At 65.0% G+C, this 57,671-nt stretch carries 51 protein-coding genes and 1 riboswitch (2 of these 52 cut by a window edge); of the genes, 24 read left to right on the forward strand and 27 right to left on the reverse strand.

What is annotated here, in order from left to right:
- Positions 1 to 255, forward strand: the 3' end of a protein-coding gene (gene ilvD / locus G557_RS0103210) for a dihydroxy-acid dehydratase (protein WP_028244929.1). It extends 1,602 nt beyond the left edge of the window; 255 of the gene's 1,857 nt are visible here — the last part of the coding sequence; its start codon lies beyond the left edge, outside the window; its stop codon occupies positions 253 to 255.
- A 95-nt stretch (positions 256 to 350) separates the two neighbouring features.
- Positions 351 to 1,718, forward strand: a complete 1,368-nt coding sequence (gene gdhA / locus G557_RS0103215) for an NADP-specific glutamate dehydrogenase (protein ID WP_036961003.1) — start codon at positions 351 to 353, stop codon at positions 1,716 to 1,718.
- Positions 1,719 to 1,892: 174 nt separating this feature from the next.
- Here gdhA and G557_RS0103220 read toward each other — a convergent pair whose 3' ends face one another.
- The 7 genes from G557_RS0103220 to G557_RS0103250 form a co-directional block, all read right to left on the reverse strand.
- Positions 1,893 to 2,903 carry an ABC transporter substrate-binding protein gene (locus G557_RS0103220; protein WP_028244931.1) on the reverse strand — a complete coding sequence of 337 codons (1,011 nt, stop codon included), beginning with the start codon at positions 2,901 to 2,903 and terminating at the stop codon, positions 1,893 to 1,895.
- Positions 2,900 to 3,691, reverse strand: a complete 792-nt coding sequence (locus tag G557_RS11365; RefSeq protein WP_084626960.1) for an ABC transporter permease — start codon at positions 3,689 to 3,691, stop codon at positions 2,900 to 2,902. Before G557_RS11365 ends, G557_RS0103220 begins: the two co-directional genes overlap by 4 nt.
- Complete coding sequence (locus G557_RS11370; RefSeq protein ID WP_084626961.1) at positions 3,679 to 4,479, reverse strand: ABC transporter ATP-binding protein; 801 nt, start codon at positions 4,477 to 4,479, stop codon at positions 3,679 to 3,681. The genes G557_RS11365 and G557_RS11370 overlap by 13 nt, the downstream gene beginning before the upstream one ends.
- Positions 4,469 to 4,566, reverse strand: a riboswitch (TPP riboswitch). (Overlaps the previous gene by 11 nt.)
- Positions 4,567 to 4,632: 66 nt before the next feature.
- Positions 4,633 to 6,042, reverse strand: a complete 1,410-nt coding sequence (locus G557_RS11375) for a S1C family serine protease (RefSeq protein WP_051224392.1) — start codon at positions 6,040 to 6,042, stop codon at positions 4,633 to 4,635.
- Positions 6,043 to 6,183: 141 nt separating this feature from the next.
- Complete coding sequence (locus tag G557_RS0103240; protein WP_028244932.1) at positions 6,184 to 6,819, reverse strand: LutC/YkgG family protein; 636 nt, start codon at positions 6,817 to 6,819, stop codon at positions 6,184 to 6,186.
- Complete coding sequence (locus G557_RS11380; protein ID WP_084626962.1) at positions 6,816 to 8,423, reverse strand: LutB/LldF family L-lactate oxidation iron-sulfur protein; 1,608 nt, start codon at positions 8,421 to 8,423, stop codon at positions 6,816 to 6,818. The genes G557_RS0103240 and G557_RS11380 overlap by 4 nt, the downstream gene beginning before the upstream one ends.
- Positions 8,420 to 9,196: a (Fe-S)-binding protein gene (locus G557_RS0103250; RefSeq protein WP_028244933.1), complete on the reverse strand. Its 777-nt coding sequence runs from the start codon at positions 9,194 to 9,196 to the stop codon at positions 8,420 to 8,422. Before G557_RS0103250 ends, G557_RS11380 begins: the two co-directional genes overlap by 4 nt.
- A 169-nt stretch (positions 9,197 to 9,365) precedes the next feature.
- Between G557_RS0103250 and G557_RS0103255 the strand changes: the two genes are divergently transcribed.
- Together G557_RS0103255 and G557_RS0103260 are read left to right on the forward strand one after the other, a co-directional pair.
- Complete coding sequence (locus G557_RS0103255) at positions 9,366 to 10,034, forward strand: FadR/GntR family transcriptional regulator (protein WP_036961008.1); 669 nt, start codon at positions 9,366 to 9,368, stop codon at positions 10,032 to 10,034.
- 142 nt (positions 10,035 to 10,176) lie between these two features.
- Positions 10,177 to 11,877, forward strand: a complete 1,701-nt coding sequence (locus tag G557_RS0103260) for an L-lactate permease (RefSeq protein WP_028244935.1) — start codon at positions 10,177 to 10,179, stop codon at positions 11,875 to 11,877.
- Between the two features lie 71 nt (positions 11,878 to 11,948).
- On the opposite strand, the gene G557_RS0103265 is transcribed toward G557_RS0103260, so the two are convergent.
- Positions 11,949 to 12,380 carry a hypothetical protein gene (locus G557_RS0103265; RefSeq protein ID WP_028244936.1) on the reverse strand — a complete coding sequence of 144 codons (432 nt, stop codon included), beginning with the start codon at positions 12,378 to 12,380 and terminating at the stop codon, positions 11,949 to 11,951.
- A 66-nt stretch (positions 12,381 to 12,446) separates the two neighbouring features.
- Complete coding sequence (locus G557_RS0103270) at positions 12,447 to 13,712, reverse strand: zinc ribbon domain-containing protein (protein WP_156877057.1); 1,266 nt, start codon at positions 13,710 to 13,712, stop codon at positions 12,447 to 12,449.
- 205 nt (positions 13,713 to 13,917) lie between these two features.
- Between G557_RS0103270 and G557_RS0103280 the strand changes: the two genes are divergently transcribed.
- Positions 13,918 to 15,474, forward strand: coding sequence for a helix-turn-helix domain-containing protein (locus G557_RS0103280; protein WP_051224639.1), 1,557 nt, complete (start codon positions 13,918 to 13,920; stop codon positions 15,472 to 15,474).
- A 12-nt stretch (positions 15,475 to 15,486) separates the two neighbouring features.
- Here the strand turns inward: G557_RS0103280 and G557_RS0103285 are convergent, their stop codons facing one another.
- Positions 15,487 to 16,275, reverse strand: a complete 789-nt coding sequence (locus G557_RS0103285) for a TSUP family transporter (RefSeq protein ID WP_028244939.1) — start codon at positions 16,273 to 16,275, stop codon at positions 15,487 to 15,489.
- Between the two features lie 57 nt (positions 16,276 to 16,332).
- Between G557_RS0103285 and G557_RS11385 the strand changes: the two genes are divergently transcribed.
- Positions 16,333 to 17,025 carry a DedA family protein gene (locus tag G557_RS11385; protein WP_051224397.1) on the forward strand — a complete coding sequence of 231 codons (693 nt, stop codon included), beginning with the start codon at positions 16,333 to 16,335 and terminating at the stop codon, positions 17,023 to 17,025.
- A gap of 4 nt (positions 17,026 to 17,029) precedes the next feature.
- On the opposite strand, the gene G557_RS13250 is transcribed toward G557_RS11385, so the two are convergent.
- Entirely contained in the window at positions 17,030 to 17,650 is a 621-nt protein-coding gene (locus G557_RS13250) for a M48 family metallopeptidase (protein ID WP_051224400.1), read from the reverse strand.
- 49 nt (positions 17,651 to 17,699) lie between these two features.
- Here G557_RS13250 and G557_RS11395 point away from each other — a divergent pair, with 49 nt between their 5' ends.
- On the forward strand, positions 17,700 to 18,929 hold the full coding sequence (locus G557_RS11395) for an MFS transporter (RefSeq protein ID WP_036961013.1): 1,230 nt from the start codon (positions 17,700 to 17,702) through the stop codon (positions 18,927 to 18,929).
- A gap of 9 nt (positions 18,930 to 18,938) precedes the next feature.
- A complete protein-coding gene (gene thiD / locus G557_RS0103305; RefSeq protein ID WP_084626964.1) occupies positions 18,939 to 19,790 on the forward strand; it encodes a bifunctional hydroxymethylpyrimidine kinase/phosphomethylpyrimidine kinase in 852 nt (283 codons plus the stop codon).
- A gap of 106 nt (positions 19,791 to 19,896) precedes the next feature.
- On the opposite strand, the gene moeB is transcribed toward thiD, so the two are convergent.
- The 4 genes from moeB to G557_RS11400 are packed head-to-tail and all read right to left on the reverse strand — an operon-like array spanning position 19,897 to position 23,457.
- A complete protein-coding gene (gene moeB / locus G557_RS0103310; protein ID WP_028244941.1) occupies positions 19,897 to 21,099 on the reverse strand; it encodes a molybdopterin-synthase adenylyltransferase MoeB in 1,203 nt (400 codons plus the stop codon).
- The gene (locus G557_RS0103315) at positions 21,096 to 21,884 is read right to left on the reverse strand and encodes a thiazole synthase (protein WP_036961019.1); all 789 of its coding nucleotides are present in this window, start codon (positions 21,882 to 21,884) and stop codon (positions 21,096 to 21,098) included. Before G557_RS0103315 ends, moeB begins: the two co-directional genes overlap by 4 nt.
- 2 nt (positions 21,885 to 21,886) lie before the next feature.
- Positions 21,887 to 22,123, reverse strand: coding sequence for a sulfur carrier protein ThiS (gene thiS, locus G557_RS0103320; RefSeq protein WP_028244943.1), 237 nt, complete (start codon positions 22,121 to 22,123; stop codon positions 21,887 to 21,889).
- Complete coding sequence (locus tag G557_RS11400) at positions 22,120 to 23,457, reverse strand: FAD-dependent oxidoreductase (protein WP_036961023.1); 1,338 nt, start codon at positions 23,455 to 23,457, stop codon at positions 22,120 to 22,122. Before G557_RS11400 ends, thiS begins: the two co-directional genes overlap by 4 nt.
- 152 nt (positions 23,458 to 23,609) lie before the next feature.
- On the opposite strand from G557_RS11400, the gene thiE reads away from it, so the two are divergent.
- Genes thiE through ybaK form a run of 4 tightly spaced genes read left to right on the forward strand, consistent with a single transcriptional unit; the run spans position 23,610 to position 26,682 of the window.
- Positions 23,610 to 24,290, forward strand: a complete 681-nt coding sequence (thiE, locus tag G557_RS0103330) for a thiamine phosphate synthase (RefSeq protein WP_028244944.1) — start codon at positions 23,610 to 23,612, stop codon at positions 24,288 to 24,290.
- Entirely contained in the window at positions 24,287 to 25,195 is a 909-nt protein-coding gene (locus G557_RS11405; RefSeq protein ID WP_036961026.1) for a DMT family transporter, read from the forward strand. The genes thiE and G557_RS11405 overlap by 4 nt, the downstream gene beginning before the upstream one ends.
- 59 nt (positions 25,196 to 25,254) lie before the next feature.
- Positions 25,255 to 26,154, forward strand: a complete 900-nt coding sequence (locus G557_RS0103340) for a fructose bisphosphate aldolase (RefSeq protein WP_028244945.1) — start codon at positions 25,255 to 25,257, stop codon at positions 26,152 to 26,154.
- 3 nt (positions 26,155 to 26,157) lie between these two features.
- Positions 26,158 to 26,682, forward strand: coding sequence for a Cys-tRNA(Pro) deacylase (ybaK, locus tag G557_RS0103345; RefSeq protein WP_028244946.1), 525 nt, complete (start codon positions 26,158 to 26,160; stop codon positions 26,680 to 26,682).
- 8 nt (positions 26,683 to 26,690) lie between these two features.
- On the opposite strand, the gene G557_RS0103350 is transcribed toward ybaK, so the two are convergent.
- The gene (locus tag G557_RS0103350) at positions 26,691 to 26,882 is read right to left on the reverse strand and encodes a hypothetical protein (protein WP_028244947.1); all 192 of its coding nucleotides are present in this window, start codon (positions 26,880 to 26,882) and stop codon (positions 26,691 to 26,693) included.
- A gap of 131 nt (positions 26,883 to 27,013) precedes the next feature.
- On the opposite strand from G557_RS0103350, the gene G557_RS11410 reads away from it, so the two are divergent.
- The 3 genes from G557_RS11410 to G557_RS0103365 are packed head-to-tail and all read left to right on the forward strand — an operon-like array spanning position 27,014 to position 30,055.
- Positions 27,014 to 27,844, forward strand: a complete 831-nt coding sequence (locus G557_RS11410) for an alpha/beta fold hydrolase (RefSeq protein ID WP_245542760.1) — start codon at positions 27,014 to 27,016, stop codon at positions 27,842 to 27,844.
- Between the two features lie 9 nt (positions 27,845 to 27,853).
- On the forward strand, positions 27,854 to 29,407 hold the full coding sequence (locus tag G557_RS0103360; RefSeq protein WP_028244948.1) for an AAA-type ATPase lid domain-containing protein: 1,554 nt from the start codon (positions 27,854 to 27,856) through the stop codon (positions 29,405 to 29,407).
- A 30-nt stretch (positions 29,408 to 29,437) separates the two neighbouring features.
- A complete protein-coding gene (locus G557_RS0103365; RefSeq protein WP_028244949.1) occupies positions 29,438 to 30,055 on the forward strand; it encodes an RBBP9/YdeN family alpha/beta hydrolase in 618 nt (205 codons plus the stop codon).
- A gap of 2 nt (positions 30,056 to 30,057) precedes the next feature.
- On the opposite strand, the gene G557_RS11415 is transcribed toward G557_RS0103365, so the two are convergent.
- The 6 genes from G557_RS11415 to scpC form a co-directional block, all read right to left on the reverse strand.
- Positions 30,058 to 30,597 (reverse strand): DUF779 domain-containing protein, encoded by a 540-nt coding sequence (locus G557_RS11415; RefSeq protein WP_051224409.1) that lies wholly within the window; start codon positions 30,595 to 30,597, stop codon positions 30,058 to 30,060.
- Positions 30,598 to 30,701: 104 nt separating this feature from the next.
- Entirely contained in the window at positions 30,702 to 32,225 is a 1,524-nt protein-coding gene (exaC, locus tag G557_RS0103375; RefSeq protein ID WP_028244950.1) for an acetaldehyde dehydrogenase ExaC, read from the reverse strand.
- A 445-nt stretch (positions 32,226 to 32,670) separates the two neighbouring features.
- Positions 32,671 to 34,893, reverse strand: coding sequence for an NADP-dependent isocitrate dehydrogenase (locus G557_RS0103380; protein WP_028244951.1), 2,223 nt, complete (start codon positions 34,891 to 34,893; stop codon positions 32,671 to 32,673).
- 111 nt (positions 34,894 to 35,004) lie between these two features.
- Positions 35,005 to 35,640 carry a uracil phosphoribosyltransferase gene (upp, locus tag G557_RS0103385; protein WP_028244952.1) on the reverse strand — a complete coding sequence of 212 codons (636 nt, stop codon included), beginning with the start codon at positions 35,638 to 35,640 and terminating at the stop codon, positions 35,005 to 35,007.
- A 21-nt stretch (positions 35,641 to 35,661) separates the two neighbouring features.
- Positions 35,662 to 36,975 carry a uracil-xanthine permease family protein gene (locus G557_RS0103390; RefSeq protein ID WP_028244953.1) on the reverse strand — a complete coding sequence of 438 codons (1,314 nt, stop codon included), beginning with the start codon at positions 36,973 to 36,975 and terminating at the stop codon, positions 35,662 to 35,664.
- Between the two features lie 100 nt (positions 36,976 to 37,075).
- A complete protein-coding gene (gene scpC / locus G557_RS0103395) occupies positions 37,076 to 38,635 on the reverse strand; it encodes a succinyl-CoA:acetate CoA-transferase ScpC (protein WP_036961208.1) in 1,560 nt (519 codons plus the stop codon).
- Between the two features lie 127 nt (positions 38,636 to 38,762).
- Here scpC and G557_RS11420 point away from each other — a divergent pair, with 127 nt between their 5' ends.
- From G557_RS11420 to G557_RS0103415, 4 genes are all read left to right on the forward strand, one after another.
- Positions 38,763 to 39,452, forward strand: a complete 690-nt coding sequence (locus tag G557_RS11420; RefSeq protein ID WP_036961032.1) for a TetR/AcrR family transcriptional regulator — start codon at positions 38,763 to 38,765, stop codon at positions 39,450 to 39,452.
- A gap of 138 nt (positions 39,453 to 39,590) precedes the next feature.
- The gene (locus tag G557_RS11425) at positions 39,591 to 41,798 is read left to right on the forward strand and encodes a 3-hydroxyacyl-CoA dehydrogenase NAD-binding domain-containing protein (protein ID WP_051224417.1); all 2,208 of its coding nucleotides are present in this window, start codon (positions 39,591 to 39,593) and stop codon (positions 41,796 to 41,798) included.
- Between the two features lie 2 nt (positions 41,799 to 41,800).
- Complete coding sequence (locus G557_RS0103410) at positions 41,801 to 43,033, forward strand: acyl-CoA dehydrogenase family protein (RefSeq protein ID WP_028244955.1); 1,233 nt, start codon at positions 41,801 to 41,803, stop codon at positions 43,031 to 43,033.
- 5 nt (positions 43,034 to 43,038) lie between these two features.
- Entirely contained in the window at positions 43,039 to 44,256 is a 1,218-nt protein-coding gene (locus tag G557_RS0103415) for an acetyl-CoA C-acyltransferase (RefSeq protein WP_028244956.1), read from the forward strand.
- A gap of 22 nt (positions 44,257 to 44,278) precedes the next feature.
- On the opposite strand, the gene G557_RS0103420 is transcribed toward G557_RS0103415, so the two are convergent.
- Positions 44,279 to 46,171 carry a DUF2207 domain-containing protein gene (locus tag G557_RS0103420; RefSeq protein WP_028244957.1) on the reverse strand — a complete coding sequence of 631 codons (1,893 nt, stop codon included), beginning with the start codon at positions 46,169 to 46,171 and terminating at the stop codon, positions 44,279 to 44,281.
- 100 nt (positions 46,172 to 46,271) lie between these two features.
- Between G557_RS0103420 and G557_RS14275 the strand changes: the two genes are divergently transcribed.
- Positions 46,272 to 48,944: a helix-turn-helix transcriptional regulator gene (locus G557_RS14275; RefSeq protein ID WP_028244958.1), complete on the forward strand. Its 2,673-nt coding sequence runs from the start codon at positions 46,272 to 46,274 to the stop codon at positions 48,942 to 48,944.
- A gap of 13 nt (positions 48,945 to 48,957) precedes the next feature.
- Here G557_RS14275 and G557_RS0103430 read toward each other — a convergent pair whose 3' ends face one another.
- The 3 genes from G557_RS0103430 to G557_RS0103440 are packed head-to-tail and all read right to left on the reverse strand — an operon-like array spanning position 48,958 to position 51,832.
- Positions 48,958 to 49,605: a LysE family transporter gene (locus G557_RS0103430; protein WP_028244959.1), complete on the reverse strand. Its 648-nt coding sequence runs from the start codon at positions 49,603 to 49,605 to the stop codon at positions 48,958 to 48,960.
- A gap of 32 nt (positions 49,606 to 49,637) precedes the next feature.
- Positions 49,638 to 50,615 (reverse strand): magnesium transporter CorA family protein, encoded by a 978-nt coding sequence (locus G557_RS0103435; protein WP_028244960.1) that lies wholly within the window; start codon positions 50,613 to 50,615, stop codon positions 49,638 to 49,640.
- Entirely contained in the window at positions 50,612 to 51,832 is a 1,221-nt protein-coding gene (locus G557_RS0103440; protein ID WP_028244961.1) for a glycosyltransferase, read from the reverse strand. Before G557_RS0103440 ends, G557_RS0103435 begins: the two co-directional genes overlap by 4 nt.
- Before the next feature lie 131 nt (positions 51,833 to 51,963).
- On the opposite strand from G557_RS0103440, the gene G557_RS0103445 reads away from it, so the two are divergent.
- Together G557_RS0103445 and G557_RS13890 are read left to right on the forward strand one after the other, a co-directional pair.
- Entirely contained in the window at positions 51,964 to 52,821 is an 858-nt protein-coding gene (locus G557_RS0103445; protein WP_036961040.1) for an aldo/keto reductase, read from the forward strand.
- 235 nt (positions 52,822 to 53,056) lie between these two features.
- The gene (locus G557_RS13890) at positions 53,057 to 53,203 is read left to right on the forward strand and encodes a hypothetical protein (protein WP_156877061.1); all 147 of its coding nucleotides are present in this window, start codon (positions 53,057 to 53,059) and stop codon (positions 53,201 to 53,203) included.
- A gap of 312 nt (positions 53,204 to 53,515) precedes the next feature.
- Here the strand turns inward: G557_RS13890 and G557_RS11430 are convergent, their stop codons facing one another.
- Positions 53,516 to 54,469 carry a cation diffusion facilitator family transporter gene (locus G557_RS11430; RefSeq protein ID WP_084626969.1) on the reverse strand — a complete coding sequence of 318 codons (954 nt, stop codon included), beginning with the start codon at positions 54,467 to 54,469 and terminating at the stop codon, positions 53,516 to 53,518.
- A gap of 121 nt (positions 54,470 to 54,590) precedes the next feature.
- Here G557_RS11430 and G557_RS0103460 point away from each other — a divergent pair, with 121 nt between their 5' ends.
- Positions 54,591 to 54,878, forward strand: coding sequence for a DUF6504 family protein (locus G557_RS0103460; protein ID WP_028244963.1), 288 nt, complete (start codon positions 54,591 to 54,593; stop codon positions 54,876 to 54,878).
- On the forward strand, positions 54,851 to 57,671 hold the 5' portion of the coding sequence (locus G557_RS11435; RefSeq protein WP_156877062.1) for a PHP domain-containing protein. The gene runs 581 nt beyond the window's last position; 2,821 of the gene's 3,402 nt are visible here — the first part of the coding sequence; its start codon is at positions 54,851 to 54,853; its stop codon lies beyond the right edge, outside the window. Before G557_RS0103460 ends, G557_RS11435 begins: the two co-directional genes overlap by 28 nt.

The raw sequence follows: 57,671 nt of genomic DNA on the forward strand, positions 1-57,671 counted from the left end.
GCCTCCGGCGGCACCATCGCGCTGGTCGAAAGCGGTGACCAGATCACCATCGACATCCCCAACCGCACCATCACCCTCGACGTACCCGACGAGGTGCTGGCGCAGCGCCGTGCCGCGCTCGAGGCGTCTCAGGGCTATCACCCCGTCGACCGCCAGCGCGAGGTGTCTACGGCGCTCAAGGTCTACGGTGCACTGGCGACTTCGGCAGACAAGGGTGCGGTGCGCGACAAGGCCAAGATCGACGCCATCTTCTGATGTGCGACCGATAGACTGATGGATGGCGCGGCCCCAGAACCGTGCCATCCATCACGGTCTCGACGCAGCACGTTCGAGCCCAGAGAGGTCTGTCTATGTCCACGTCCACGTCCGCGAAATTCATCAATTCGGTCTATCAGACCGTCTTGACCCGCAACCCTGGTGAAACCGAGTTTCATCAGGCCGTGCATGAGGTGTTCGAGTCGCTCGCCCCCGTGATCGACCGCCATCCCGAGTACAGCGAGTCTGCAGTGCTGCAGCGCATCTGCGAGCCCGAGCGCCAAATCATCTTCCGAGTGCCCTGGATCGATGATCACAACCGCGTGCACATCAACCGTGGCTTCCGCGTGCAGTTCAACTCCGCGCTCGGCCCCTACAAGGGCGGCCTGCGCTTCCATCCTTCGGTGCTGCTCGGCACCGTCAAGTTCCTCGGCTTCGAGCAGATCTTCAAGAACGCGCTTACCGGCCTGCCCATCGGCGGCGGCAAGGGCGGCTCCGACTTCGACCCCAAGGGCAAGAGCGACCGTGAGGTCATGCGCTTCTGCCAGTCGTTCATGACCGAGCTGCACCGCCACATCGGCCAGTACGTCGACGTGCCCGCGGGCGACATCGGCGTCGGCGGCCGCGAAATCGGCTACCTGTTCGGCCAGTACAAGCGCCTCACCAACGCCTACGAGTCAGGCGTCATCACCGGCAAGGGCATCGGCTGGGGCGGTTCGCGCGCCCGCACCGAGGCCACCGGCTACGGCGCAGTCATTTTCGCCCAAGAGATGCTCGCCACTCGCGACCAGTCGTTCGACGGTCGCAAGGTGCTGGTCTCGGGCTCGGGCAACGTCGCCCTGTACGCCATCCAGAAAGTGCAGCAGCTCGGCGGCACCGTCGTCGGCGCCTCCGACTCGCAGGGCGCGGTCTACGATCCCGATGGCATCGACTTCGATCTGCTGCGCCAGATCAAAGAAGACGAGCGCGCTCGCATCTCCGAGTACGCCGAGCGCAAGGGTGGCCGCGTGCAGTACCGCACGAGCGGCAGCCTCTGGTCGATCGCCAAAGAAGAACAGATCGACGTAGCCCTCCCCTGTGCCACGCAGAACGAACTGAACGCCGAAGATGCCCGCACCCTGGTCAACTCGGGCGTGCAGGCCGTCGCCGAGGGCGCCAATATGCCGAGCACCCCTGATGCCGTGCACACCTTCCAGAAGGCCAACGTGCTCTTCGGCCCCGGCAAGGCGGCCAACGCCGGCGGCGTGGCCACCAGTGCGCTCGAGATGCAGCAGAACGCCTCCCGCGACTCCTGGACCTTCGAATACACCGAGCAGCGCCTGACCGACATCATGAAGCGCCTGCACCGTTCCGTGCAGCAGACCGCCGACGAATACGGTCACCCCGGTGACTACGTAATGGGCGCGAACATCCACGGTTTCTCACTCGTGGCTGACGCGATGATCGCTCAGGGCGTCATCTGACACCTCTCATACACGCACGATGGCGGCGGATGCCCGAGAGGGTTCCGGCGCCATCGTGCGTTTCAGCGCTGGGTGCACGCTCACTCGTCACCGCGTGCGACCGCTGGTCACCACAGCACCTGTTGGTGACCAACGAGCACGCATCCTGACCAACGAACTCGCAGAAGCAGCCGATCAGCCAGCGCTCGGCACGTACTCCGTGGTTACCGCTGTCGCGCCGTCAACGTCAGTCGACAGCAGGTCGTTCTCGCGCATCCATGTGGCGTAGGTCTGCCACTGCTCGGGTGACTGCTGACCGAACGACCAGTCTTCGGGCACCGCGGCCAGAGTGGCGTCGACCATCCGAGCGAGCAGATCTTCGCTGTAGACCCCATCGGTGACCTCAGCAAGCCCGGCCACCGCCTGGCTGGCATCTTCACGCGCAGCCTGCTGTCCTTTGGCAGTGGCACTCAGAAAGTCACGCACTCGCTGCGCGTAGTCGGGGTCAGACTCGAGCCGCGACTTCTGCGCGATGATCACCAGCTCATCGTAGTCGGGCACCCCCAGCTCGGTCACCGGCACGCTGGTGAAGTCGCCCGAATCGGCCAGCTCAACCCCATCGATATTCACAAACGCCCCGAACGTGGCGGGCACGGTGCCGGCAATCAACGCCTGGTTGATGCCCTGTTGCAGGTTCACTGTCTCGATGCTCGACGGGTCGATGCCAGCCTGCCGTGCAATGTAGTCGATGGTCGGCTGTTGCGACGCAAGCCCCGAGATGCCGAGCTGCTTGCCGGCCAGATCGGCCACACCGCTGATGCCGGCATCGTCGCGATAGGTCAGTGACGTCAGCGCCGTGGGCACCAGCGCGGCCACCGACACCACGTCGAGGCCCTCTCCCGCCGCAATCAGGGTGTCTGGCTCATACGAGACGGCCAGATCCACCTGCCCCAGCGACACCTGTTTTGCCGCATCTGCCGTGTTGCCCGGCGTCTGCAGATCAACGGCCAGCCCGGCCTCGTCATATGCGCCGATGTGCTGCGCCGTATAGAGCGCCAGGTGGTCGGGGTTTGGCGTCCAGTCGAGCAGCACGCTGACCTGGGTCTTCTCGTTGGCCTGCTGCTCACCTGCCCCGGTGCACCCGCTCAATGCCAGTGTACCGACTGCGATCATGGCGGCTCCGGCCAGCAGTCCTCGTCTTCTCATAGTGTCTCTCCTCTCGTCTCCGTCTTCGGGAGTCTGCGGCGGCGACCAGTCGGGCGCAGCGCGAACCTTGGCACGCAGGCGTGCAGCACGGCGCTCATCACCGTCAGCAGAATCACGACGGCGAACACCACATCTGTGCGCAGCCGCGGAATGGCCTGCATGAGCACGAACCCCAAGCCGTCGGTCGACCCGGAATACTCGGCAAACACAGCGGCGACCGGTGCGAACATCACGGCGACCCTGAGGCCATCCATCGCCTGAGGCGCGGCCCAACGCATGCGCACCTGCCAGCGCAACCGCGACGAGCCCAGCAGCCGGAGTTCTTCAAGCAGCGCCGGCGGCACAGTCTGCAGGCCGCTCAGGGCGTTCACCGTCACCGGCACAAAGCACAGCAGCGCCACCACAATGATCTTGGGGGCGGCACCATAGCCCAGTGCGATAGTCAGCAGTGGGCCGATCACCACGACCGGAATGCTCTGCGAGGCCAGAATCAGCGAGCCAAGTGCCCGTCGCAACAGCGCCGAGGCATCGATCACCACGACGAGCACTGCTGCGGCAACGAGCCCGAGAGCCAGGCCGCCAAGCACTTCAATCGCGGTGACCCAGGCAGCGGGGCCGAGCAGTTCGGGCCACTGCGAAATCAGCGCATGGATGACCGCCGACGGACTCGGCAGCACATACGCTGGCACACCTCCCGGGCGCGTGGCCCATGCCCAAGCCGCGAACACGAGCACGACCACCAGGGTTGGCGGCATGATGGGGCGCGCCCAGTGTCTCAGGCCGCGCATGCGGAATCCTCGGCGATAGCGGCAATCAGGTCTCGACGCGCACGCACAAAGCTCGGCTCGGCAATCAGATCGTCGTCATCGACCCCGGCGCGCCCCCAACCGTCGCGTTCGAGCACAATCTGTGCGGGGGCTCCGCCGAGCACGAGCACCCGGTCGCCCATCAACAGCGCCTCTTCGATGTCGTGGGTCACCAGCACCAGGGTGGTGCCGAGGTCATCGAGCACCTCGCGCATCCAGCGCCGAGCTGCACTGCGTGTGATGGCGTCGAGCGCCCCGAATGGCTCATCGGCCAGCAGCACCGGGCGCTCGCTGAGCAGAGCACGCATCAGTTGCGCACGCTGTCGCATGCCACCGCTGAGCTCATCGGGCCGGGCAGAGCGTCGGCCGCCCAGCCCCCATCGATCAAGGGCTGCTGCCGCTTGGCGACGGGCTGCCGCGCGGGAGGCCCCCGCCGCTCGCAGGCCCAGCCCCACGTTGTCGTCGAGGCGAGCCCAAGGCAGCAGCGTGTCGGTTTGTGAGGCCAGGGCACATTGCGCTGCTCTGCGCTGATCGATTTCGGCCATGCCGATCGCGATGCTGCCCTGCGACTGTGGCAGCAGACCGGCGATCAGCCGCAGCAGGGTGGTTTTGCCGCAGCCCGAGCGGCCGACCAGGCTGAGACGCTCACCGGCGTTGAGAGTGAGCGACACTCCAGCGAGTACGTCAGCGGCCGAGCCCATCGGGCGCCAGGCGACCTCACTCAGGTGCACTGGCGCAGCTGCAGGCGCGCGCGACGAATCGTGCCTCATTCGACAATCCCTCCGCCCGGGTCAACGGGATCAGGTTCGACGGGTGTGATCTCAGCCCGCCTGCTGCGGGCACCCCGTGTCGATGCACCAGCCTAGCGCACGAAAGGGCGTCCGGGTCTGCCCGGACGCCCTCGATGTGCACTGTCGATCGGCTCAGCCCACTGGGCCAGCAATCAACGTGACTGTGACCGTATGGCTGCTGCCGGCCGTATCGGTGTAGGTGATGCGCACCTGCTCACCGGGTTCGCGCTGCGCAAGATCTTCGCTCAGCTCGGTGCCACTGGTGACCGTGGTGCCGTTGACTGCGGTGATCACGTCACCGGCAACCAGCCCCGCTTGGGCGGCCGGGGTGTTGTCGATCACGCCGCCGACTGTTGCGCCCTGCACTGTCGTGGTGCTCTGCTGGCGACCACGCCCGGTCGAGCTGCTGCCGCTCTGAGACGATGAGATCTCAACCCCCAAGAACGCGTTCTCGCCGATGTGCAGAGTCGTTGACTCTTCGCCGGCCTGAATCGCCTCAACCACAGCGGTGACGGTCTCGATCGGAATGGCGTAGCCGGTGACATCGGTGCTGCCGCTGCTGGCAGCTACCGTCATGGCGACCACCTCACCGTTGGCATCGATAACCGGGCCGCCCGAGTCGCCCGAGACCACATCGGCATCAAGCTCGATCAGCCCGCTCAGTGACTCGGAGTCGCCCGAGTCACCCTGCGTGGTGATCGACTGATCCGTTGCTATGACGGTGCCATCTGCCGCGACCAGAATGCCCCGCCCTTCGGCATTGCCGATCGCGGTGACTGCCTCGGCCTGTGTCACGCCGTCATCGTCCAGCTGCGCAGTCTCGAGACCGCTCGCGCCCTGCAGTTGCAGCAATGCTACGTCTTTCGCATCGTCATAGCCCACCACACTGGCTTGGTATGCCTTGCCGGTGGATGCGATGGTCACCTGAATTTCAGTGGCGCTTTCGATCACATGGTGATTGGTCAGCACAAGACCGTCGCTGCTCAGCACGATGCCGGTGCCGGCCGCCTCAGCGTCTTCATACCCGAGCGTGGTCTCGATCAGAACAACACCGCGCTCCTGCTCGTCAGTTGCGGTCTGCACCTGCTGTGAGGTGCCCTGCGCCGAAAACCCGCCTTGCGAGTTCTGCGAGTTCTGACCGCTCTGGCCCTGCGAGCTTGAGCCGGAGGGCGTGCGCCCGGTAGTCGTCGACGTCGAGAACGCGTTCACGCTGAACACCACGACTGCGGCAATGGCCAGCCCCACAAGCACGCCCACTACGAGCATCAGCCACGAGTTGGATCGCCGAGCGGGCGGCTGTGGCGCGTACGGTGCCCATCCTGCCGAACCGCCTGCACCGTACCCGCCGAAAGATGGAACCGGGTAGGGCTGCTGACTCCTCTGCGCAGGCGCGCCAAAGCCGACTGCTGCCGACGGTTGTGCACCGGAGGGCGGAGCCGGAGGCGTGGGCGGCACCTGTGGTGCGCTGGCCTGCGGGTATACCTGTTCGTTTGCCGTTGCCGTCGGCTGGGTCGTCGACGTGCTCTGCTCGCGCTGCTCCATGACCACTCCTTGAGAAATCAGGCCCTCAGTTGAGGGCGATGACTCTATTGCAGCGGTCGTGCCTTTGCCTCGAGTGATGTGGGCCGATCAAGTGCCTGTGCCAAACCTGTGCGCCACCTGAGCGGCCTGGGCGTGACAAGGTCAATAACGGTCAGACACCACAATCACGATGAGCGTGCGGGGGCCGTGAACGCCTTCCACTCGCTGCAGCTCGATGTCAGAGGTCGCCGACGGGCCGGCGATCATCGTGATCGGCGCTTCGGGCCTCAGCCGACGGATGGCCGCAGGCATATCGACGACGATGTCGGCGTCACGAGCCACACACACATGCACATCGGGCACAAGCGTCAGCGCGCGTCTGCCCTGGTCTGCTGAGCCGTCGAGCAGGATCGTGCCGTTGACCGCGCACGAGACGGCAGAGCCGGTGACGATCGCGTCGAGATCGGCCAGTGAGGGCGCCGGGATCGATGCGTCATCGATCTGCACCTCGCCGGTGAATTCGGCCAGCCAAGTAGGCTCAAGACCTGCTGGCACACCGATGCGCTGGGCCCCCACCGAGGCCAGAGCCTGCGCCACAGCCTGAGGGATGCCCTCGGGCCGTGCCTTGATCACCTGCGCTTTGTAGTCTTCGAGGCGATCGATCAGCAGATCGAGTCGCTCGTCGTCGGGCAGGGTGATCTCGGCGTCGTAGTCGCGCACGATCGGTTCATCGGCAACCGGTGTCAGCGTGAGTGCATCGGTGATGCGCCCAAGAATCTCTGTGCGTGCGTCGCTCATTGTGCGCTCCCATCTCGTTGCGCCGGCTTCGGGCGCGGTTGCCAGTCGATCGGCCCGTCATCGGGCTGGGGCTGGGCGGCCAACGTGGCCTGCCAGGCTGCCGCACGAGCGCGCTCCTGTTGCAGCTCTGCGGCACCCTCAGCACTGCGGAACCATTTGCGGCCACTGCGCGTGGCTGGCGCAGAGAGGTCACGCGCATCCGTCCAGCCGCCGAAGATGAACGGCAGGCTCTCGAATTTGCGATCTCGACCGGCAAGCCGGCCGCCAAGTGCCGCCGCAGCCTGGGCCGCGTGCCACTTCGGGCCGCTGCTCATGGCAATCGAAGCCGCCTTCATCATGGGCTTCTCGAGCCCACTGCCGACCGTCTCGACCTTCTTGTCGCGCAGTTCGACGAGAATCGACGGAATGTCGATCTTCACCGGGCATGCTTCGAAGCAGGCGCCACACAGACTCGAGGCGTAAGGCAGCGAGCTGTTGGGGTCGTGCGAATCGCTCATACCAGTCAGCAGAGGCGAGAGAATCGCCCCGATCGGGCCTGGATAGGTCGACCCATAGGCATGGCCGCCGGCATGCTCGTAGACCGGGCATACGTTCAGGCAGGCCGAGCAGCGAATGCACTTCAGCGCCTCACGCCCCAGCTGGTCGGCCAGCGCGTGTGTGCGGCCGTTGTCGAGCAGCACGAGGTGAAAATCCTGCGGCCCGTCTCCCGGGGTCACACCGGTCCAGAGTGACGTGTACGGGTTCATGCGCTCACCGGTAGACGAGCGCGGCAGCAGCTGGGTGAACACCTCGAGATCGGTGAACTTCGGCAGCACCTTCTCGATGCCCATGACCGAGATCAGCGTCTCGGGCAGGGTGAGGTTCATGCGGCCATTGCCCTCTGACTCGAAGATGGCCAGTGTGCCCGTCTCGGCGATGCCGAAGTTGGCACCCGAGATGGCGATCTTCGACTTCAGAAACTTCTCCCGCAGAAACCGACGGCTCGCCTCGGCTAGATGCGCCGGGTCATCGTCGAGAGCGGGATCGACACCGGGCATCTCTTTCAGAAAGATGTCGCGCACCTCGGTGCGATTGCGATGGATGGCCGGTACCAGAATGTGCGAAGGCTTGTCGTGACCCAGCTGCACGATCAGCTCGGCGAGATCGGTCTCCTGCGCATGAATGCCGTGCTCTTCGAGATACTCGTTGAGCCCGATCTCTTGGGTGGCCATCGACTTGATCTTGAGCACTTCGCTCTCACCACGCTCAGCAACCAGCGCGCGAACGATCTCGTTCGCCTCGGCTGCATCACGGGCCCAGTGCACGTGGCCGCCGTGGGCGGTCACATTCGCCTCAAGCTGTTCGAGCAGCTCAGGCAGGTGGTTGAGCACGTAGCGTTTGATCGAGGAGCCAGCGTCGCGCAGGCGCTGCCAGTCGGGCAGCTCGGCGGTCACGTGCAGTCGCTTGTCGCGAATCTTGTGTGTGGCGAAGTTCAGGTTGCGCCGCAGCTGTTCATTGGCCAGCTCGGGGATCGCTGCGTCAGGAAACTTCTGCTCGCCGCGCAGGTTGCCCACGCCGGCTGGAGCCACCGGAGGCATGCTGGGAATGCCGAGGAAGGTGCTCATGCGACCACCCCTTCCAGGCTCATGCGCTGGTCGGCATCTTCACGGGTCGCCGCCAAAATCTGCGCCAGGTGAATCGTGCGGGTACCCATCTGCAGACGACTCATGGCGCCACCGATGTTCATCAGGCAGGATGCGTCGCCAGCCGTGCAGTACTCTGCTCCGGTTTCGGCGATATGCGCCACTTTGTCTTCGACCATTGCGGTGGAGGTTGCCGCGTTTTTCACGGCAAAGGTGCCACCGAAGCCGCAGCATTCCTGCTGCATGGGCAGTTCTACGAGCTCGAGCCCGTCGACGTGGCTGAGCAGTCGATATGGCCTGGAGCCCACGTGAATCATGCGCAGCGAGTGGCAGGTCGGATGATATGTGACCTTGTGCGGAAAGTACGCCCCCACGTCGGTCAGGCCGAGCACGTCGACCAGAAACTCGGAGAGCTCATAGGTTTTGTCGTTGACCTGAGCGACCTGGGCCTGCAGCGAGTCGGCGCCGAATTTGCCAGCCACCAGCGGGTGCTGATGTCGAATTGACCCAGTGCACGACCCGCTGGGCACGACGACTGCATCGATCGATGCGTCGCCGAACGTGTCGACGTAATTGCGCACCAGCGGCATCGAGTCTTTCTGGTACCCGGTGTTGATGTGCATCTGTCCGCAACAGGTCTGCCCTTCAGGGAACACGACATCGTGTCCGAGACGGGTCAGCAGCTTTGCGGTGGCTCGTACGACCTCGGGATACATGGTGTCCGCCAGACAGGTCGCGAAGATTCCTACCTTCATGGTGCCTCCTTCGGCATGGCGCACCCTGCGCCACGGTCTCCCCCGACGCACACCGTCGAATGTGGTCTGACCACACCGTCGTGGTGCGCGCGTGACGCCCATTCCACTCCATCAGCGGCACTACGGCAACATAGGGTACCCTCATATTGTGAGGGTGCATGAGACGGTGATGTCTTGGGTTCGAGAACAGCTGGCCGATGGGTCGCTGTCCATCGGCGACCGTCTCCCCGGCGAACGCGCCCTTGCCGAACAGCTCGGTGTGTCTCGCGGTGCAGTTCGCGAGGGGCTGCGAGTGCTCGAGGCACTCGGCACGCTCACCTCAGCCACCGGCTCCGGCCCCACTGCTGGCACCATCGTTGTGGCCGAGCCGCAAGAGGCCCTGGCTCTCGCCTTCAACCTCCAGCTCGCCACCCATCATGTGGGTTTCGGCGAGGTCGTTCAAACCCGCCTGCTGCTTGAGACTTGGGCTGCCCGCAACGCTGATCCGAGCTACAACGACTGGGATGACGCCTCGCGCCTGCTCGACCGCATGGACGAGCCCGACCTCGACAAGGCGCAGTTCTTGGCTCTCGACGCCGCATTCCACGCGCAGATCTCGAAAGCCGCTGGCAACCCACTGATCAGCACACTGATGGACGGCCTGCGCAAGGCCATCTCTGACCACACCCTCGAGCGTGCCGAACAGCTGCCCGATTGGCCGGCCACCAGCGCCACCCTGCAGCAGCATCATCGCGCCATTCTCGAGGCGTTGAGCACGCACGACAACGCGCGGGCTGCCGCTCTCGTCGAAGAGCACATCACGTGGTACAACCGGCTCACCCAGCCGACCACGGTCTGAGTTGCGCACCTGTAGCTCGCCTGACTCACATCCATTCACGTGACAGCCAGTCAAATTCGATTTGACGTGGTCTGACCACAGCCGATAATCTGCACCAAAAGCGCAGTCAACCGCGCCATCCGACGTCCTCAAAGGAGAGAACATGTCTTCAGCACCCCCCCTGCTGCTGAGCGAGTCCTTCGTACCCAATACAGATCTCAGCCTCATTGCGGGCAGTGTGCCAGTCACTGCACTGGTCTCGCTCATTCCCCTCGTCGTCTTCTTCGTGCTGCTCGGCGGCCTGCGGGTGAGCGCACTTCGCTCGGCACTCGGGGCCCTGATTGCTGCACTCGGCGTCGCGATCTTCGGCATGAAAATGCCGTGGGCACTGTCTGTGGCGGCGGCTACCGAAGGCGCGGTTTTCGGTCTGTTCCCCATCATGTGGATCGTCGTCACCGCCATCTGGTTCTACGAGGTCACGGTGCTCTCAGGGCGCAGTGACGACCTGCGGCGTATCTTTTCGAGCGTGGGTCGTGGTGACATGCGCATCCAGGCCGTGCTCATCGCCTTCTGTTTCGGCGGTCTCTTGGAGGCTCTGGCCGGTTTCGGTGCACCGGTTGCGATCACCGGCGTGATGCTGGTGGCCCTTGGTCTGCCTCCGCTTCGTGCGGCACTCGCTGTGCTGGTGGCCAACACTGCTCCTGTCGCCTTTGGCGCTATGGCTGTGCCGATCACCACAGCCGGCGGCATCATCGCCCCCGACGACTCCCGCGTAGCAGCGGAGGGCATCGCACAGACCGTCGGTGTGCAGACACCGCTCGTTGCGTGGGTCGTGCCACTGCTGCTGCTGTTCATCCTTGACGGACGTCGCGGCGTCAAGCAGCTGTGGTTCCCTGCACTGCTCACCGGTGTGAGCTTTTCCGTGGCTCAGTGGTGGTGCGCCCATCACTTCGTCTACGAGCTCACCGATGTGGTCGCGGCACTCATCGGCTTCGTCGTCGCCACGGTGCTGCTGAAGTTCTGGAAGCCCACCACCCCTGAAGACCAGCGTTCGAAGGTCACCGAAGAGCCGCTGTCTGGCACTCGTGTCTGGATGGCGCTGTTCCCGTACGCGCTGGTCGTTGTGCTCTTCGGTGTCACGAAGCTCTGGACCATCGGCGTCAACGTGCCCAAGTGGCTGAGTTCCACCGACCTCAAGATCACTTGGCCGCTGCTCGGTACCGATCTGCTGAAGGCCGACGGCACCGTATCGTCGTCAGCCACATACACCCTCAGCTGGCTCTCGTCGCCAGGCACCACGCTGCTGATCACCGGCATCATCGTCGCTATCGTGTACAGCATCTTCACGGCCAACGGCAAGTTTGCCACCTCGCTGGGGCAGGCGCTCGCCGAGTTCTGGCACACCATCGTGAAGTCGCGGGTGTCGCTGGCCACCGTGGCGACGGTACTGGCCATCGCCTACGTGATGAACCTGTCTGGCCAGACTATCTGGATCGGTCAGTGGCTGGCCGGCACCGGTCTCGCCTTCGCCTTCCTGTCGCCTATCCTCGGCTGGCTCGGCACGGCAGTCACCGGCAGCGACACCTCGGCGAACGCGCTGTTCGCCAAGCTGCAGTCGACGGCTGCCCACCAGTTGGGTATCAACGAGCACCTGCTCGTGGCCGCCAACACGTCGGGCGGCGTTGTGGGCAAGATGATCAGCCCCCAGAATCTGACCATCGCGGCAACTGCTGTCGATCTCAAGGGGCAGGAATCGAGCATCCTGCGCAAGTCACTGCCCTGGTCGATCGGCTTGTTGGTTGTGGTCTGCCTCATCGTAGGTCTGCAGTCGACTCCGGTGCTGGGCTGGATGCTGCCCGGCTGATTGCTCGACACCAAAGAGAACCCCCTGCCACGGTCACCGTGACAGGGGGTTCTTGGCGTGGTGCAGATGATTCAGAGGCGCCGACGCTTCTCGCGTTCAGCTGCGGCAGCCTTCGAACTGACGCTGAACTGGCGCAGGCCCGTGCCGATCGACACGCCAAGAGCCGCGACGACGGCCGCCTCTGCAACCAGCACGCCGACCACTGTCAGAGTGCCGCCACCGATCCAGACTCCGCTGATCAGGGCAGAGACTGCCACCAGAGCCACCAGCACGAGCGGAACCTCCCAGAGCCGGCGCCACTGCTCGATGCGACGCCCCCAGATGATCGAGAGCACAAAGACGGACAACGGCACCGCCAGAATGAAGTAGGTCGTGACCCATCCTTCGAGCTGGCCAGGCAGACTCAACAGCAATGGCGCGGGCACAATGAGCCCCACTCCCCACCAAGTCAACGGCCAGCCGCTCCATCGGGTGCGGGCGTTCTCGCTCGGTGCAGCGCTCATCGGGGTCTCCTCAGTCGAAATGGCTTCGAGAGCCAGCCTATACAGTCTGGCTCTGCCCGCCCGACCTCAGAGGGTCGACGAGGCGGTGCGCTCCCAGGTCACCGACGGCTGACCGTCGTCGCCCACCGTGACTTTCCAGCCCACTCGGTCGACTGACTGGTTTCGCGTGGGTGTGCCGCTGTAACCAGAGTTAGCCCAACCACCCGACTCCACCACATAGCCACCGGCCACCGAGAAGTTGCTGGCGCCCTTCGTGGCCAAGTCATACTCGCTGATGGATGCGTCATACACCTCGAGCTTCTCTTCGACGGTGATGTGCACATTCACATAGTCGGTGTCTTGCAGCAGATCAGTCTCAAAGGGGCAGCTGGCCGCCGACCAGGTCGTCGCACATGCGTCAACGATGTCACGCGCTTTCTGCTGCACCGACTCATAGAACGAGTCGCTGAGCTTGGCGGTGGCCTCTGCAGGTGTGGCCGAGCTGTCGTCGGTGAACCCGACGGTCACCGAAGTGTCACTGGCCTCCCATGCGGCAGACAGCGGGGTGACCGTGGCCGCGTAGGTGCCGGGCAGCGCGGGCAGCGTGATCAGGCCCTGGGGCAGAGCCTCGCCAGAGGTGTCGGTCGCGCTGCTCGACCAGTACGAGTACGAGGAATACGACCCAGAGGTGTTGCTGCTGTTGTACTCAGATGCAGTTGAGTTGAACGTGCTGCTCGACGCACTGCTCGCTGCCTCGATGTCGAACGCCTGCCCTGCGATAGTCACGCTGCCGCCATGTGGCTCGGCCTGCACACGCAGATTCGCCAGACTCTGCGTCGAAAGTTTCCAGCGATCGAAGATGAGGTAGTCTCGCCCATCCTGTTCCACCGCAAAAGTCTGCTCTTTCTTGGTGCCGCCCACGGTGTAGCTCGCGACCACGCGCGTTCCGCTGTCATCGCGCTCGACTCGCACGATCTCGATGTCGCTGGGGCGATCCGTTGCCTGCTGGTATGCCTCGTCGCTCAGCAGAATGCGAGAGAAAGAGTCATCGTCCGGTAGCGCGATGTGCCCTTCAGCGATGGCATCAGAGGCACGACCGTCTTGCAGTGCGCCAAGGTATTGGCGCACTGTACCTTCGGGGCCGTAGTAATGCACATTGACGAACCAGAGTGCGAAGAACCCGCCGACGCCCAGCACGAGGACGATGCCGATGGTCCACAGCCAGCGCTTCAGCGCGCGCGAGTGCGAACGCTTTGGCGGCACTGGGGCGAAGGCATCCGGTGCATAGGGTGCGGCCTGCGCAGGCGCCGCTGGTGCTACAGGTGCTGGGGCGGTGACTCCCGCTGCAGGCACTCGCGGAGGCGGACCACCCGCACTACCGCCGGAAAAGCCAGAACCAATTCCACTCATGAGTCTCCCCCGTTCTCATCGGTGCCCCCTACAAAGTGCCACCCGCATCAGTCTAGACACCAGTCATCGCGAATTCGATGCCGACCCGTTTGCGAGGCGCGCATCCGACATCCCGACAATATCTCAGATATGAGATATGCTCGCGGACATGACGGATTCGATCACTCAAAGCGCACAGCCCTCTGGACTCGTCGAACAGATCGGTGCACTCATTCGCACTGCGCGTCAAGGCCGCGGCCTCACTCAGGCCGAACTCGCCGAACGTGCCGGCACCAGTCAATCTGCGATCAACCGCATTGAGCGCGGCAGCCAGAATATCGGCGTCGAACTGCTCGGTCGCATCAGCGACGCTCTGGGCGCCGAACTGCTCTCGGTGGGTGAGCGACCGCGCCACACTCATCTGCGCGTGCACGGCGGCAAGCCACTGCATGGCGCCATCGACGTGAAAACCAGCAAGAACGGTGCGGTTGCGCTGCTCTGTGCCGCGCTGATCAACCGTGGCACCACCAGGCTGCATCGCGTCGCTCGCATCGTCGAAGTCGATCGCATCATCGACGTGCTGCGCAGTCTCGGCGTGTCGGTCATTTGGGCCGATAACGGCGAAGACCTGGAGATTCGGGTGCCGCGCGACCTTGATCTCAGCCATATCGACGCTGAGGCCGGTCGACGCACTCGCAGCATCATCATGTTCTTGGGGCCTCTGCTGGGCTCGCATCAGAAGTTCGAGCTTCCCTACGCCGGCGGTTGCGACCTCGGTGAGCGCTCGGTCGAGCCACACCTGATCGCTCTGCACCACTTCGGTCTGCAGATTAAAGCCGAGGCGGGCTGGTACCACGCCACTGTGGCTCCTGACGCCCCCACCGACATTCGCATCGTGCTCACCGAGCGTGGCGACACCGTGACCGAAAACGCGATCATGGCCGCCGCAGTACACGAAGGCGTCACTGAGATTCGCAATGCGAGCCCCAACTATATGGTGCAAGACCTCTGCTTCTACCTCGAGCTGCTCGGGGTGAAGATCGAGGGCATTGGCACCACGACCCTGCGCATCACCGGTCGCACCGATATTGACGCCGATGTTGACTACTGGCCCAGCGAAGATCCCATCGAGGCAATGAGTCTGCTCACCGCAGGCATCGTTACCAACTCTGAGATCACCGTGCGACGAGTGCCCATCGAGTTCATGGAGATCGAGCTGGCGACTCTGCACGAAATGGGCCTGCAGTTCACCGTCACCCCCGAGTACCCGGCCGACAACGGGCGCACGCGACTGGTCGATGTCACGGTGCATCCTTCACAGCTGCGCGCACCGATCGACAAGATCCATTCAATGCCCTTCCCCGGTTTGAACATCGACAACCTGCCGTTCTTCACGGTCATCGCCGCATGTGCCACAGGGCATACCCTCATTCACGATTGGGTGTATGAGGGGCGCGCCATTCACCTCACCGATCTCACCCGCCTGGGAGCAGACGTGCGCCTGCGCGACCCCCACCGCCTCGACGTCACCGGCCCCACGCACTGGTCTGGGGCAGAGATCAGCTGCCCACCGGCACTGCGACCGGCCGTGGTGATCTTGATCGCGATGCTGGCAGCAAAGGGCGAGAGTGTGTTGCGCGACGTCGACATCATTGCGCGCGGCTACGAGCAGCTGCAGGAGCGCCTCGTGTCGCTGGGTGCCGACATCGAGACGTTCTACGACTGATTTCCCACCGAATCAGCCGGCGATCAAGCCCCAGCCCAAGCGCAGCAGCAGCGCACTGACCACCACGATCAGTGTGATGCGCACGAACTTGCTGCCCAGCCGCACCGCGAGACGCGCACCCAAGTACCCGCCGGTCATGTTCGCCGCGCCCAGCAGCAGGGCCACTCGCCAGTCGATCACGCCAAGAGGAACGAAAAAGGTCAGTGCACCGGCATTCGTGGCCACGTTCACCCACTTCGCGGCACCAGCGGCATGCAGATACTCAAAGTGCAGCGCCGCTACGAAGGCAATCACCAAGAACGACCCGGTGCCAGGCCCCAGCACGCCGTCGTAAAACCCGATCAGACCGCCCACGCACACCGCACGCACCACGGCACGCGTCGCTGTAGGCGCCGTCTGCTCATCGACCTCGATGCCGAACTGCGGCCGAGCCAGAGTGAACACCAGCACACCGGCGAGCACGATCACGATCACTGGGGTGAACACACTGGCTGGCAGATGCGAGGCGACCACTGCGCCTCCAAACGAAGCCACAAAGGCCGCGACGATCGCCGGCCAGATCTTGGCAAAGTTCGGTGGCACGCGGCGTGCATACGTGATGGCGCTGGTCACCGTGCCGAAGATCGACCCCACCTTGTTGGTACCTAAAGCCACCGCAGGCTGGATGCCCGGCACCAGTAACAGCGCAGGCAGCTGAATCAGCCCGCCCCCGCCGACGATCGCATCGACCAGACCTGCCAGAAGCGCAGCCAGAGCGAGAGCATAAGGGCCCCACGAAGGGAGCGCAGCGAGGAGATCCACGCGTGCAGCTTACAAGCCTCGCTACACTTGTGTCGGCGAGACGGCGAAAGGCCCGAGATGACGCATCTGTTCGACAGCGTGAACGCAGCACTGATCAGTGCTGCGGCTGAACCGTGGGTGCTCGTCGCCGTGTTCGCCTTCATCACCATCGATGGGTTCTTTCCTCCCGTGCCCAGCGAGTCGCTTGTGGTCGCGCTCGCCGCGCTCGCTGTTTCGACGGGCAGCCCCGACATCTGGCTTCTGGTACTCGTCTCCACCCTGGGCGCGGCATTGGGCGATAACATCGCGTTCTGGCTCGGCAGACGCATCGGTATCGATCAGCGGGCTTGGGCTGCCCGCCCACGAGTCGCCCGACTGATTCAGACTGCCCGGCGCACCTTGCAACGTCGACCCGCCGCGCTCATCGTGTCAGCTCGATACGTGCCGATCGGTCGTGTGGCAGTGAATATGACCGCCGGTGCCACGGCATTCCCATGGCGGCGCTTCCTGCCACTGTCACTGATCGGCGCAGGCACGTGGGCAGCTTATTCGGTGCTCATCGGTGCTTTCGCCGGCGCTTGGGTAAAACACTCTCCGCTGCTGGCGACCGTGGTGGCAATCACGGTGGCCGTGCTGGTGGGTGTGCTGCTCGACCATCTCAGCCGCCGCATCCGGCGCGCCCGCGTTGCCAAGCTTCGCGCCCATGTGCGCACGCTGCGCCGCGATGCCCAGACCGAGCCCGATCGAGAGCGCTCACTGCCTGAAGAGTGAGCGCTCAGGCTTCGAGCCCGCTGCGCGCATCGAGCATTTCGTGCGTGGCGTGGTTCAGCGCCCAGCGCCGCTGCCGCCAGTCGGGCAGTGCTTCGTCGAGGATGCTGCGAAAAGCCGGCCCATGACCCGCAACGCGTAAATGCGCCAGTTCGTGTACCACGACATACTCGATGAAGGGCTGGCGGAACCGGGCCAGCTCCAGGCTCAGCCAGATGCGACGCGCGCTCGGATTACAGCTGCCCCACCGCGTGGTCATGCGTCGGGTGCGCACTTCGGGGACGGGCACGCCCAACGCACTGATCCATGCGTCGAACATCGGTGCGGTGACCTCGAGCAGCCGCTCTTTGGCCACGCGCCGTTGATGTTCAGTCCATTGCAGCACCGGTATGTCGGCGGCGGCCACCGCAGAGATCTGCCGGGCGATCCACGGGCGCTGGGTCTGCACAAACACGATGATCTGGGCGTCTTTCGCCTGCATTGGCGCCGAGACGCGCACGGTGTGTTCCCACGCCTGCGCAGACAGCGCCGGGGTCTTCGCACCCAAGCGCAGGTACATGCGTCGAATGGGTTTGCGCGTCACCTCAACGGTGAGATCTCCGACGGTCAGGATGCTCTGTACAGCCACCCGAGCCCCTTCTGTCGTTGCCGGTTCTGCTGCTGAGTAGACTACCCGGGTGAATCCTCTGCGGCGTTTCTTCATACCGGTGTTTCTACCGGCCGTGGTCTTCGCCGCCGGCGAAGGTGCGCTCATTCCTGTGCTGCCCTCTCGAGCTATCGACCTCGGAGCATCCGTCGCCCTCGCGGGTCTCATTGCCGGCATGCTGATGTTCGGGCACATGCTCGGTGACCTGCCCAGCGGGTCGATCATCGCTCGGGTCGGCGAACAGCGCGGCATGATCATCGCCGCAGGTGTTGGTGCGTTCGGCGCAGTGGTGGCCATGCTGGCGCAGCACCTCGCCCTGTTGTTGGTGGGGGTTCTGCTCGTGGGTATGGCTGCGGCCATGTTCAACCTGGCCCGGCACGCACTGCTCACACAGTGGGTGCCGATCTCTCATCGAGCCAGAGCGATGTCGCTGTTGGGCGGCACTTCCCGGGCCGGCACTTTCATCGGCCCATTGGCTGCCGCACCACTCATCGCGATGTGGGGTTCTGCCGCTGCGTTCTGGGTCACCTTGGTCAGTGCAGGCTTCGTGGCCGTCTTTTTGCTCGTGACTCCCGACCCTGAAGTCGCCTTCGCCGAATCAGGTGCGTCGCGCCCCGTAGACACTCCCGCGGCATCGCAGCCGCCGGCGCACGCGCATGCCGGCCTCGCGGCAAGTCTGCGCGAGTACTTTCCGGTGCTGATCAGGCTCGGCGTCGCCGTCAGCACCGTGCAGCTGCTGCGAGCCAGCCGTCAGGTCATTCTGCCGCTCTGGGGCGCGCACATCTCATTAGACGTGACGACGATCTCGATCATCATGGGTATCGCCGGCGGGGTCGACATGCTGCTCTTCTATGCATCGGGGCAGATCATGGACCGATTTGGCCGCGTCTGGGTCGCCGTTCCCACGCTGGTCGGTCTCGGTCTGGCGCATTTTGTGCTGCCGGCCGCCGGCACTGAGGCCTGGTTCGTCGGTGCTGCACTGTTCATGTCACTGGCGAACAGTCTCGGCTCGGGCATCGTGATGACGCTGGGCGCCGACCTCGCGCCAGCCGACGATCCGGCACCGTTTTTGGGAGCCTGGCGATTGTTCGCCGACTCGGGGTCGGCACTGGCACCCCTGTTGCTGTCGGGCATAGCTGCACTGGCCGGGCTGACCTGCACCGCCTTCTTCTTCGGAGCCGCGGGGTTTATCGGTGCCGGGATGATGTGGCGCTACATTCCGCGGTATCTTCCCCCTGAGCTTTCGGGTCGTGCTCGGTAGACTGGTCGGGTGACCACCCAGACCGCAGTTCACGAACGCATCACTGACATTCCGCGCGTGCTGACCATCGCCGGCAGCGATTCCAGCGGCGGGGCCGGCATCGAGGCCGACCTCAAATCGATTGCCGCGCAGGGCGGCTACGGTATGGCCGCGATCACCGCGCTCACTGCTCAGAACACCCAAGGAGTGCGCTCCGTGCACATTCCCCCGGCGAGCTTTCTCACCGAACAGCTCGACGCCGTCTCAGACGATGTCGTGATCGACGCGGTCAAGATCGGCATGCTGGGCGACGCTGCGATCGTTGCTGCGGTGTCTGCCTGGCTCGACCGTGTGCAGCCGCCGCACGTCGTACTCGACCCGGTCATGGTCGCCACCAGCGGCGATCGCCTGCTCGATGCTGCGGCTGAGTCGAGTGTTCTGGCGCTCGCCCACCAAGCCCGGGTCATTACCCCGAACGTTCCCGAGTTGGGCGTGCTCGCGAATGCACCAGCCGCCCAAAGCTGGAACGAAGCCTTGGCGCAGGCCAACGCGGTCAGCGCATCCACCAACGCCGTCGTGCTGCTCAAAGGCGGTCACCTGCCCGATGAGATTGTGCGAGACGCGCTGGTCGACGCCTCGGGCACCCGGGTGCCCGGCGGAGTCTTCGAGGTGGACTCACCGCGTGTGCACACCAAGAACACGCACGGCACCGGCTGCACGCTCTCGTCGGCACTCGCCACCCGCCTCGGCGCCGGCGACGACCTGCCGCAGGCTCTCAGCACGGTCAAAGCTTGGCTCGCCCGAGCGCTGCAGAGTTCCGACCGCCTGCAGGTGGGTCACGGGCACGGCCCGGTCAACCACTTTGTCGATCTCTGGGGCTGAACAGCGCCCCGCAGAGTCTTGCCTTGCCAGGGTGCACGGTCGCTGGTCACCGCACGCCCTCTACTGACCAGCGAGCACACCCACTGACCAGCGAAGACACGCACCGTCAATAAACTGGCAACTCTGGTTCGATGTCACGCACCCAGGCCAGCACTCCCCCGCTCAGCTCACGCACGTCGGTGTGGCCCTGTGCGATGAGCGTGCGAAGCACTTGATGCGATCGAGCGCCCGACCGGCAGGTCAGGATGACCGACTCGCCCGGGTCGATTCGCACTCGGCCTTCGAGCAACTCGGCTTGCGGCACCAGCTCAGCGCCGTCGATATGCACGATGTCAAACTCCTCCGGCTCTCGCACGTCAATCAGCCGAAACGGTTTACCCCCAGCAGCACGCCTGGCCAGGAGCTCACGCAGTGCGATTGGGGTCACCTGCTGGCGCTGCAGTCGCTGCTCGGCCTCAGCCGTTTGAGCGGCCTCTGCCGCATCAGCCGCAGCGTCGACAGCGCACGCCAGCGCTTCGTCGACGACTGCGGTGACCGCAGGCCTGGCCGGGTCAGGCTCGACGCGCAGGGTGCGCCAGCGACCCGTGGCGGCGTCGACGGTCAGCAGCCGCCCGAGCAGCGACTCGCCCACACCGGTGATCAGCTTGATTGCCTCGGTGGCCATCACCGTACCCACCAGCCCCGGCAGCGTGCCCAACACCCCGCCCAGCGCACAGCTCGGCACCGCGCCCGCCTCGGGCGGCTCCGGATAGATATCGCGATAGGTCGGCCCGTGCCCGGCCCAGAACACGCTGACCTGCCCCTCGAAGCGCAGAATCGCACCCCAGACCACCGGGCGGCCAGCCAGCTCGGCCGCATCGCTGACCATGTAGCGTGTGGCGAAGTTGTCGGCGCCGTCAATCACCAGGTCGACGCCCTCAATCAGTTTGAGCGCGTTGTCAGCGCTGAGCCGCTCGGTGTGCTGCACCACCGTCACATTGGGGTTTATCTCAGTGATCGCCGCCGCGGCAGAGGCCGTTTTGGCCTGCCCGAGATCGGTCATTCCGTGAATCACCTGTCGTTGCAGGTTGGTCACATCAACCACGTCGTCGTCGATCACCTCGATGACGCCCACACCAGCAGCCGCCAGATACAGCAGCACCGGCGAGCCGAGCCCGCCCGCGCCGATCACCAGCACACGCGCCGACTTCAGGCGGCGCTGCGCCTGAGCACCCACACCGGGCAGAATGATCTGCCTCGCGTAACGGCCAAGCTCTTCGTCGGTGAGCGTGGCAGTCGGCTCGACCAGTGGTGGCAGCCCCGCCGTCACAGGTCGGGCCGTCCGTCGACCGGCGAAGAGGCAAGCGCATCGGCACGCTGCGGAATGCGGCCGCCGAGTGCTGCTAATCGCCCGGCCTCCACCGCATGCCGAAACGCGCGGGCCATCACGGCAGGATGCTCGGCTCGCGTCACCGCCGTCGCCAGCAGCACTGCATCACAGCCGAGTTCCATCGCCAGTGCCGCATCAGACGCCGTGCCGATGCCGGCGTCGAGTACCACCGGCACCTGCGCGGTGGCCGCAATCGCGGCGATGTTGTGTGGGTTCAGAATGCCGAGCCCGGTGCCGATCGGCGCCCCCAACGGCATGACTGCTGCAGCCCCAAGCTGTTCGAGCCGCCGCGCCACAATCGGGTCGTCGTTGGTATACACCAACACGTCGAAACCGCGCTCGACCAGCTGCTCGGTGGCATCGACGAGCTCGTGCGTCTCAGGCAGCAGCGTCTGGTCGTCGGCGATCACCTCGAGCTTGACCAAGTTGGTCTCGAGCGCCTCGCGAGCCAGTTCGGCGGTGAGCACCGCTTCGCGGGCCGTCAGGCAGCCAGCTGTGTTCGGCAGCACGTCGATGCCGTTACGCCGGATGATCTCGAACAGGCTGGGCCCGGTCGTCGGAGTGAACCGCCGCATGGCAACTGTGGTCAGCTGCGTGCCCGAGGCCACCAGCGCCTGTTCGAGCCCGTCGAGACTCGGTGCCCCTCCGGTGCCCATGATCAGCCGTGACTGGTAGCGATGCCCGGCGATCACCAGGTCATCGTCGACAATGTCGTGTGCGCTCATGGTCAGCCTCCCTGTTTCGCGGTCACGATTTCGATCTCACTGTCTTCGTTCACCGGGGTGGCCGCCCATCTGCTGCGCGGCACCACCGCGCCGTCGACCGCAAGCGCGATGCCGAGCCTCGCGCCGTCGATGCTGGCCCCGGCATCATCGAGGCGAACCTCGGCAGTCTGCTCGATGAGCTCGCGCAGCGTGGTCGCAGCGGTCTCGGCGGCATCGCCATTCAAGGTGATCTTGGTCATCGGTGCTCCTCTGTGTTCGGCTCGGGGGCAGAGCGTTCTCGGGCATCGATGGCCGAGAACCGCCACGGGTCAAACGCCTGCCACTGCGACGCCTCGACGCTGCCGTCGACCGTGTCGGCGACGACCACAGCGTTCTGTGCACTCAGCAGGATGCCGTGGCGATGGGTGCCCGTGTTTGCGATGAGCCCGGGGCACACCCGGCCAAGCAGTGGCGCGTTGTCTGGGGTGCCCGGGCGGGCGCGGGCGGTGACCTCGAGCAGCTGCAGCTCGGCGACGGCAGGCACCAGCTCCTGTGCATCGCGCAGCAGCTGCGTCACTCCCCCGACCGAGACTGCGTCGCTGCCGTCTTCTCGCTCTGTCGCCCCGAGTACAACAGTGCCGGTGGCTCGCGGCACCAGGTAGACACTGCGCCCGTGCACCAGCCCACGTATGGTCGTCGTCATCAGCGGGCGCAGATGCTCGGGTGCCCGGGTGCGCAGCACGTCGCCGTGCACCGGCCGGATGGGCCACACCAGCCCCAGCGGCAGCCCGCCCAGTCTCGGGCTGGCCAGCCCGTTCGCAATGACGACTTCATCGGCGAACACGTCGCCCGCAGCGGCACCTGACTCCGCAGTGAATGCCGCCGCCGCGGGATGGTCAGACGTCAGCACATCGGCATCGACCTCGGCTGGCGCAGCGGCGTTCGCGGCTGCATCAGGCAGGCGGTCATGTTCGTCGAACAGATGTGGGGTCTGCGGGCTGCGCGGCTGGTCGGTGACCGTGGTCACACCGATGACGCGGGCATCCTGCCAAATGAGCTGGTCGGCCCACGCCGACACAAACGTCACCGCGTCATGGCGCCCCAGCGCGTCGAAGTAGGCTCCCGCCAGCCGTCGGGGCGTGATCTGGTGGTCGTCGACGGCAAGAAACGCCCCGCTGACCCCCGGAGCCAGCAGCGGCTCTCGTTTGCGGGCCTCGCGCGTGGTCAGCGCCTGCACCTCAAGCCCCAGTTGCTGCTGCTGCGCCCGCAGCCTCGAGAGACGCTCGCGGTCGGCTGCATCTGCGGTCACCACCAGCGTCGGGGTGGTGCGCACTCCCGCATCGACGTCTGTGGCCTGCGCCAACTCGGCCACGATCTGCGGGTAGAGCTGTGCGGCGGGCACCGAGAGCTGCAGCAGTGACTCTTCTTCAAAGGCGTATTCGCTGACTGCGGCGAGCATGCCGGCAGCGGCATGTGTTGCTCCCGAGGCCGGTCTGGCGTCGATGATCGTGACGCGATGCCCGCGCTGCACCAGCCGCCACGCGGTGGCCAGCCCGACAATGCCTGCGCCGATGACGGCTACATGTCTGCTCACGGTATTGCTCGATTCTTCCTACGCCGGTGTCAGCCGGATCAGGTTCAACGGTCAGCACCACCGCCGGCAACCGGCTCGGTGCACTCTCAGTCGCCATATGGCGCGACTCCCGCGTACGACGTGGCCATTGTAGCCCTTATACACTTGGCCACATGACCCCAGAACCTCGCACCCTCGAATGGCGCCGCGATCAACTGCAGCGCGCTCAGCTCTACCTGTGCACCGATGCCCGCCTCGGCACCGGAGACTTCGTCGACTTCGTTGACGCGGCCTACCGCGGCGGCGTCGATATCATTCAGCTGCGCGACAAGCATCTCGACGCCGGTGACGAGCTGGAGTACTTCGATCTGCTCGCCGACGCCGCACACCGGCACGGTCGTCTGTTCGCGGCCAATGACCGTGCCGACGTGGCACTGCTGTCGGGTGCAGACGTGCTGCATCTCGGCCAGCGCGATCTGAGCGACGACGATGCCCGCCGCATCCTGCCTGACGACGTATTGCTGGGGCGTTCGACGCACAACCGCATTCAGGCTCAGTTCGCCTGGGGGTCTGCGGCTGACTACTTCTGTATTGGGCCGGTCTGGCCCACGCCGACCAAACCCGGCCGTGCGGCAACAGGTGTCGAGGCGGTCGCGCAGGTTGCCGCACTGCACCCCGACAAGCCCTGGTTCGCCATCGGCGGCATCAACGTACACACGGTGCGTGACGTGGTCGCCGCTGGCGCCAGTCGCATCGTGGTGGTGCGGGCAATCACTCAGGCCGAAGACCCTGAGGCTTCAGCTCGGGCGCTGCGGGCCCAGCTGCCGCAGCTGCCCTCCGCGCAACGCGCATGAGTTCTTCTGCTTCGTCGACCCGCCGCCTGGTGCTGGCGTCACTGCTGATGAGCGGTGCGGCCCTGTTCTGGGCGCTCAACTATCAAGTCGCCTCCATTGCGCTGGCCGAGATGACTCCGGTGTCGCTGACCTTCTGGCGCTGGCTGATCGCCTGTGGCCCGTTGTTCGTGCTCGCCTGGGTGATCGAACGACCAGATTGGCGCATTGTGGCTCGCCGGCTGCCGCAACTGGTGCTGCTGTCCGGGCTGGGTCTGCTCGGCTACAACTTGCTGCTCTACTGGGCACTGCACTTCACCACCCCGATTGGTGCCGTCGTGATCAACGCGGCCAACCCGGCCCTGATCGTGCTGCTGGCCGTCGTGCTCACTGGCCAGTCGGTGAGCCGGCGCGGTGTGCTCGGCATCGTGGTCAGCTTGGCCGGTGTGCTGTTAGTGCTTTCGCAGGGTTCGCCCATGACGCTCGTGCGCGACGGCGTCAACACCGGTCAGCTGTTCATGCTCGGCGCCATCACTGTCTGGAGTCTCTACACGATCTGGGGTCGAGTCGACGGCGTCGGACCCATCACCTCGACCGCGGTGCAGTCGGCGATCGCGGTTATCGCGCTCTCGCCCTGGGCCGTCAGCGGTCATGCACCGCTGCCGACGTCGCAGGCAGGCGTGCTCGGGCTGCTGCTGATCGCCGCACTGCCCAGCGTCGGCTCGTATGTGCTGTGGAACACCGCCACCAGCATGGTCTCGTCTGCAGCTGCCGCCGTGCACCTGAACCTCATCACCGTTTTTGTGGTGATCATCGGGGTGTTCCGGGGGCAGCCGCTGAGCCTGGCCGATCTGATCGGCGCAACGCTGATCATCGTGGGCGTGGTGATGACGAGCCTCGCCGCCGCACCGCCGAAGCATCTGCGATAATAGACGCGATCGGCGGCCCTCGACCGACGAAGCCAGACCTGACGAAGAAAGTGGTGACCATGTCATCGGTATTCGATGCCCAGCATGAACGTTTCTCGACCGGTGCGGGGTTCCTCGCCGCACTCGACCAGAGCGGCGGCAGCACACCGAAGGCACTGCGCCTCTACGGCGTCGAAGAGTCGGCCTACTCCAACGAGGCCGAGATGTTCGACCTCATCCACCAGATGCGCACCCGCATCATCACCAGCCCGGCGTTCACCGCTGAGCGCGTGCTCGGCGCCATCCTGTTCGAGCAGACCGTCGACCGCGAGGTCAAGGGCCTCCCCACTGCCAAGTACCTCTGGCACGAAGAGGGCATCGTGCCCTTTCTCAAGATCGACAAGGGCCTGGCCGAGGCCGCCGACGATGTGCAGGCGCTCAAGCCAATTCCCACGCTCGCGGCGCAGCTCGACAAGGCCAACGCCAACGACGTCTACGGCACCAAAGAGCGCTCGCTGATTCTGGCCGCAAACGAGTCGGGCATCACCCACGTCGTCGACCAGCAGTTCGAGCTCGCAGAACAGGTCATCGCAGCTGGCCTCGTGCCGATCGTCGAGCCCGAGGTCGACATCCACTCATCGTCCAAGGCCGAGGCCGAAGACATTCTGCGCACGCAGCTGCTCGCACACCTCGATGCCCTGAACGACGACCAGCAGGTCATCCTCAAGCTCACGCTGCCTTCCACCGATGGGTTCTACACGTCGCTGGTCGAGCATCCCCGTGTTGTGCGCGTCGTCGCTCTCTCGGGCGGCTACAGCCGCGAGCAGGCCAACGAGCTGCTGTCGCACAACCCCGGCATCATCGCCAGCTTCAGCCGCGCACTGACCGAAGGGCTCAGCGCCACCCAGACCGACGACGAGTTCAACGCCACCCTCGATGCCTCCATTGAGGGCATCTACCGCGCCTCGATCGCCGGTTGACCCATGGCCAAAGCACATCGCCGGGGCGCCGACACTGGGTCGGCCACCCCGGCGACTGTGCAACTCGACGCTGCCGGCGTGGCCTACCGCACCCGTGAATACGAGCACGCCGACGACGTGCACGACTTTGGCGACGAGGCGGCGGCCTTGCTCGACGTTGCTGCCGAACGCATCTTCAAAACGCTGATGGTCGAACTCGAGCCGGCACCGAGTCGCGGCCCCGCACTGGCGATCGGCATCGTGCCGGTGACCGGACGTCTCGATCTCAAAGCCCTTGCTCAGGCGGCGGGTGCCAAGCGTGCTCGCATGGCCGATCCGGCCACCGCCGAGCGCAAGAGCGGCTACGTGGTGGGCGGCATCAGCCCGTTCGGGCAGAAGACGCCGCTGCCGACCTATCTCGACTCTTCAGCCGAGCAGGCCGAGACGATCCTCGTCTCGGGCGGTCGCCGCGGGTTCGACATCGAACTTGCCCCCAACGACCTGATCAGCGTGCTGCAGGCGCATTACGCTGACATTGCGCGAGACTAGGCGACCGCTCAGCTCTCGCCTTCCTCGGCTCGCTCGGTTCGGTGTCTCGTGCCGAGACGGCCGTCAACCTGATCGGCGAACTCCGTTTCAGCGGCGGTAGCCGGTGATTCGTCTTGCCAGACCTGTTCGAGGTCAGCGCGCAGCGCGTCTTCGCTGCGGCCCGGCAGTCGAGGGTCTTGGGGTGTGTGCTGCGTGTTCATATCTCGAGCGTATCCACCCCGTTCGCACAGGCACAGTCTGCCAGGCGACCATATTCGATCGGCCCCACCACACGACGAGGGTGAGCTGGCCGCGTAACATGCTTGGGCATCCATTCGACAAAGGAGCATCAGTGTCAGCCGCCGCACGCCATGCCGTCAACGCCATCGATCAGGCACGCATCGCTTACCGTGTGTTCGAAACCGAGACCCCGTCATCTGCCGCCCCCTTGGTGCTGGTGCACGGCACTGCCCTCTCGCAGGCGATCTGGCGTGGCGCCGGATGGACCCGTGCGCTCAGCGCCGATCGCACGGTGATCACGCTCGATCTGCGCGGCCACGGCCGCAGCGATCGCCCGCATGCAGAGTCGGCTTACACAATGCCGCTGTTCGCCGCCGACGTGCTCGCGGTGCTCGACGCCTGCGAGGTGCCCCGCGCACATATCGCCGGATACTCCCTCGGCGGCCGAGTCGCCTTCCACCTGACGCAATCGGCCCCTGAGCGCATGGCATCACTGATCAGCGTCGCCGGCGCACCGAAGAACGTGCAGGGCGCGTTCGACCGGGTGTTCTTTCCCGGCGTGATCGATGCTCTCGGCACCGGTGACATCGAAGTCTTCCTAGCCCGCTGGCAGCTGCACACCGGCCACCCGGTAGCCGCGGTGACTGCCGATGCGTTTCGCGCCAACGACGCGCGTGCACTGGCTGCCTACATGCGCGCCGGAGACGTCGACGGCGGGGTGTCACTGCACGACTTAGCCCATTTCACGCAGCCAGCCCTGCTGCTGGTGGGCAGTCAAGACAGCGAAAGGATGCACGCGGCCGAACTCGCCGCCGCTCACCTGCCCGACGCGCGGCTGGTGGTCATCGACGACGCCACCCACAGCAGCGTCATCTGGCAGCCTGCCGCACGTGATGCCGTTCTCGGGTTTCTCACAGACATCGACCCGCCGCTGGCGCAATAGACTGTTCACGTGCCAGAGACGACGTTGTGCCACAGCACCGAACAGCAACAGTTGCTGCAGGCTCGTGAGCGCTATCTTGATCTCGGCAGTGTTGATCGTTCTTCGCTGACGGTCACCGTCGCCGAAGCGTGGCGCAGGTGTCTGCCCGCGCTGCCGGCGATCACCTCGGCCGACGCACCACCGCTCGATCTCACACCCACCGACGAGTTTCTCGCGTCGCTCGTGGCACCGGTGCTGCAGGCGCTGGCCGAGCGGCTGAACGGCTTGGGCGCCGGGTTGGTGGTGGCCACCGACGAAGGCGCCATCGTCAGTGTGCGCTTCGCCGACCACACCGCCCAGTCGGCACTCGAACGCATCGCGATGCTGCCCGGGCACAGCTATGCCGAGCGGCTCGTCGGCCCCAACGGCATCGGCACGGCCCTCGAACAGCTGCGACCGGCATTGCTCACCGGCGCCGAGCACCTCAATGATGCCTTCGCCGACTACACCTGCTTCGGCATGCCGCTACTGCACCCGTTCACCGGTCAGCTCATTGGCGCAGTCGAGGCCACGACACGGCAGCCGCTGCAGCGGGCGCAACTCGAGGTGCTGCAGCACACCGTGCTCACGGCGCAGCGGGCCATCGCCCAGGAGTTCGCCCAAGCTCGCCGCTCTGGCAGTCTGCGCGCCGGCAGTGCGCTGCCGATCAACCCGCCAACTCGCAGAGCGCACTTCGGCGCACAATATCGCAGCTTCGCTGATGTTCGCCTCGCTGAGGGTGCATCGCCGATGTGGCGTCAGACGCGCAACGATCTCAGCGGGGCACTGCTGCGTCACGAGTCGGTGCTCGCCATCGGCGAGACCGGCACCGGCAAGACCTCGGCGATCGACGAGATCTATCAGCAGACCTCTCCTTGGGGGCCGTCTGTGGTAATTGAGCCTGGCGATGTCGTGGGCAGGCTCAACCGGTCACGTCAGCTCGACCCCCTGCTCGACGACGACCCGGGCCTGCTGATCTTCCGCAACATCCATGCCCTGCCACAATCGGCCATCCGCCCGCTGTCAGAGTTTCTCGAGACCCGGGCGGCCCAAGTGCAGCTGGCTGCCACTTATAACCCGGCACACATGACCGACCGCACCCCGGCCGCGTGGCTGCTGCCGGCATTTCAGCACACGACGAACATTCCGCCGCTGCGCGCTCGTTCAGACGACATCCCCGGCATCGTGGAGCAGTTTCTCGAGGTGCTCGCTAACGGTCGGCAACCGCTGCGCTGCTCGGCAGAGGCCATGGATGTGCTCAGCGCCGGCAGTTGGCCGGGCAACTTGCGTCAGCTGCACGACGTGCTCGCCGAAATCGAGGCCAACCGCGGCACTCGCAGCATGATCACTCTCGCTGACATTCCGCAGCACGCCAATGCGTCGGCACTGCGCGAGCTCACCATGATGCAGCGCATCGAGAGCGACGCCATCATCAAAACCCTCTACGAACACGGCCGCAATAAGTCAGCAGCGGCACAGGCTCTGGGCATCTCGCGCTCATCGCTGTATCGCAAGATGAGCGCATACGGCATCACGCAGCTCTGAACAGCGTGCGCCACGCCTATACTGCTGAACATGCCCGTTCACTCCCCTGCAGCGCAGTATCTCGTCTTGCACGGTTTCGAGAACGCCCAACCCGCCGAGCACTGGCAGCATCAGCTGGTCGACCGTCTGCGCGACACCGGTGCCGAGGTGAGCTATCCTGCGTTTCCCGACCCGTGGCATCCGAAGCTCGATGCGTGGCTGGAGCGGTTTACCGACGCGGCTGCAGAGATCTCCTCAGACGCCCCACTGACGGTCATCGCGCATTCGCTGGGCACGCTGACCTGGCTGCACGCGGCGGCGGCAGGGCTCGCCCCGCAGGCCACAACTCGAGTGCTGTTGGTCGCCCCCGTCACCCCACTCGCGCTGCGCCCTGAGCCTCGCATCGACGCGGCCTTCTCAGAACTGGCTGACTTGCACTCGTTCGACGCACGGGCACTGCCCTACGACACGTCAGCGGTGCTCGGCACGGCTGACCCGTATCGCAGCGACGACCACGAGCAGATCTACCTTGATCAGCTGCACATTCCGCTGCTGCTGGTGCCGCAGGCCGGGCACTTCGTGATCGAAGAGGGGTACGGTTCTTGGCCCAGTCTTGACGCGTGGGCACTCGACCCGGGCCGCAGCATCCGGGCGAACCCTGCGGCCTGAGCTCAGAGCGTCGGCAGCTCACAGACCGACCCAAATTCGCCTTCGAGGTCGACGGGCGGCAGCGGCCGCGGGAGGCTGGCTCCGGCATCGACTTCGGCTTTCGTGGGTGCGGGCGGCAGTTCGGCATTCTCTTCATCGGTGAAGATGCGCGCGCGAGACAGAAAGACATACCCCTCCGGCCCTTCCAGTGAGAAGCCGCCCATGGCCATGCCCTCCGTCACATCGATGACGACCTGGCTGTGCTCCCAGGCGGTGAACTGGGTGCCGGAGATCCAGACTGGCGTACCCTGCGCATCCTCAGCGCTGCCGTCGAGCACAAAGCCGAGCAGGCGGTCATAGGGCGAGACGATGTAGCTGCCGACGGCGAAGCACGACGGGCCAGAGCCCTCGCAACAGCCGCCAGACTGATGAAAGATGAGTTCTCCATGCTTCTCTCGAAGTACGTGCAGCACCTTCGCTGCCGCCGTGGTGATGACCGCTCGTGATCGCAGCGCTCGATGCAGCACCGCTTCAGATGTGGTGGGCTCTGGTGTCGTGTTCATGGTGTCTCCCTCTGTTTTCGTTGGTCACAGCTCACTGTTTTGCAGAGACGACGAAGGGGCGCCACGGCGGACGCCCCTTCATCGGTCAACATGCGAATGTCGGTTTAGAAGAAGCCCTGTGGCTTCTCGCTGTACGACACGAGCAGGTTCTTGACCTGCTGGTAGGCGTCAAGCACCATCTTGTGGGTCTCGCGACCGATGCCTGACTCTTTGTACCCGCCGAACGCGGCGCCGGCCGGGTAGTTGTGATAGGTGTTGGTCCAGACGCGACCAGCCTGAATGGCGCGGCCAGCCTTGTAGGCGATGTTGCCGTTGCGGCTCCACACACCTGAGCCCAGACCGTACAGCGTGTCGTTGGCAATACTCATCGCATCGTCGAAATCGCTGAACGTGGTCACCGACAGCACGGGGCCGAAGATCTCCTCCTGGAAGATGCGCATCTTGTTGTTGCCCTTGAAGACGGTGGGCTGAATATAGAAGCCCCCGGCCAGGTCGCCGTCAAGGTGTGCAACGTCGCCGCCGATGAGTACCTCCGCGCCCTCTTGCTTGCCAATCTCGAGGTAGCTCTTGATCTTCTTCATCTGAGCCTCGCTGGCCTGTGCACCCACCTGGGTGTCGGTGTCGAGCGGGTTGCCCTGAATGGCCGTGCTCACGCGATCAATTGCATCGGGAATGAAGGTGTCAGCGATCGACTCCTGCACCAGTGCACGTGATGGGCAGGTGCAGATCTCCCCCTGGTTGAGCTGGAACAGTGCGAAGCCCTCGAGCGCCTTGTCGTAGAAGTCATCCTTCTGCGCGGCAACGTCTTCGAAGAAAATGTTCGGGCTCTTGCCACCGAGCTCGAGGGTGGCGGGAATGATCAGGTTCGCCGCCTGCTGCGCGATGAAGCGACCCGTGGTAGTAGAACCAGTAAAGGCGATCTTGCGGATGCGAGTGCTCGACGTGAGTGCGGCACCGGCCTCGGCGCCGAAGCCGTTGACGATATTCAGCACACCGGCGGGTAGTAGATCTTCGATCGTCTTGATCAACTCGAGAATCGACACCGGTGTCGACTCAGCGGGCTTCAGCACGATGGTGTTACCGGCTGCCAGTGCGGGCGCGATCTTCCATGCGGCCATGAGAATCGGGAAGTTCCACGGAATGATCTGGCCGACGACACCCAGAGGCTCCTTGAAGTGGTAAGCCACCAGATCGCTGTCGATCTCGTTGGTGTTCGTCTCCTGAGCGCGAATCGCGGCCGCAAAGTAGCGGAAGTGATCGGCGGCCAGCGGAATGTCGGCAGCGAGGGTCTCGCGTACCGGCTTGCCGTTGTCCCAGGTCTCTGCCACGGCGATCTTCTCGAGGTTCTCGTCAATGCGATCGCCGATCTTCCAGAGAATGTCGGCACGCTCTGTGGCCGACAGTGCGCTCCACTTCGGGAACGCTGCCCAAGCCGCGTCAAGCGCCTTCTCGATGTCGGCTGCTTTGCCGCGGGCGACTCGGGTGAACACCTGGCCGGTGACTGGGGTGACGTTCTCGAAGTAATCGCCGTCAGCGGGGGCGACCCATTCGCCACCGATGAAGTTGTCGTACTTCTCCTGGAAAGTGATCAGACTGCCCTCTGTGCCGGGCTGGGCGTATACAGTCATGCTGCTCCTCACGCGTTGCTTCCGCTCCAGCCCTAGTGCCGGCGCGGCGCGGCTGTGCCGCGTGATCTCATTCTGAGAAGCCCCAAGAGGCCGGTCAAGCCGCGTATACGATGAGTTCTCCGACTGTTCCAGAATGAGACATCCGCATGGAGGCTCCCGCGTTTTTCTCAGACAACTGGCGGAGAGTGGCCTGCGCGTTCACTGTTCACCAGGTGCTGCTACGCACCACTGCAAACTCCACCCCGCGCGCTCATTGGTCACCACGTACCGCCACTTGCCACCACAACACCTGCCGTGACCAACGAGCACACCCCCTGACCAACGAGCACGCGGCTAACCCCGACCAGCGATCACACATGCTGGGAAAATATGCGGGTTGGAAGTGGCAGCACAAAGGCCTGCGGCAACGCACTCGGCGTCGACGCAGGCCTCTGCGTGGGTTCGGCTACTTCAGCAGGCCGTCGATGACCTCGTTGAAGGCCTGTGACGGGCGCAGAGCGGCGGCAGCCAGCCCGTCATCGGGGCGGTAGTAACCGCCGATGTCGACCGGCTTGCCCTGTACGCCCAGCAGGTCGCTCGTGATCTGCTGTTCGCGCTCGGCCAGAGCCTGTGCCACGGGCGCGAACTGCTGCTGCAGCTCGGCGTCGGCGGTCTGCTTGGCCAGCTCGTCGGCCCAGTATGCGGCGACGTAGTAGTGGCTGCCGCGATCGTCGATCTCGCCGGCCTTGCGCGACGGCGACTTGTCTTCGTCGAGGTAGCGCTCCGTGGCCTTGTCGAGGGCATCGCCCAGCACCTCGGCACGCTTGTTGTCGGTGGTGCGAGCGTAGAAACGCAGGCTCTCACCGATGGCCAGGTACTCGCCCAGGCTGTCCCAGCGCAGGTGGTTCTCTTCGAGGAACTGCTGCACATGCTTGGGAGCCGAGCCGCCCGAACCGGTCTCGAACAGGCCGCCGCCGGCCAGCAGCGGAACGACCGAGAGGGTCTTGGCGCTGGTGCCCACCTCGAGGATCGGGAACAGGTCGGTGAGGTAGTCGCGCAGCACGTTGCCGGTGACCGAGATGGTGTCTTCGCCGGCGCGGAACCGCTTGAGCGTGAACTTGGTGGCCTCGATCGGCGAAAGAATGCGGATGTCGAGCCCCTCGACATCGTGCTCGGGCAGGTACTGCTGCACCTTGGCGATCAGGTTGCGATCGTGCGCGCGCGAGTCATCGAGCCAGAACACCGCTGGGGTGTTCGACAGACGTGCACGTATGACCGCGAGCTTGACCCAATCACGGATGGGCTCGTCTTTCGTCTGACCACCGCGCCAGATGTCACCGGTCTGCACGTCGTGCTCGATCACGACATCGCCGGCTGCGTTGAGCACCTGCACCTTGCCGTCTGAGGGCACCACGAACGTCTTGTCGTGGCTGCCGTACTCTTCGGCCTTCTTAGCCATCAGGCCGACGTTCGGCACGGTGCCCACCGTGGTGGGGTCGAACTTGCCATTGGCGATCGCATCTTCAACGGTGGCCTGATAGACACCCGCGTACGAGCTGTCGGGCACCACTGCAAGGGTATCGTCTTCAACACCGTTCATATCCCACAGACGACCACCGTTGCGGATCAGCGCGGGCAGCGAAGCGTCGATGATCACGTCAGAGGGCACGTGCAGGTTGCTGATGCCCTTGTCGGAGTTGACAGCTGACAGGCGAGGCCCGTTGTCGAAGCCCTTCTTGATGGCAGCGCGCACCCCGTCACGGATGTCTTCAGGCAGCTCATCGATGCCGTTGACGATCGCAGCCAGGCCGTTGTTGGCGCTCAGACCAGCGGCATCGAGAGCGTCGCCGTACTCAGCGAACAGGTCGGGGAAGAACGCGCGCACCACGTGACCGAAGATCACTGGGTCGGAGACCTTCATCATGGTGGCCTTCAGGTGCACCGAGAAGATCACGCCGCTCTCTTTAGCCGCCTGCACCTGCTCGCGCAGGAACTCGTCGAGCGCCGCTGCGCTCAGGAACGTGCCGTCGAAGACTTCACCCTCGAGCACCGGCAGCGACTCTTTGAGCACCGTCACGGTGCCGTCTGCGGCCACATGCTGAATCTTGAGCGTGTCAGCGGCGGGCAGCACGATCGACTTCTCATTGCGGCGGAAGTCACCGGACTGCATGGTGGCGACGCTCGTCTTCGACTGGTTGCTCCACTCGCCCACGCTATGCGGATGCTTGCGCGCGTAGTTCTTGACAGCCGCCGGCACACGGCGGTCAGAGTTGCCTTCACGCAGCACGGGGTTGACCGCAGAGCCCTTGACCTTGTCGTAGCGGGCACGCGCATCGCGCTCGGCATCGGTCGACGGCTCGTCAACATAGTCGGGAACTGCGAAGCCCTTGGCCTGCAGCTCGGCAACGGCGGCCTTGATCTGCGGCACCGATGCAGAAATATTCGGCAGCTTCAGAATGTTCGCCTCGGGGGTTTTGGCCAGCGCGCCCAGCTCGGCCAGCGCGTCATCGGCACGCTGATCTTCGGGCAGCTGATCGCTGAACGCGGCCAGAATGCGCCCGGCCAGCGAGATGTCACGCGTCTCGATGTCGATGTCGGCCGACGATGCGAAGCCCTGCAGAATCGGCAGGAACGAATACGTCGCCAGTAGTGGCGCCTCGTCGGTGTGCGTGTAGATGATCTTCGCCATGGATGTACTGTCTCCCTTGATCAGATGCTCCGGTCTTTCGAAGAGCGAAAGACCCCGGGTATTTCTCCACCCTCAAACATACTCGATCACGGGTGCACTCCCCGACCGAGATCAGTCGACGGTGCCGTACAGCCGATCGCCCGCGTCGCCGAGACCCGGCACGATATAACTCTTTTCGTTCAGCCCTTCGTCGACCGACCCCACGACAACTGTGACATCGCGATCGGCGAAGTGATCGGTGACCGCCTGCAGCCCCTGCGGTGCGGCAAGGATGCTGATGGCCGTGACCGATTTGGCCCCCTGCTCGAACAGGTAGTCGATGGCTCCAATGATCGATCCGCCGGTGGCGAGCATAGGGTCGAGCACATAGCAGGCCCGATCGCTGAGATCGTCGGGCAGTCGTTTCGCGTACGTGGTCGGCTGCAGCGTCTGCTCGTCGCGCACCATGCCCAAGAACCCGACCTCTGCGGTGGGCAGCAGCTTGGTCATGCCTTCGAGCATGCCGAGCCCAGCACGCAGGATGGGCACCACCAGCGGCAGCGGAGCCTTCAGTCGTGTACCCACAGTAGTTGCCACCGGGGTCTCGACCTGCACTGGTTCGACGGCGATATCGCGGGTGGCTTCATAGGCCAACAGCGTCATCAGTTCTTCGACCAGCTGCCGAAAGACCGGCTGCGGGGTGTCACGGTTACGAAGAACGGTGAGCTTGTGATCGATCAGGGGGTGTTCAGGGGTGATCAGACGCATGTTCTCAGCCTACCGCCCCGTTCAGTGCGACTCGTCGGCGCGCTCGGTGCTGCCCGGCGTCACCGGAGTGACCGCGCGGCCACCGCGCAGGCCCGAGACACCACGCATCACGTGATAGACCGCGATGGCCGCAAACGTGCCCAAGGCGATCCCGCCGAAGCTGAGCTGCCCCCACTGCCAAGTGAAGTCGGCGATCGCAATGATCAGCGAGACCGCTGCGGTGGTCAGGTTGATCGACTTCGAGAAATCGACCTTGTTCTCGACCCAGATGCGCACACCAAGCACACCGATCATTCCGTAGAGCACCACTCCGGCACCGCCCAGCACGCCAGCCGGAACCGTGGCGATGGCCGCGCCGAACTTCGGAAACAGGCTCAGCCCGATGGCCACAATGCCAGCCACCCAATAGGCCGCGGTGGAGTACACCTTCGTGGAGGCCATCACACCGATGTTCTCGGCATATGTGGTGGTGCCAGAGCCGCCGCCGAAGCCGGCCAGTGTGGTGGCCAGGCCGTCAGACATCAGGGTGCGCCCGATGTTCTCATCGAGGTTGCGATTGACCATCAGCCCCACTGAGCGCACATGCCCGATGTTCTCAGCGATGAGCACGAACACGACCGGCACAAACAGGCCCACCGTGGCCAGATGGAAGGTCGGGGTCTGCAGGTGCGGCAGCCCGAACCAAGCAGCCTCGCTGATGCTCGAGTAATCGATCTCGCCGCGCAGCGCGGCCACGACATAGCCGATGATCACACCGAACAGAATCGACAGGCGGCCGATGAACCCTTTGAACAGCACACCCCACAGCACGATGGCCACCAGGGTGACCAGTGCGGTGACTGGGCCCGCCATGAAGTTGGTCTTGGCACTCGGCGCCAGATTCAGGCCGATCAGCGCCACAATGGCGCCGGTGACCACCGGTGGCATCAGCACCTCGATCCAGCGCACGCCGACGGCCTGCACCAGCACACCAATCAAGAACAGCGTGACACCGGCCATGACCACACCTCCGAGTGCTCCGGCATAGCCGTAGTCACTAGTGGCGGCCGCGATCGGCGCGATGAACGCGAAGCTTGACCCCAAGTAGCTGGGGATGCGGTTGCGCGTGATCAGCAGAAAGAGGATCGTGCCGAGCCCGGAGAACAGCAGCGTGGTGGCCGGTGGAAACCCAGTCAGCAGCGGCACCAAAAAAGTCGAGCCGAACATAGCCACCACATGCTGCGTGCCGATGCCGATGGTGCGCGGCCAAGTCAGCCGCTCGTCAGGGGCCACCGCCTCGCCGGGTTCGATATGTACTCCGTCGCCATGCAGTTTCCAGCGGAATGTCGATGACATGTGGGGGCTCCTGTCACTCTTCAAAGATGCGGGCCGTGGTTGCGACCATCGAAGAGTGTACGCGGTGAAGTGTTGCAAGCATGTTGCCCGCCGACCGACGTCACTGGGGCAGCATCGACCCTGTGCGCTCGAAGCGGGCATACCATTCGAACGCCTCGTCGAACAGATGCGGCACGTGCCCACCCTTGGCGCGAGCTCGTTCGAGGTAGTCGTTCAGTGCGCCTTGGTAGTCAGGATGCGCCACATTGTCGATGATCGTGCGGGCGCGCCGCACCGGTGAAAGCCCTCGCAAATCGGCGAGGCCCCGCTCGGTGACCAGCACCTGAGTGTCGTGCTCCGTATGGTCGATATGCGCAGCAAAGGGCACGATCTTCGAGATCGCGCCGCCCTTGGCGGTCGATGGGCTCATGAACACCGAGAGGTAGCCGTTGCGCCCGTAGTCGCCGGAGCCGCCCAGGCCGTTGACCACTCGCGTGCCGTTGACATGTGTCGAGTTGACGTTGCCGTAGATGTCAGCTTCAACCATGCTGTTCATCGCCACCACGCCGAGGCGACGAATGAGCTCGGGATTGTTGCTGATCTCTTGCGGGCGCAGCACGATGTGATCGCGGTAGAACCCGATGTTCTTCTTGACCTGCTCGAACTTTGCCGGGCTCAGGGCCAGGGCGGTGGCCGAGGCAAACCCGACCACACCCGAGTCGATCAGATCGATCATGCCGTCTTGAATCAACTCGCTGTAGCAGTTCAGCCCGCGATACTGAGAGGTGGCCAGGCTCGCCAACACGGCATTGGCCACGTTGCCCACGCCGGATTGCAGCGGCAGCAGCGTGTCGGCCGGCATGCGCCCGGCTTTGACCTCGTGCTCGAAGAAGTCGAGAATAATGCCGGCCATGGCGCGGCTGTCGGCATCTGGGTCGGTGAACGCCGGTGATTCGTCGGGCAGATCGGTCAGCACAACCGCGACGACCTTCTCAATCGGCACGTGCAGGTGCGGGCTGCCAATGTGCTGATTGACATGCTTCAGCGGGATGGGCGTGCCGTTGAGTGGCAGACCCAGGTTCTGGTAGACATCGTGCGCGCCGTCTAGCTCAATGGGCTGCCACGAGTTGACCTCGAGAATCACCTGATCGGCCTCGTCAAGCCAGGCCTGGTTGTTGCCCAGCGAACTGCCCGGGATCAGTTCTCCGTCAGCGGTGATTCCAGCGACCTCGACGATGGCCGTATGCATCCGACCGAAATAGCCCTCACGCACCTGCTGGGCCAAGCGCGACAAATGCACCTCGACATAGTCGACCTCGAGGTCGTTGATCTGGCGCCGCAGCTCGGCATCGGCGTTGTACGGCACGCGCCATGCGATGGCACCGGCATCGGCCAGTACGCCGTCGGCACCACGTGCGGTGGATGCGCCGGTCAGCAGGCCGAGTCGGTAGTCGTGGTGGCCCTCGCGAGCTCGCTGCTCATCGGCCAGACGTGCGATCGCCGGAGGTACGGCTTTCGGGTGGTTGGCACCGCCGAAGCCAGAGAGGCCAACCGTCGCCGCGGGCTGTACCAGTCGCGCTGCTGCTTTTGCCGACGTGATTTTCTCCCGAAAGCGTGGGCCAAGGACGCGATCATTCTGCGACTGTGTATCAGAGACTGATGAGGTGTGTGAAAGGCTCATGCTGCGCATCGTAGGCACACGTTGTAACGCCATGGAAATGAAATACGACACTGCGTCGCATACAATTCGGTACCGAGTGCCACGCCGTTGTCATTCGGTGAAACAACATTCTGCTAGCGTCATCGCCATGGTCACACCTTCACTCAGCCGCGTCGAGATCGCCGACATCGCCTTGGCCCTGTTCACTGCACGAGGCTACGACGAGGTGAGCGCTGCCGACATCGCCCGCGCGGCCAAGATATCTCGCAGCACCTTTTTTCGACAGTTCGGCAGCAAAGACGACGTGATCTTCGCCGACCACGACGAGGTGCTTCGCATGGTCGATGACTTCTTTGAGCAGCGCATCACCGGTGAGGTCGAGAGCACTGATGCACGCGATGACGTGATCGAGGCAGCCGAGCTGGTGTTCAATCACTTCATTTCACGCCTCAGCAGCATTCGCACCCGCGATCGCATCGTGCGTGCGACGACGAAGTTACGCGATCGTGAGATCGTGACCGTCACCCGCTACGAAAAGCTGTTCGCGGCCTACCTCCGCCGTCAGCTACCTGGCATTCGCCCGATCGAAGCCGTGCAGTTCGCTGATGTCGTCGCCGCCACGCACAACTACGTGCTGCGTGAACTGATCCGCAGCGATCAGACCATCACCGTCGAGACGCTGCGACGAGAGCTGCAGATCTTGCGTCAGAGCTCAGACCAGCTGCATCCACAGCCGACGGGCAGCTCAGTGGTGGCGGTGTTCTCACCAGAGACCCCTTTTGCCACGGTACGTGAGCTGGTGCGCCAGGCCTTGGAAGAGCAGGCACGCCCGCTGTGATGAAGAAGCGGTAGCGGCCTCCCCCGAGTAACCGCCACCGCTCACTTGATCGTATCTGATTCCGTGTCGCACTTGCAATGAGACTGAGTCTCACGCAAGAATATCGTCATTCGCTCAGTGCTGCACGAAAGGATGACGATGACCCTCGGGGCCGACTCTCACACCGCTTACTCTCCAGATCTCACCTTTGAAACCGCAGTCGAGACGCGAGGTGACCGACGCATCCTGCTGATCGTCATCACACCTGCCTCAGGCATTCTCGTCTGGACTCCCAGCGCGATCGACATGCTCGACACGTTCGTCTCGAGCCTTGATGTCACGGGCATCGACGCGATCGCATTCACCGCGGCGGGCCGCGTTTTCGGCGCCGGTGCCGATCTCAAAGACTTTCTCCACGTCACCGAACGCGAAGACGCGATCGAGACTGCAGCTCGGGCATATCGAGCGTTCGCAGGCATCTCTGCACTGCCGGTGCCCACCTTTTCGCTGATCAACGGCGCCGCACTCGGCGGCGGTTACGAATTCGCTCTGCGCACCGACTACCGTGTCGCTGCAGACTCCGTCTCTGCCATCGGCCTACCCGAAGTGAACCTCGGTCTCATCCCAGGTTGGGGTGGCGTCACACTGCTCAACGATGTGGTTGGGCCCGAACAGACCGCCGCCACCGCAGTGCTCGACTCCATCGCCAATCGCAGTGCGAATGCGGCTCGCGCGCTGCGCATCGGGTTGGTCGACGCGGTGCTGCCCACTGACAACTTCGTCAGCGCCGGTCTCGACTGGGCTGCTCGAGTGCTCGACGGCCGCGAATCCCCGGCCGCGGCCGCTCAAGTGCCCACACCGTTCGATCCCGAGCAGGTGCGAGCACGAGTCGCCAAACGCATTCCCACACCGCTTTCTCAGGTGGAGGCGGTGCTCGAACTCATCGCCCGTTCCGACCGCGGCGAAGATCGCCCGGCCTTCGCCGACCGCACTACCGACCGCCTGGCTCGATTCGGTTCGGGCGAGCACCAGGTCGCCGAGGCCTACACCATCGAGACCTTCGCCGATCTGCTGCTGACTGACGAGGCTCGGGCCAGCATTTACGCTTTCTTTGCGCTGCAGAGTGTGACCAAGCGAGCTCGCCCTGGTACCAGGACCCCGCCGATCACCGAAGTGGGCGTCGTCGGCGGTGGGCTCATGGCCACACAGCTCGCCGTGGTCTTCGCCACCAAGCTCGGGGCTCGGGTGCGTATCGCCGAGGTCGACGAAGCCCGTGCTGCAGCCGCCCAAGAGCGCGTGAACTCCCTGCTCGAGGCCGCCGAGCGACGCGGCAGCCTGACTGCGGATGCCCGGGCTGACTTGGCTGCCCGCATCACGGCTTCGGCGTCAAAAGCCGATCTGGCTGATAGCGAGATCGTCATTGAAGCCGTGTTCGAAGACCTCGAGGTCAAGCGCCAGGTCTGGCGTGAGGTTGAGGCCGTGGTCGCCCCAGACGCCGTGCTGCTGACCAACACCTCTTCACTGCTGGTCAGCGAGCAGGCACAGGCCCTCGAGCGCCCCGAGCGTCTGGTCGGCTTCCACTTCTTCAACCCGGTGGCCGTGTTGCCCTTGGTCGAGCTCATCTTCACCGAGCGCACATCGGAGGCCACTGCCGACACTGCTCGAGCACTGGCGAAGGGCCTGGACAAGACCGGCATCGTCGTCGGTGATCATCCGGCCTTCTTGGTTAATCGCCTGCTTTCGCGCCTGTTCGCTGATGTGCTCACGCTGATCGACTCCGGGGCTGACGTGCCCACCGTCGACAACGCGTTGACCAGCGACGGCCTGCCGATGACTCCACTGACCCTGCTCGACTACGTGGGTCACGCCGTGCAGCTGCACATCTTCGAGACCCTCCACGACCACTGGCCTGAGCGTTTTCCGGTCAGCGCCAGTCTCAACGCTCTCGTGGCGCAGCAACACCCCGGTCAGCCAAGACTGCGCTATCTCGAAAAGGATGGATCGGTAACCGCTGTTGCGCAGGCCGCCATCGACGCTGCGCGTGCCGGTGAGCATCCGTCGCTGGCGCAGGCTCCCGGCCTCGATGCAACCTCGGTGACAGCAGATCAGGCGCGCACGCTGCTGCTGACCGGTCTGGCTGATGAAGTTTCGCGCCTCCTCGCCGACGGCACCGCGGCACACACCGAAGACATCGATGCTGCGATGATCCTCGGCGCCAACTACCCCCGCCACATCGGCGGCATCATTCCCCTGCTCGACCGCAGCGGGGCGAGTGTGCTCGCCACTGGAGACTTCCTCCTCGCCGACGGCATCGCCAATGTACCCGGCGACCGCACCACATCCACCACCGATTCGAAAGCAGAGTGACCATGACCATCACCAACCCAACCACCCCTGCCGCACCAGTGTCGACCGTGACCGAGTACGACGTGCTCAAACCGCTCGACACCGATTACTACGCTGTGTTCGCCGACATCCCGGCCGCCGACCGGGCCTTCCTCGACCGGGCCCGTCAGTTCAGCGAGGAGGTGCTGCCCGAGATCGACGACGCCTGGGACAAGGCCGAGTACCGTCTGCAATACGCTCGCCGACTGGGCGAGCTCGACTTGCTGACCGATGGCGTCGAGGGCCCTGGCCTCACCCCGCAGTCGAAACTGGCCGCCGGTCTGGTCACCGCCGAGGTCTCTCGTGCTGACGGTTCGCTCGGCACGGTCATCGCGGTGCAGGGCGGTCTGGCGCTGCGCACCATCGCCTTCTTCGGCAGCGACGAGCAGAAGGCCGAGTGGCTGGTGCCGCTCGCCCGCGGCGAGAAGCTCGGCGCCTTCGCACTGACCGAACCCGATCACGGCTCCGACTCCGTGGGCCTGGCCACCACGGCGGTGCGCGACGGCGACGAATGGGTCATCAACGGTCACAAGAAGTGGATCGGCAACGGCTCGGTCGGTGACATCACCGTGACCTGGGCTCGAGACGAGCAGGGCAACGTTCGTGCGTTCCTCGTGCCACAGAACACACCGGGTTACCACGCTGAGACGATCACCGGCAAGGGGTCGCTGCGGGCCATCCATCAGGCGCAGATCACCTACACCGACGTGCGCGTGCCCGCCGACGCGGTGCTGCCCGGCGCCAACTCGTTCAAAGACACCAACAAGGTGCTGGCTGCCACCCGCCTGGGCATCGCCTGGGCCGCGCTCGGTCATGCCCAGGCCGTCTATGAGATCGCCGTGCAGTATGCCGCCCAGCGCGTGCAGTTCGGTCGCCCCCTTGGCCACTTCCAGATCGTGCAGGAGCGTTTGACCGAGATGCTCGCCGAGCTGACCACCATCCAGCTGCACCTGCGCACGCTGGTCGAGTATGAAGAGGCCGGCACGCTTCGTCCGCAGCAGGCATCGCTGGCCAAGTGGGTGGCGACACGAGGCGCGCGGAGCATCGCTGCCAACGCCCGCGACTTGCTCGGCGGCAACGGCATTCTTCTCGAATATGGCGTGATGCGGCACTTCGCCGACATCGAGTCGCTGCACACCTACGAGGGCACCGAGACCATTCAGGCACTGCTCGTCGGCCGCGACATCACGGGTCACTCGGCCTTCAGCGGACGGTGAGTTCGGTGAGCGTCGAATCACATCAGCCTCGCCCCGACGACATTGTGATCGTCGGCGGCGCCCGCACCCCACAGGGGCGCATCGGAGGTCAGCTGGCCTCGCTGAGTGCAGTCGAGCTCGGCGCGCATGCCGTGCGGGCCGCGCTGAGCGACGCCGGCGTTGAGCCGACCGCTGTCGACGAGGTGATCGTCGGGCAGGTGCTGCAGGCCGGTGCCCGGCAGAATCCGGCGCGTCAGACGGCGGTCGCTGCGGGCATCCCGCTGACCGTGTCTGCCACCACGATCAACCGCGTCTGCCTGTCAGGGCTGGCTGCGGTGATCGACGCGGCCCGGCATCTGCGCCTGGGCGAGGCCACTCTCGTGGTCGCCGCCGGCCAGGAGTCGATGACCAACGCCCCGTACCTGCTGCCGGGTGCACGCACCGGGCTGCGTTTTGGCGCCGCCACCGCGCCCGATGCGGCCGAGCTCGACGGGTTGGTCGACGCCTTCAGCGGCGAGAGCATGGGTGTGGTCACCGACCGTGACGCGGCAGCTGCTGGCATCGGCCGTCAGGCGCAGGATGCCGTGGCACAGCGCTCACATCAGCGTGCGGCCGCTGCGCAGGCAGACGGGTCACTAGCCAGCGAGATTGCGCCGGTGACCGTGCGCTCTCGCCGCACCGAGGTCGTGCTCGACGCTGATGAGGGCGTTCGCCCCGATTCAAGCGTCGACTCGCTCGGCCGATTGCGCCCAGCCTTCGCTGCCGATGGCACCATCACGGCCGGCAATGCGTCACCCCTGACCGACGGCGCCGCAGCGGTGATCGTCACCACACGTGCGCACGCCGAAGCCCTCGGGCTCACCGTTCAGGCACGCATCGGTGGCTGGGCGCAGATCGCCGGCCCAGACACCGGTCTGCTCGACAAGCCCAGTCAGGCCATGCGACTGGCCGCCGAACGGGCGGGTGTGGCAGTCACCGAGGTCGAGGTAGTCGAGGTCAACGAGGCGTTTGCCGCCGTTGTGGTGGCTACCGCAGACGCGCTCTCAATACCCGTCGAGCGGATCAACGCACTGGGTGGTGCTATCGCGATCGGGCATCCCATCGGCGCCTCAGGCGCCCGGCTTGCCCTCACCACAACCCGGCAGCTGCAGCGGCTGAGCACCGACGGTGCACCGCATGCCGGCCTGATCGGTGTGTGCGGCGGCGGCGGCCAAGGCGATGCCCTGCTGCTTTTCGCCGAGTGAGCCGTGGCGGTGTGCGGCCGGGTCAGCGCCCGCCGCCACCGCCTCCTCCGCCTCCCCCGCCGGCGAATCCGCCGCCGCCAGCACCGCCAGAGAAGCTTCCGCCGCCGCTTGACACCGGTGATGTGGAGGCGGTCGTCGCGGCGTTGCTGAACGCATGCAACTGCGAGCCCAGCAGCACCGCGTTGAAACCGAACGGCGACGAATACCAAGAAGGTTGGCTCTGGCTCTGCTGATATGCGATGGACAGCTGATTACCCCAGCTCTCTTCGATGCCCCAGAGCACTGCCCATGGCAGCAGACGCTCATAGAGATGCACCACGTCAGTCGCGCCGTTTGGCCCGACGACTCGCTGCGCACCAGACGCGCTTTGCAGCATCGCGAAGCGATCTCGCTCGGCAAGTTCCATGTACATGCGCAGCCCTAGGATGTACTCCGCCTGCATCGCACCCGGCTGAGTCAAGGTCTCGGGTCGACGCAGTGAGTACAGCATGGCTCCGAAGGCCCAGATAGCTGCGATCAGGGCTCCGACGGTCCATCCTGAGACGATATCGAATCGCCCCGCGATAATGACCACAAAACCGCCGGTCAACACACTGAGGATCCCGGCCGTCCAGCGTAGCCAATTTGGCATCGCCCGTGGCGCCTTTTCTCTGAAGCCGCGTGCCTTCATGGCCGCACTCGTCTGAGAGACCAGGTCTGCGAAGGCCTTGGCACGGGTGCTACTCGGAGTGCGCAACTGAACCCGCTGACCCGGGTAAAGGGCAACACCGAAAATGATCTGCAGAAACCATCGCTCGGGCGGAGTCACCGCCGCGTCGGAGACGAACTCCACGCTGAACGACTGCTTCTGGCTCAGTCCGAATAGTCCGCCTCGCGATGGCTCGCTGGTATCGACGATGCGCACGGCCCGCCTGACGGCAAGATCGACAACCTGTGCAGCAAACGATGTCGCGGGCTGCCCCACCAGATCAGCACCCTCGAGAACGGTGAGCCCGGCAGGTGGCAGGTACTCGGGCACGATGACACCCCGACCCGGCGCATTTCGCCAGCGCCGATCCCGAACGATCAACGTCGCAACTGCCGCAGCCACGGCCGCCAGAGCGCCACCAGCGGGCAGCCAGGTGGCCCACCATGAGCGCGAAGGCACCTCGGGAATGACAAATGTGCCGCTGTCGAAGCCCACTGCGATCGTCATGGTCTGATTGGCAGCGATGCGGGATGCGCTGGCTCTGAAGGCCCCGTCGGTCTCGGTGATCACACAGCGCGTGGTGGCCCTCTCAGCACCGACATAACATGATGACTCATTGTTCAATGAGGCCACCAGCTCATCATCGACCACCAGCGAGGCCTCGACTGTGCCGAACGACTGGGCCCAGCCGGTGCCATTGACATCCCAGTAGAACTCGTCGGTGTCGGTGTCGTCGAAGTGCCGCACCACATTGTCGAGAGTGTAGGTGATCATGTAGGTCTGCTCACCGGTCACATAGTCGTCAGTGCCAGTGAGCACGCGGATGGCGCCATCACCGTCTTCGGTCCAGTAGGGAATCTCCATTCCCTGCGCGTCAGTCACCGAGAGCACCTGAGGGTTGAGCGGCACACCGTCGTAATCGGTGTTGAGATCTCGAGTGATGCCCTTGTTCTGTTTATAGGCCGGAAACTCCGCCACCAGTGTCTCGGTCACCTGCAGGTGCGCGGTGCCCTCATCGTCTCGGGTCAGGGTGTATTGGGCGCTGAACTTCGCGAAGGTGAAGTCGTCGGTGGAGGCGGCTGCTGCCGGGGCTGAGCTCAGGCCCACTGCAGGTGCGAGCAGCACAACAACCATGAGCAGCATGACAAGCAAAATGGCCTTCGCACGGGTCGAGAACGAGGCAGATGTTGCCGCCCGGTGGGTGCCGCTGATGTTCGAGTCACGCATGCGTGCAGTCTATCGGGGTGGCTCGCAGGCAGCAGTCAGATCTCCTTTAGAGTGGGTTTCGGCATCGGCGCACTGCAGACATCGGAGATCAGGGGTGATCATGGGGTATATCGGCGAACCGGCGCAGGTGGTGCCACTGCCGCCCCGTGCCGATGCGCTGCTCACAGCCGCGCATGACTCCACGATGATTCGAGCCGCTGCGCTGCGCCGGCTGCTGTTACCGGCTCCGGTGCGCATGGTGACCGGCGTGGTGGGCTCGGCCAAACATCATCTCATCGACGCCGCACTACAGTCAGACGACTCCGCTTGCATGTTGCGCGTGCATCTGGGGCCGAGGCACACCACCGTAGCCGGGCTCGCCGAACTGCTGCTGAGCGCAGCGGCCGAGCAGGGCAGGTTGCACGATCCAGCAGTGCTCCGTCAGCTGCAGCGCCATGGTGCGCTTCCGCCAGAGCAGCTCGAGGCCGTCTTTGACGAGCTGTTCAACGAACTTCCTGCGGTGACCGTCGTCATCGAAGATTTGCAGTGGCTCACTGACGCAGTCGGCCCACAGGCACTGGTCACCGCTGTGCAGCGCTGGCCGCAACTTCGACTGCTCGTCACCACAGTCGACGACGCCGCACTGCAGCAGAGCTGCACTGACGCGCACGTCTCGTTCACCTCCGTCGCCGAACACGACCTCTTCTACACTCGCGCCGAGGTTGAGCAGCTTTGTGTGACCGTCGGGGTCGGCGAGCAGGCCGAACGCTGCTGGCAGATTTCGGTGGGGCATCCCCTGACTCTTGCACTTTGCGCCGATCTGCTCGGCGCACGGCCCTATGTCGGCGATGCCGAGGCGACCGCCTGGATCGGAGCCATGATCGCGCGCATCGCTTCGCGCACGCTCCCCGATCTTCGTCTCGACAACGGTTCTGGCATCGGCTTCGCAGGTCTCATGGCCCGTTGCTCAGCGATGCCCGCCTTCACTCGATCAATGCTCGCTGCACTCGACCCTGACGCGCACCGCGAGACACACCTGAACAGACTGCTCGACGGCCCCATGGTCGAAATCCTGCGTGAACTGCTCGACGGCGAACCGGTCTATCGCTGGCGGGGGCAAGTGCGGCAGACCTTCGCGAGCATCGCCAGAGGCCTGCAGATGCCACCCGTTGACGCACAGCTGATCAATCGGTACGCCCGACAGCTGGCCACACACGGGTTTACCGAAGAGGCCATCGACCTGTTGCTCCACCTGCAGTCTGCCGAGCTGTTAGAGAGCGCGTGTGCTGAACACCTCTTAGAAATCGTCTCCTCTGCCAGACTGCTTCGTGAACTGCGTGCCAGCAGCATCACCGAGATTTCTGCCGCAGAGCACCCCCATTTCGCGCTGCTGCGACTCATCTCGGACGTGCTGTACGACGTCGATCCCCGGCAAACATCGCCACTGGTTGCGCAATTGCGCGCGGCGGCCAACAACGACGCCGTCGCCCCCGGCTCAGGGTTTGCCGCTCTGGTCGAGATCACCGCCCTTGCCCTGGCCCTTCTCGACGGAGACCTCGCCACCGCTTCTCGCCTGGCCGCTGAGACGACACCAGCACCGAAATCGACCACCGACTCCCCAGCGATGGTGCGCTTCACTCACACGTGGTGGCTGCTGCTGCGCGCCTTTTCGCTGCTGTGTACCGGTGACCTCTCTGAAGCGCATCATGTGTGCCAAGGGGTGCTGCACCGCTCGCCGGCGGCGATTCCCGCAGATGCACTGGCGCTCGCCCGATCGGCTGAGCAGATGATCATTGCAGCCGCTGCGCTCCCCCAGTCACTTTCCGCAGACCCAGCCGCCCAGCCAAGTGTCGAGGTCTCTGAAGGTGGTTCGATCACTGCGCTCAACACCGCGTTTCAGCGGGTTGGGCAGTGTTGGATGCTGATGGACGCGGGCCGCTTCGTCGAGGCGGGCGCCCTGCTCGATGCCCACGCCGATGAACCGCTGCCCGGGCCGGCCAGCACCGAGCACGCGGTCATCCGTGCCCTCCTGCTACTCAATAGAGACCCAGAGCTCGCCCTCGAACTGGCCCGACAGCATCGAGTCGCCCAAGAGCTCGTCGCTCCCGACCTGGTGTCACAACGCCTGCTGTTTGTTGAAGTCGTCGCCTTAACTGCATTGCGCCGCACCTCGCAGGCGCAGGCGCTGCTGAACGAGCGAGCAGCCGATCGACCGAGCCCTGCGCGCATCGTTGCCCAAGCACTCGTGTATCTCGCCACTGGCGCCGACGCCGAGGCACATGCCGCACTCGCCAGCGCCCGTCAACCCGGAACAGAGCGCTTTGCCCCGCGATCGCAGTGGGTGTGGGAGCTGCTGAGCGCCGCGGCCAGTGCACGCCTCGGCCAGGCGCAGCAGGCTGTGACGCATCTGCACCGTCTGGTCGATCTGCAGCCAGCCACCACGGTGCCGATGCTGTTTGTCATGACGGCTCCGACCGATGTGGCAGCGCTCATCTGCCTGATCGAAAACCAGACCACGCCCGACCCTCGTGATGCCCAGGCACTCGCCTGGCTACGCCAGGCAGAGGCTCAGGGCCTGTATCTGCTCGCCTCGCCTCAGCGGCACGGTGAGCCGAGTCAACGCGAACTGCAGGTACTCGAGGGCCTGCGCGCAGGGCTCTCGTATTCAGAGATTGCCGCAAAGCTCTATGTGTCGCCAAACACGGTGAAGTCTCAGGTGCGCTCGCTCTACGCGAAGTTAGGCGCCGACGGGCGGTCCGAGGCGATCGCCAAGGCCAACCTGCTGGGCTGGTGACCCACCGCACAGTTCAGTGCAACAGGGCAAGCCCCACACCCACCAGCACGTAGAGCACACCGAACACGCGGTTCATCGTGCGCTGCCCGTTGGCGTTGCGAGCGAAGCGGCCCAGCGCATGGGCGGCCTGCGCGAACCCCAGCCACATCACGCAGATGTCCACCGCGACAATAGTCGCGATCGCGACCGCATACTGCGGCACGGCCGGCCGCGACAGATCGATGAACTGCGGAATGAAGGCGAGGAAGAACACGATCGCCTTGGGATTGAAGAAATTCACCCAAACGCCCCGGTTGAACATCGCCGCAGGCCGAAGATATCGCTCGAGTCGGGCATCCTGCGTGGCCTCGGCGTCAACCGCTGCAGCTGCCGGTCGCCCGGCCAGCCAGAACTGTCGCACACCCAGATAGACCAAGTACGCCGCGCCGGCCAGCCGAATGCCCTGCATGGTCTGCGGCGAGCTGGCCACCAGCACACCCACGCCGAATGCGACGATCAGCAGCAGCGCAATGAGCCCGACCTGCTGACCGAGAATGCCCCAGATCGCTCGCGCACGGCCGACCGCGATCGCATTGGTCATCGTGAAGATTGCGCCAGCCCCAGGCGTGAGGCTGACGAGCGTGGCGGCACCGAGCAGCGCGAGCCAGAGGTGCACAGACATGCGCACAAGTCTACGAGAAAGCTGTGCGGTGCTCAGAGCCAGTCGCGGCGTTTGAACTGCACGTAGAGGCCCACTGAGGTGGCCACCATGAGCACCGTGGCGACCAGAGCACCCTGCCAGGTCTGCATCAGCGGAAAGACGACGTTCATGCCGAAGAATCCCGTGATCAGTGTGGGCACTGCGATGATGGCCGCCCAGCTGGTGAGTTTTTTCATCACGAGGTTCATGCGGTTGCCCTGACTGGTCAGGTTCGTGTCGATGATGGTGCTGGCCAAATCGCGCAGCGAGTCGGTCCAGTCGCTGACTCTGAGCGTGTGGTCGTAGACGTCAGCGAAATACGGCAGCAACGGCTGCGGCACCGGCGGCTGCGTGCGATTGATCATGCCGCTGACGATCTCGCGGGTGGGCAGAGCGAGTCGACGCAGGGTCACCAGGTGTTTATGCAGTCGGTAAGCGCTGCGCTGAATGCGCGCGGTGTTCGGCTGCGCGGCGAACAGTTCGTCTTCGAGCCCTTCGATGCGCTCATCGAGCGATTGCACGGTAGCGAAGTGCGTGTCGACCACCACATCGGTGATCGCCCACATCAGGGCGGCCACTCCAGTGGCCAGCAGTTCGGGCTGGTTCTCCCAGGCCGCATGGGCGTCATCGATGGGAAACCCCTCGCCGCGGCGCACGCTCACCAACACGTTGCGGGTGACAAACACGTCGATCTCGCTGCGCTCGAGCTCGTCGTTCTCGTCATCGGGCGCAGCCAGCGCGTAGAGCGTGAGAAACAGGTGGGTCGGGTACCGGTTGAGCTTGGCTCGCTCGTGCTCAGCGATGACGTCTTCGACCGCGAGCGGATGCAGATCGAGCTCACGGGCGATCTGGTGCAGAGTATCGTCATCGGGGTCTTGCAGATCGACCCAGACGGTGACCGTCTCGTCGCGTCGAAGCTCAGAGACCTCGTCGAAGGCGAAGTCAGAGCGCTCGAGACGGCCGTCGCGGTACAACCTCGTGGTGACGATCATGACTCGATTCTACGGTCGATCACCGTGCGGTAGGCCGCGGCGAGTGCGTCGGCGCTGCGCTGCCAGGTCTGGGTTTCGGCGTGGGCTCGGCCTGCTGCTCCTTGGCGGGCGGCGTCGGCAGGATGCTCGATCAGCCGGGTGATCGCGCTCGCCCAGTCGGCGGGTCGTCTGGTGTGCAGCAGCTGGCCGGTTGTGCCGTCGAGCACGGCCTCACCGAGGCCTCCGGCTGCGGCGGCGATCACGGGCACGCCGCTGGCCGAGGCCTCGAGTGCGCACAGCCCGAAGGTCTCGGAGTGCGAGGGCACGACCACGGCGAGCGCGTCGCGCATGCGTGCGGCCAGTTCGGTGCGGCCCAGCGCCCCGACGAAGTGCACGTGTCGGGCAATGCCCCGTCGGGCGGCGAGCGCCTGCAGCCTTGCGAGTTCACCGTCGGCCTGGCTGCTCTCGCCGCCGGCGACGGTCAGATCGGGGCGTTCGTTTTCGGGCACCAGGGCAAGTGCCTCGATGGCGAGGTCGATGCCTTTGAGTGGCTCGATGCGTGCGGCAGCGACGAGCTCGCGTGGGGTGAGGCTGGCCGACGCATCGCGGGGATGGAATCGGGTGATGTCAACGCCGGGGTGCACCACGATGACGTGCTCGGCGGGGGCACCGAGTCGTTTGACGACGGTGTCGCGCTCGGCCCGGCTGACGGTGATCACGGCATCGGCGCTGCGGGCGAGGTGACGCTCGGCTTCGAGCCGAGCTGGCACCTCGGGCCGCTCGCCGGCGTCGAGTGGGGAGTCAACCGGGGCGGCAATGCTGTGGAAGCTCTGCAGGAAGGCGGCTCGGGCATCCTGCGCCCACTGTTCGGCTGCCAAGCCTGAGTACCAGTGATGCGCATGCACCACGTCGTAGCCGCTGTAGTCATGCAGTGCCTCGGCGAAGGCGGGCACCACGGTTTCGTGTTCGCCCTTTGACAGTGGATGTTCGGGCCCGGCGGTCAGCGCGATCACGCGCAGTCGCTCGTTGGGCGTGCGTACCTGTGGCTGTCCGTGCGCACTGCGCCTGGTGAACACGTCGACGCTGTGGCCGGCGGCCGCAAGTTGTGCGGCGGTCTCGCGGATCACGATGTTCATGCCGCCCACGTCGCCGGTGCCGGCCTCACCATAGGGGTCGGTGTGCACCGAGATCATCGCGATGCGCAGCGGTCGGTCGGCGCTGTTTTGGTGAGCGGGCATGTCTGCCAGTGTAGGCCGCGGGTGCGGGTGACGACTGGTGTGGGTAGTCTGCTCGTGTGATGCGCATCCCGTGCATCGACGGTTCGGGCGCTGTTCGGGCCGGTGGTCCGGGGGAAGAACAAGGAGTCATCATGGCACAGCCAGTGAGTCGGCATTCCATTCCGCAGCATGCGCTGAACGACGGCACGTCGGTGCCGGCCGTGGGGTTCGGCACCTATCGGCTCAACGGTCACGAGGGCGTGGAGGCGATCGCCCGGGCCATCGACAACGGCTATCGCCTGATTGATTCGGCCTTCAACTACGAGAACGAGGGTGCGGTGGGTCGAGCGGTGCGCCTGGCCGAGGCGCCACGCGATCAGGTGCGGGTCACCTCGAAGCTGCCCGGACGGCGTCATGGCCACGATGCTGCGCTGCGCACCATTGAGGAGTCGGTGTATCGCACCGGGCTCGATCATCTCGATGTGTATCTCATTCACTGGCCGAACCCCGGGCGCGAGCGCTATGTCGAGGCGTGGCAGGCGCTGATCGAGGCGCAGCGGCAGGGGCTGGTGACCACCATCGGGGTCAGTAATTTTCTGCCCGAGCATCTGCAGCGGCTGATCGATGAGACCGGGGTCACCCCGGCGATCAACCAGATCGAGCTGCACCCGTACTTTCCGCAGGCCGAGCAGCGGGCGTGGCATGCCGAGCACGGCATCCTCACCGAGGCGTGGTCGCCGGTGGGCCGTGGCGGCGATGTGATCAATGATCCCGTGGTGCAGCAGGTGGCCGAGGCGCACGGGCGCACCCCGGTCGAGGTGATTCTGCGCTGGCACACGCAGCTGGGCGTGGTCCCGCTGCCGAAGGCCGCGCACGCTGACCGACAGGTGCAGAATCTCTCGATCTTCGACTTCGAGCTGGATGCCGACGAGGTCGCCGCGATCACCGGGCTGGGGCGTGCCGATGGGCGCATCAACGGCCAGGATCCGGCGGTCTACGAGGAGTTCTGAATCCCGTCTGAGCCCACCAGGTGCGCACGTTTTCACCCGCCTGCACACGGTTTCACCCCCAGCACGGCACATCTGCTGAAATCCTGCGCAGTGCGGTGAAAACCTGTCCGCTGTCTTCTGCCACTGACCTAGGTGAGGGCGGTCGGTCGAGTTCGTCGACGAGCGCATCGCCCCGAGGCTGCGCGAGCACTGGCTGATCGACAGCGCAGCTGGCCGATCACGGCGAGACGGCGCCGTGCAGCATCGGCTGAAGCATGCCGACCCGGTGCGGCTTGCCGCGGTGTGTGAGAAGGGCGGCGTGTGGGGAAGACTCAATGCCTCGGGCATGTCGCAGGTGCTCGTCGACAACCAAATGCGGGTGCCCGAGTCGACGCGGGCGTGATCGCCGTGGATGTCGAGTCAGTGCACAGCGGCAAGGCGCTGGGGGCATCTCGTGCGCTCGAGTTGCTGCTCGGTACCGGCAAGCCGCCCGAACGCTGGATCACCGTCGGCGATTCCGCGAGCGACTATGCCATGGCCGACTGGCTGTACCAGCTGGGACTGCCGGTGTGGCAGAACTATGCGCCTGTCCGAGCCCCCGTACCCCGCGTCTTCACTCGGCGGTGTGGGGCATCGCTTGCCACAACACACCCCGCTCATGACCAACGAGCACACCGGCTGACCAACGAGCACGCAACAGCCTCCCGCCACGCACTCAGTGCTGCATGTGCTCGTGCGAGAGCGTGCCCGCCGGCTCGATCTGGAACGTCGAGTGCTCGATCGCGATCGGCAGATGTTCGGCGGCGCAGCGCTGCAGATCGCTCAGAATGTTCGCGAGTTTCTCTGCGTCGATGCTGTCGTGGTCGACCACCACATGTGCCGTGAGCACAGACAGGTCACTCGAGATTCGGGTGATGTGCAGGTCGTGCACGGCGAGCACGTGCGGCAGCTGCTCGAAGTGCTCGCGCACTTGTTCGAGCTCGACCTCTTTGGGCGTGCCCTCGAGCAGCACGCCGAATCCGCTGCGGAACAGTGCGATGGTGCGCGGCAGGATGAGCAGCGCAATGATCAGCCCGGCCACCGCATCAGCCCGGTTCCAGCCGAATGCCCAGATCAGGCCGGCCGAGACGATCACCGCCACCGAGCCGAGGGCGTCGTTGATCACCTCGAGGAATGCGGCGCGCATGTTCAGGCTTGACGACCGCCCTGCGGTGAGCACCAGCATGCTGAGCAGGTTGGCAGCCAGCCCGATCACGCCGAACACGATCAGCAGATTGCCGGTGATCTGCGCTGGCTCGAACAGGCGCATCACGCCTTCGACGATGGCGTAGACCCCCACCGCGAACAGCAGCAGCGCCTGCAGCATTGCGCTGATGATCTCGACACGGCGCAGCCCGAAAGGATGCCGATCGGTCGCTGGTCGGCGCACCAGTTGCGCTGCGAGCAGGGCCATGGCGAGCCCAGCGCAGTCGGTCAGCATGTGCACGGTATCGACGATGAGCGCAAGACTGCCGGTCAGAATCGATCCGGTGACCTGGGCCAGAAAGACGATGAACGTCAGCGCGAAGGCGATCGCCAGGCGGGTGCGATTGGTCTGCTGAGCATGCGCATGCGTGTGATCGTGGGATGCTGCGGAAGGTTGCGTAGAAGGCTGCTCAGGCGAGCTCATGGCTTCAGGCTAGCACGGGTGTTGCCGGTGTCAGTGGCACGTCGTAGGCTGACAGCGTTCGAACATATGTTCGAATCGTCGACTCGTTCGACGCCCCGCCTCACGCACCCAAGGAGCCATCATGCCCGAGAAAATCGACGAGCCGGTCACCGTCGTGCTCTCCCCCGAGGGCGAGCCACGCAGCTTCGTGTGGCGCCGCTTCGAATACGAGATCACCGGGGTGCCCCAAGCCTTCTTCCGCCGACGTCCGTGGTGGCAGCCGGCGACCGGCCCTACGGCAGCCGTGCTTGAGCGCATCGACCGCGAGCTGTGGCGCGTCGAGGCTTCTTGCACCGGCGACGACTTTCTCACCTACGACCTCGCCCGTGAGCCCGACGGCCAGTGGCGACTGCAACTGGCCTGGCGCTGATGTTCACCCACTTGCATGTGCACTCCGGCTTCTCGGCACACTACGGGGTGAGCACACCTGCCGCGCTGGTTGCCGCCGCTGCCGACGCCAACGCCGGCATCGCCGCGCTCACCGACCGCGACGGGCTCTACGGTGCGTGCGCTCACGTGCAGGCCTGCATCGACGCCGAGCTCGCCCCGGCGCTCGGTGCCGACCTGGCCGTGCTCGACGAGCACCTGCAACCGCTCGGGCGAGTCGTGCTGCTCGCGCACGGCGGCACGGCAGGCAGTGGCTACGCCGCACTGTGCCGGGCGATCAGCGCCGCACATGCCACCCCGTCGGCACCGCGCAACAGGCACATGCCAGCGACTCCCGCATCTGAGCGAGACTCGGGCGCGGCCATCCCCCGTGACACGTTGATCGACATCATCGCCGCACGCCCACATCTGAGCGTGCTACTCGGCCCCGACAGCGACGTCGGGCAACTCGTCGAGGCCAGGCGTCTGCCTGAGGCACGGCATGCGCTCACCGCCTGGCGGCGGCGATTCGCCGGCATTGGGCGCACCGATCTGCTGCGCATCGAGATCGTGTGCTGGCTGGCCGAGCCCGGGCTGCCCGGCAGTGTCACCCCGGCCACACGGCTGCTGGGTTTGGCCGAGGCTGCCGGTGTCGAGGCTGTGCTCACCAATCAGGTGCGCTACGCCACACCGGCAGAGGCAGTCACTGCCGATGTGGCCGAGGCGGCACGCACCCTGCACTCTCTCGACGAGCTCGACCTGCACCAAGCCCTGCCGGTTACCGGGCAGGCCTGGCTCAAACCGGCCGCTCAGATGCAGCGCATCGCCCGCATGGTCGTCGACATCGGCCATCATCACACCACTGCCGTCGAATTGCTCGGCGCCACCGAGCGCCTGGCCGAGCGCTGCGCACTCGATCCTGCAGCAGATCTCGGCTGGGGGCGCCCGCGCATGCCAGAGGCGTCAGTCATCGGCATCTCGGGCAGCCCTGACCGTGCACTGAGGCAACGCGCCTACGCGGGCATCGGCAGGCGCTACCCCGGCGCATCCGTCGCGCAGCTCGGCCGCATCGAGACCAGGCTCGACCATGAGCTGCAGACCGTGCGGCATCTCGGCTTCGCGCCGTACTTTCTCACCGTAGCCAGAGTGGTCGACCTCATCCGCGCCATGGGCATCCGTGTGCAGGCTCGCGGCTCAGGAGTCGGGTCACTGCTCAACCATCTGCTCGACATCTCAGTGGTCGATCCCATCGACAACGGGCTGCTGTGGGAGCGTTTTCTCTCTGAGCAGCGACGTACGCTGCCTGATATCGACCTCGATGTCGAGGCACACCGGCGCCACGACATCTACCGGCGCATCTTCGACGAGTTCGGCGCCGACCGAGTCACGCTCATGTCGATGACCAACACCTACCGTTCACGCGGTGCCGTGCGCGACGCCGGTCTCGCCCTCGGTCTGCCGCCGGCACGCATCGATGCGATTGCCAAAGAGCTGTGGCGATTCTCCGCGCGCAGCTTTCGACGTGCACTGGCCGAAAAGCCCGAGCTCTCGGCTATTGCCCAGCAGGTGCACGATGACCCCCGCCTCGATCTGCTGGTCGAGCTCACCGAACGCCTCGACTCGCTGCCCCGGCACGTGTCAATGCACCCCTGCGGGGTCATTCTCTCTGATCGCTCGCTGCTCAGTCGCACCCCAGTGCAGCCCTCCGGGCTCGGGCTGCCCATGTCGCAGTACGACAAACACTCGGTCGACCCCATGGGGCTGATCAAGCTCGACGTGCTTGGGGTGCGCATGCAGTCGGCCATGTCTCACGCCGTCGGTGAAATCGAGCGCTGCACCGGGCAGCACATCGATCTCGATGCCGTGCCGCTCGACGACGAGCCCACCTTCGAGACCATCCGATCCACGCACACGCTCGGCATCTTCCAGATCGAGTCACCCGGCCAAATCGAGCTGATCGGCAAACTGCAGCCAGAGGTGTTCAACGACCTGACCATCGACATCAGTCTGTTCCGGCCCGGCCCCATGAAAAACGACATGCCGCTGCAGTTTCTGCAGGCGCGCCACGGCGAGATCATGCCCGACTACATCCACCCTCGGCTGCGCCCCATCCTGCGCGAGACCAAAGGGGTCGTGGTCTTCCACGAACAGGTCATGCGCCTGCTCGACGAGCTCACCGGCTGTGGCCTGGCCATGGCCGACGTCTACCGGCGCTGGCTGGCCGACGACCGTCGCCTCGACGAGATCGAGCAGCTCGTACGCACCCAAGGCGCCGAACGCGGATTTCCCGCCGAGGTGATCGAACGGGCTTGGCGCATCATCAAGGGTTTCGGCAGTTTCGGGTTCGCCAAGGCGCACGGTGCGGCCTTCGCACTGCCCACATACCAGTCAGCCTGGCTCAAGACCCATCATCCGGCGGCATTTCTCGCCGGGCTGCTCACCCACGACCCGGGCATGTGGCCCAAAGACCTGCTCGTCGCCGAGGCTCGCCGGCTCGGGGTGCCGTTGCTGCCGCTCGATGTGCAGCACTCGGGGCTCGAGTATCGCCTCGAGCCGCTGCCAACCGCACCGGGCGGCCAACCCAGCCACGGCATCCGGCTGCCACTCGACGAGCTGGTCGGCAGCAGTGCGGCCGAGCGTCGACGCATCACCAGGCATCAGCCGTTCAGCAGCCTGCAAGATCTGCGCGATCGGGTGCGACCACGCCGCACCACCTTTGAGGCTCTGGCACGTGTCGGGGCGCTCGACGCCTTCATCGACTACCAGCCAGCCCGGCGACACGAGCTGCTCGCCCACA

The organism is Pseudoclavibacter soli DSM 23366 (assembly GCF_000423505.1).
Classification (GTDB): domain Bacteria; phylum Actinomycetota; class Actinomycetes; order Actinomycetales; family Microbacteriaceae; genus Pseudoclavibacter_A; species Pseudoclavibacter_A soli.

Coding starts and splice junctions, on each gene's coding strand:
- G557_RS0103260 (WP_028244935.1), top strand. CDS start 10,177: ATGTCTTCAGCACCCCCCCTGCTGCTGAGCGAGTCCTTCGTACCCAAT.
- G557_RS11370 (WP_084626961.1), bottom strand. CDS start 4,479: ATGAGGCACGATTCGTCGCGCGCGCCTGCAGCTGCGCCAGTGCACCTG.
- G557_RS0103255 (WP_036961008.1), top strand. CDS start 9,366: ATGTCTTGGGTTCGAGAACAGCTGGCCGATGGGTCGCTGTCCATCGGC.
- G557_RS0103460 (WP_028244963.1), top strand. CDS start 54,591: ATGCCCGAGAAAATCGACGAGCCGGTCACCGTCGTGCTCTCCCCCGAG.
- G557_RS11405 (WP_036961026.1), top strand. CDS start 24,287: ATGAGTTCTTCTGCTTCGTCGACCCGCCGCCTGGTGCTGGCGTCACTG.
- G557_RS0103340 (WP_028244945.1), top strand. CDS start 25,255: ATGTCATCGGTATTCGATGCCCAGCATGAACGTTTCTCGACCGGTGCG.
- G557_RS0103430 (WP_028244959.1), bottom strand. CDS start 49,605: ATGTCTGTGCACCTCTGGCTCGCGCTGCTCGGTGCCGCCACGCTCGTC.
- G557_RS0103280 (WP_051224639.1), top strand. CDS start 13,918: ATGACGGATTCGATCACTCAAAGCGCACAGCCCTCTGGACTCGTCGAA.
- G557_RS0103445 (WP_036961040.1), top strand. CDS start 51,964: ATGGCACAGCCAGTGAGTCGGCATTCCATTCCGCAGCATGCGCTGAAC.
- G557_RS0103250 (WP_028244933.1), bottom strand. CDS start 9,196: ATGAAGGTAGGAATCTTCGCGACCTGTCTGGCGGACACCATGTATCCC.
- G557_RS0103420 (WP_028244957.1), bottom strand. CDS start 46,171: ATGCGTGACTCGAACATCAGCGGCACCCACCGGGCGGCAACATCTGCC.
- G557_RS0103440 (WP_028244961.1), bottom strand. CDS start 51,832: ATGCCCGCTCACCAAAACAGCGCCGACCGACCGCTGCGCATCGCGATG.
- G557_RS11420 (WP_036961032.1), top strand. CDS start 38,763: ATGGTCACACCTTCACTCAGCCGCGTCGAGATCGCCGACATCGCCTTG.
- upp (WP_028244952.1), bottom strand. CDS start 35,640: ATGCGTCTGATCACCCCTGAACACCCCCTGATCGATCACAAGCTCACC.
- G557_RS11425 (WP_051224417.1), top strand. CDS start 39,591: ATGACCCTCGGGGCCGACTCTCACACCGCTTACTCTCCAGATCTCACC.
- G557_RS14275 (WP_028244958.1), top strand. CDS start 46,272: ATGGGGTATATCGGCGAACCGGCGCAGGTGGTGCCACTGCCGCCCCGT.
- G557_RS0103365 (WP_028244949.1), top strand. CDS start 29,438: ATGCCCGTTCACTCCCCTGCAGCGCAGTATCTCGTCTTGCACGGTTTC.
- G557_RS11385 (WP_051224397.1), top strand. CDS start 16,333: ATGACGCATCTGTTCGACAGCGTGAACGCAGCACTGATCAGTGCTGCG.
- G557_RS11380 (WP_084626962.1), bottom strand. CDS start 8,423: ATGAGCACCTTCCTCGGCATTCCCAGCATGCCTCCGGTGGCTCCAGCC.
- G557_RS0103265 (WP_028244936.1), bottom strand. CDS start 12,380: ATGAGCGCTGCACCGAGCGAGAACGCCCGCACCCGATGGAGCGGCTGG.
- G557_RS0103380 (WP_028244951.1), bottom strand. CDS start 34,893: ATGGCGAAGATCATCTACACGCACACCGACGAGGCGCCACTACTGGCG.
- thiS (WP_028244943.1), bottom strand. CDS start 22,123: ATGACCAAGATCACCTTGAATGGCGATGCCGCCGAGACCGCTGCGACC.
- G557_RS11375 (WP_051224392.1), bottom strand. CDS start 6,042: ATGGAGCAGCGCGAGCAGAGCACGTCGACGACCCAGCCGACGGCAACG.
- G557_RS0103315 (WP_036961019.1), bottom strand. CDS start 21,884: ATGAGCGCACACGACATTGTCGACGATGACCTGGTGATCGCCGGGCAT.
- G557_RS0103350 (WP_028244947.1), bottom strand. CDS start 26,882: ATGAACACGCAGCACACACCCCAAGACCCTCGACTGCCGGGCCGCAGC.
- scpC (WP_036961208.1), bottom strand. CDS start 38,635: ATGAGCCTTTCACACACCTCATCAGTCTCTGATACACAGTCGCAGAAT.
- gdhA (WP_036961003.1), top strand. CDS start 351: ATGTCCACGTCCACGTCCGCGAAATTCATCAATTCGGTCTATCAGACC.
- G557_RS0103390 (WP_028244953.1), bottom strand. CDS start 36,975: ATGTCATCGACATTCCGCTGGAAACTGCATGGCGACGGAGTACATATC.
- G557_RS11415 (WP_051224409.1), bottom strand. CDS start 30,597: ATGAACACGACACCAGAGCCCACCACATCTGAAGCGGTGCTGCATCGA.
- ybaK (WP_028244946.1), top strand. CDS start 26,158: ATGGCCAAAGCACATCGCCGGGGCGCCGACACTGGGTCGGCCACCCCG.
- G557_RS0103240 (WP_028244932.1), bottom strand. CDS start 6,819: ATGAGCGACGCACGCACAGAGATTCTTGGGCGCATCACCGATGCACTC.
- thiE (WP_028244944.1), top strand. CDS start 23,610: ATGACCCCAGAACCTCGCACCCTCGAATGGCGCCGCGATCAACTGCAG.
- exaC (WP_028244950.1), bottom strand. CDS start 32,225: ATGACTGTATACGCCCAGCCCGGCACAGAGGGCAGTCTGATCACTTTC.
- G557_RS0103220 (WP_028244931.1), bottom strand. CDS start 2,903: ATGAGAAGACGAGGACTGCTGGCCGGAGCCGCCATGATCGCAGTCGGT.
- G557_RS11430 (WP_084626969.1), bottom strand. CDS start 54,469: ATGAGCTCGCCTGAGCAGCCTTCTACGCAACCTTCCGCAGCATCCCAC.
- G557_RS0103435 (WP_028244960.1), bottom strand. CDS start 50,615: ATGATCGTCACCACGAGGTTGTACCGCGACGGCCGTCTCGAGCGCTCT.
- G557_RS11365 (WP_084626960.1), bottom strand. CDS start 3,691: ATGCGCGGCCTGAGACACTGGGCGCGCCCCATCATGCCGCCAACCCTG.
- G557_RS0103410 (WP_028244955.1), top strand. CDS start 41,801: ATGACCATCACCAACCCAACCACCCCTGCCGCACCAGTGTCGACCGTG.